The organism is Streptomyces sp. NPDC030296, from assembly GCF_055572815.1.
The window spans coordinates 1-47,875 of sequence record NZ_JBVICQ010000021.1; the positions used below are offsets into that span (position 1 = coordinate 1).

41 protein-coding genes, 8 tRNA genes and 1 other RNA gene are annotated in these 47,875 nt (G+C 70.9%); 28 read left to right on the top strand and 22 right to left on the bottom strand.

Annotation, left to right across the window (positions count from 1 at the left end; genetic code table 11):
- Positions 1-78: 78 nt before the first annotated feature.
- From ACZ4Z3_RS38165 to ACZ4Z3_RS38175, 3 genes are read right to left on the bottom strand one after another with little or no spacing between them, the layout of a single operon-like run.
- Positions 79-483, bottom strand: coding sequence for a hypothetical protein (locus tag ACZ4Z3_RS38165; protein WP_468505372.1), 405 nt, complete (start codon positions 481-483; stop codon positions 79-81).
- A complete protein-coding gene (locus ACZ4Z3_RS38170) occupies positions 477-905 on the bottom strand; it encodes an ATP-binding protein (RefSeq protein ID WP_468505373.1) in 429 nt (142 codons plus the stop codon). Before ACZ4Z3_RS38170 ends, ACZ4Z3_RS38165 begins: the two co-directional genes overlap by 7 nt.
- 46 nt (positions 906-951) lie before the next feature.
- Positions 952-1,359 carry an NUDIX hydrolase gene (locus ACZ4Z3_RS38175; RefSeq protein WP_099963725.1) on the bottom strand — a complete coding sequence of 136 codons (408 nt, stop codon included), beginning with the start codon at positions 1,357-1,359 and terminating at the stop codon, positions 952-954.
- A gap of 107 nt (positions 1,360-1,466) precedes the next feature.
- Here ACZ4Z3_RS38175 and ACZ4Z3_RS38180 point away from each other — a divergent pair, with 107 nt between their 5' ends.
- The 10 genes from ACZ4Z3_RS38180 (at position 1,467) to ACZ4Z3_RS38225 (ending at position 8,503) form a co-directional block, all read left to right on the top strand.
- Positions 1,467-2,255, top strand: coding sequence for a GntR family transcriptional regulator (locus ACZ4Z3_RS38180; RefSeq protein ID WP_468505374.1), 789 nt, complete (start codon positions 1,467-1,469; stop codon positions 2,253-2,255).
- Between the two features lie 169 nt (positions 2,256-2,424).
- Positions 2,425-2,781, top strand: a complete 357-nt coding sequence (locus ACZ4Z3_RS38185) for an SCO3933 family regulatory protein (protein ID WP_107466234.1) — start codon at positions 2,425-2,427, stop codon at positions 2,779-2,781.
- Entirely contained in the window at positions 2,781-4,157 is a 1,377-nt protein-coding gene (locus ACZ4Z3_RS38190) for an FtsK/SpoIIIE domain-containing protein (RefSeq protein WP_468505375.1), read from the top strand. Before ACZ4Z3_RS38185 ends, ACZ4Z3_RS38190 begins: the two co-directional genes overlap by 1 nt.
- A gap of 86 nt (positions 4,158-4,243) precedes the next feature.
- Entirely contained in the window at positions 4,244-4,894 is a 651-nt protein-coding gene (locus ACZ4Z3_RS38195; protein ID WP_468505376.1) for a DUF2637 domain-containing protein, read from the top strand.
- Between the two features lie 11 nt (positions 4,895-4,905).
- Positions 4,906-5,097, top strand: a complete 192-nt coding sequence (locus ACZ4Z3_RS38200) for a mobile element transfer protein (RefSeq protein WP_468505377.1) — start codon at positions 4,906-4,908, stop codon at positions 5,095-5,097.
- Between the two features lie 24 nt (positions 5,098-5,121).
- On the top strand, positions 5,122-5,316 hold the full coding sequence (locus tag ACZ4Z3_RS38205) for a hypothetical protein (RefSeq protein WP_468505378.1): 195 nt from the start codon (positions 5,122-5,124) through the stop codon (positions 5,314-5,316).
- Positions 5,317-5,341: 25 nt separating this feature from the next.
- On the top strand, positions 5,342-5,587 hold the full coding sequence (locus tag ACZ4Z3_RS38210; protein ID WP_468505416.1) for a SpdD protein: 246 nt from the start codon (positions 5,342-5,344) through the stop codon (positions 5,585-5,587).
- Positions 5,588-5,741: 154 nt separating this feature from the next.
- Positions 5,742-7,028, top strand: a complete 1,287-nt coding sequence (locus tag ACZ4Z3_RS38215; RefSeq protein WP_468505417.1) for a replication initiator — start codon at positions 5,742-5,744, stop codon at positions 7,026-7,028.
- On the top strand, positions 7,021-7,254 hold the full coding sequence (locus ACZ4Z3_RS38220) for an excisionase family DNA-binding protein (protein ID WP_468505379.1): 234 nt from the start codon (positions 7,021-7,023) through the stop codon (positions 7,252-7,254). The genes ACZ4Z3_RS38215 and ACZ4Z3_RS38220 overlap by 8 nt, the downstream gene beginning before the upstream one ends.
- 10 nt (positions 7,255-7,264) lie before the next feature.
- Positions 7,265-8,503 (top strand): tyrosine-type recombinase/integrase, encoded by a 1,239-nt coding sequence (locus ACZ4Z3_RS38225; RefSeq protein ID WP_468505380.1) that lies wholly within the window; start codon positions 7,265-7,267, stop codon positions 8,501-8,503.
- Positions 8,504-8,582: 79 nt separating this feature from the next.
- On the opposite strand, the gene ACZ4Z3_RS38230 is transcribed toward ACZ4Z3_RS38225, so the two are convergent.
- A tRNA-Ser gene (locus ACZ4Z3_RS38230) sits at positions 8,583-8,670 on the bottom strand.
- 118 nt (positions 8,671-8,788) lie between these two features.
- Between ACZ4Z3_RS38230 and ffs the strand changes: the two genes are divergently transcribed.
- From ffs to ACZ4Z3_RS38260, 6 genes are all read left to right on the top strand, one after another.
- An RNA gene (ffs, locus tag ACZ4Z3_RS38235) (signal recognition particle sRNA small type) lies at positions 8,789-8,885 on the top strand.
- 142 nt (positions 8,886-9,027) lie between these two features.
- Entirely contained in the window at positions 9,028-11,520 is a 2,493-nt protein-coding gene (locus tag ACZ4Z3_RS38240; RefSeq protein ID WP_468505381.1) for a DNA polymerase III subunit gamma and tau, read from the top strand.
- Positions 11,521-11,711: 191 nt separating this feature from the next.
- Entirely contained in the window at positions 11,712-12,965 is a 1,254-nt protein-coding gene (gene purD / locus ACZ4Z3_RS38245) for a phosphoribosylamine--glycine ligase (RefSeq protein WP_468505382.1), read from the top strand.
- A gap of 460 nt (positions 12,966-13,425) precedes the next feature.
- Positions 13,426-15,642: a hypothetical protein gene (locus ACZ4Z3_RS38250; protein WP_468505418.1), complete on the top strand. Its 2,217-nt coding sequence runs from the start codon at positions 13,426-13,428 to the stop codon at positions 15,640-15,642.
- A 168-nt stretch (positions 15,643-15,810) separates the two neighbouring features.
- Entirely contained in the window at positions 15,811-17,319 is a 1,509-nt protein-coding gene (locus tag ACZ4Z3_RS38255; protein WP_468505383.1) for a N,N-dimethylformamidase beta subunit family domain-containing protein, read from the top strand.
- Positions 17,320-17,428: 109 nt separating this feature from the next.
- On the top strand, positions 17,429-18,328 hold the full coding sequence (locus ACZ4Z3_RS38260) for a phosphoribosylaminoimidazolesuccinocarboxamide synthase (protein WP_468505384.1): 900 nt from the start codon (positions 17,429-17,431) through the stop codon (positions 18,326-18,328).
- 34 nt (positions 18,329-18,362) lie between these two features.
- Here the strand turns inward: ACZ4Z3_RS38260 and ACZ4Z3_RS38265 are convergent.
- The 8 genes from ACZ4Z3_RS38265 to ACZ4Z3_RS38300 form a co-directional block, all read right to left on the bottom strand.
- Positions 18,363-18,438, bottom strand: a tRNA-Gly gene (locus ACZ4Z3_RS38265).
- 23 nt (positions 18,439-18,461) lie between these two features.
- A complete protein-coding gene (locus ACZ4Z3_RS38270; protein ID WP_180303690.1) occupies positions 18,462-19,094 on the bottom strand; it encodes a response regulator transcription factor in 633 nt (210 codons plus the stop codon).
- Positions 19,091-20,410, bottom strand: a complete 1,320-nt coding sequence (locus tag ACZ4Z3_RS38275; protein WP_468505385.1) for a sensor histidine kinase — start codon at positions 20,408-20,410, stop codon at positions 19,091-19,093. Before ACZ4Z3_RS38275 ends, ACZ4Z3_RS38270 begins: the two co-directional genes overlap by 4 nt.
- Positions 20,411-20,422: 12 nt before the next feature.
- A complete protein-coding gene (locus tag ACZ4Z3_RS38280) occupies positions 20,423-21,229 on the bottom strand; it encodes an ABC transporter permease (RefSeq protein WP_468505386.1) in 807 nt (268 codons plus the stop codon).
- The gene (locus ACZ4Z3_RS38285) at positions 21,226-22,233 is read right to left on the bottom strand and encodes an ABC transporter ATP-binding protein (protein WP_468505387.1); all 1,008 of its coding nucleotides are present in this window, start codon (positions 22,231-22,233) and stop codon (positions 21,226-21,228) included. The genes ACZ4Z3_RS38280 and ACZ4Z3_RS38285 overlap by 4 nt, the downstream gene beginning before the upstream one ends.
- A gap of 178 nt (positions 22,234-22,411) precedes the next feature.
- Positions 22,412-22,484: transfer RNA gene (locus ACZ4Z3_RS38290), tRNA-Gly, on the bottom strand.
- Positions 22,485-22,562: 78 nt separating this feature from the next.
- Positions 22,563-22,634: transfer RNA gene (locus ACZ4Z3_RS38295), tRNA-Gly, on the bottom strand.
- A 225-nt stretch (positions 22,635-22,859) separates the two neighbouring features.
- Positions 22,860-23,177, bottom strand: a complete 318-nt coding sequence (locus tag ACZ4Z3_RS38300) for a histone-like nucleoid-structuring protein Lsr2 (RefSeq protein ID WP_159769651.1) — start codon at positions 23,175-23,177, stop codon at positions 22,860-22,862.
- A gap of 341 nt (positions 23,178-23,518) precedes the next feature.
- Here ACZ4Z3_RS38300 and purS point away from each other — a divergent pair, with 341 nt between their 5' ends.
- From purS to purM, 7 genes are all read left to right on the top strand, one after another.
- On the top strand, positions 23,519-23,782 hold the full coding sequence (gene purS, locus ACZ4Z3_RS38305; RefSeq protein ID WP_055514060.1) for a phosphoribosylformylglycinamidine synthase subunit PurS: 264 nt from the start codon (positions 23,519-23,521) through the stop codon (positions 23,780-23,782).
- Positions 23,779-24,459, top strand: a complete 681-nt coding sequence (gene purQ / locus ACZ4Z3_RS38310) for a phosphoribosylformylglycinamidine synthase subunit PurQ (protein WP_055539135.1) — start codon at positions 23,779-23,781, stop codon at positions 24,457-24,459. Before purS ends, purQ begins: the two co-directional genes overlap by 4 nt.
- A complete protein-coding gene (gene purL, locus ACZ4Z3_RS38315) occupies positions 24,456-26,714 on the top strand; it encodes a phosphoribosylformylglycinamidine synthase subunit PurL (protein WP_466802241.1) in 2,259 nt (752 codons plus the stop codon). Before purQ ends, purL begins: the two co-directional genes overlap by 4 nt.
- Positions 26,715-26,918: 204 nt before the next feature.
- A complete protein-coding gene (locus tag ACZ4Z3_RS38320; RefSeq protein WP_468505388.1) occupies positions 26,919-27,716 on the top strand; it encodes a maleylpyruvate isomerase family mycothiol-dependent enzyme in 798 nt (265 codons plus the stop codon).
- A gap of 55 nt (positions 27,717-27,771) precedes the next feature.
- A complete protein-coding gene (locus tag ACZ4Z3_RS38325; protein ID WP_468505389.1) occupies positions 27,772-28,596 on the top strand; it encodes an META domain-containing protein in 825 nt (274 codons plus the stop codon).
- A gap of 84 nt (positions 28,597-28,680) precedes the next feature.
- A complete protein-coding gene (gene purF, locus ACZ4Z3_RS38330) occupies positions 28,681-30,207 on the top strand; it encodes an amidophosphoribosyltransferase (RefSeq protein ID WP_055536680.1) in 1,527 nt (508 codons plus the stop codon).
- 50 nt (positions 30,208-30,257) lie between these two features.
- Complete coding sequence (purM, locus tag ACZ4Z3_RS38335) at positions 30,258-31,340, top strand: phosphoribosylformylglycinamidine cyclo-ligase (protein ID WP_359701492.1); 1,083 nt, start codon at positions 30,258-30,260, stop codon at positions 31,338-31,340.
- 198 nt (positions 31,341-31,538) lie between these two features.
- Here the strand turns inward: purM and ACZ4Z3_RS38340 are convergent, their stop codons facing one another.
- Together ACZ4Z3_RS38340 and ACZ4Z3_RS38345 are read right to left on the bottom strand one after the other, a co-directional pair.
- On the bottom strand, positions 31,539-31,796 hold the full coding sequence (locus ACZ4Z3_RS38340; protein WP_055536678.1) for a DUF3073 domain-containing protein: 258 nt from the start codon (positions 31,794-31,796) through the stop codon (positions 31,539-31,541).
- Between the two features lie 313 nt (positions 31,797-32,109).
- A complete protein-coding gene (locus tag ACZ4Z3_RS38345; RefSeq protein WP_468505390.1) occupies positions 32,110-33,204 on the bottom strand; it encodes a Leu/Phe/Val dehydrogenase in 1,095 nt (364 codons plus the stop codon).
- A 255-nt stretch (positions 33,205-33,459) separates the two neighbouring features.
- Here ACZ4Z3_RS38345 and ACZ4Z3_RS38350 point away from each other — a divergent pair, with 255 nt between their 5' ends.
- Both ACZ4Z3_RS38350 and bldC read left to right on the top strand, forming a co-directional pair.
- Positions 33,460-34,302: a DUF8083 family protein gene (locus ACZ4Z3_RS38350; RefSeq protein ID WP_468505391.1), complete on the top strand. Its 843-nt coding sequence runs from the start codon at positions 33,460-33,462 to the stop codon at positions 34,300-34,302.
- Between the two features lie 632 nt (positions 34,303-34,934).
- Positions 34,935-35,141: a developmental transcriptional regulator BldC gene (gene bldC / locus ACZ4Z3_RS38355; protein WP_003949541.1), complete on the top strand. Its 207-nt coding sequence runs from the start codon at positions 34,935-34,937 to the stop codon at positions 35,139-35,141.
- Positions 35,142-35,718: 577 nt separating this feature from the next.
- On the opposite strand, the gene ACZ4Z3_RS38360 is transcribed toward bldC, so the two are convergent.
- The 8 genes from ACZ4Z3_RS38360 to ACZ4Z3_RS38395 all read right to left on the bottom strand — a co-directional run bounded on the left by ACZ4Z3_RS38360 (position 35,719) and on the right by ACZ4Z3_RS38395 (position 44,220).
- Positions 35,719-35,940 (bottom strand): DUF6274 family protein, encoded by a 222-nt coding sequence (locus tag ACZ4Z3_RS38360; RefSeq protein ID WP_468505392.1) that lies wholly within the window; start codon positions 35,938-35,940, stop codon positions 35,719-35,721.
- 304 nt (positions 35,941-36,244) lie between these two features.
- Positions 36,245-36,319: transfer RNA gene (locus tag ACZ4Z3_RS38365), tRNA-Asp, on the bottom strand.
- 109 nt (positions 36,320-36,428) lie between these two features.
- Positions 36,429-40,373, bottom strand: a complete 3,945-nt coding sequence (gene hrpA, locus ACZ4Z3_RS38370; RefSeq protein WP_468505393.1) for an ATP-dependent RNA helicase HrpA — start codon at positions 40,371-40,373, stop codon at positions 36,429-36,431.
- Between the two features lie 81 nt (positions 40,374-40,454).
- Positions 40,455-42,089, bottom strand: a complete 1,635-nt coding sequence (locus ACZ4Z3_RS38375) for a hypothetical protein (RefSeq protein ID WP_468505394.1) — start codon at positions 42,087-42,089, stop codon at positions 40,455-40,457.
- Positions 42,090-42,178: 89 nt separating this feature from the next.
- Positions 42,179-42,252, bottom strand: a tRNA-Phe gene (locus ACZ4Z3_RS38380).
- Between the two features lie 25 nt (positions 42,253-42,277).
- A tRNA-Asp gene (locus ACZ4Z3_RS38385) sits at positions 42,278-42,352 on the bottom strand.
- Between the two features lie 36 nt (positions 42,353-42,388).
- Positions 42,389-42,461 (bottom strand) — tRNA-Glu (locus ACZ4Z3_RS38390).
- A gap of 82 nt (positions 42,462-42,543) precedes the next feature.
- Positions 42,544-44,220, bottom strand: coding sequence for a metallophosphoesterase family protein (locus ACZ4Z3_RS38395; protein WP_468505395.1), 1,677 nt, complete (start codon positions 44,218-44,220; stop codon positions 42,544-42,546).
- A 133-nt stretch (positions 44,221-44,353) separates the two neighbouring features.
- Here ACZ4Z3_RS38395 and ACZ4Z3_RS38400 point away from each other — a divergent pair, with 133 nt between their 5' ends.
- From ACZ4Z3_RS38400 to ACZ4Z3_RS38410, 3 genes are all read left to right on the top strand, one after another.
- Positions 44,354-44,704: a metallopeptidase family protein gene (locus ACZ4Z3_RS38400; RefSeq protein WP_009327618.1), complete on the top strand. Its 351-nt coding sequence runs from the start codon at positions 44,354-44,356 to the stop codon at positions 44,702-44,704.
- 191 nt (positions 44,705-44,895) lie between these two features.
- A complete protein-coding gene (locus ACZ4Z3_RS38405; protein WP_468505396.1) occupies positions 44,896-45,435 on the top strand; it encodes a hypothetical protein in 540 nt (179 codons plus the stop codon).
- A 526-nt stretch (positions 45,436-45,961) separates the two neighbouring features.
- A partial coding sequence (locus ACZ4Z3_RS38410; RefSeq protein WP_468505397.1) for a DEAD/DEAH box helicase occupies positions 45,962-47,875 on the top strand: 1,914 nt, incomplete at its 3' end.

Below are 47,875 nucleotides of genomic sequence, written 5' to 3' on the forward strand. Positions count from 1 at the left end.
GCAAATCCGGGGAGTACAACAGACGAAAGATCGTCTAGGACAGACGTCAAGCATCACCCGACGCCGAACCGTCAACCATCACCTGAGACCCGACACGGTCTGCTGTTCCGGTCGGGGCTTGAAGTCGTATGCGCAGGACGGCAGTTGCCTGCCTTCGCGGTGCGCGAGCGGTAGGAAGATCACCGGTCGGATGGTCCAGGTGATGCGGGTCGTGGTGTGGGTGACGGACACCGTGCAGGGCTCGCAGCGCAACAGGGCTCGGCGGGTCTCTATGCGGCCGTCGTACAGCCACTCCCACGCCTGGGCGGATGAGTCAGGGTCGAATGCCGGTGAGATCGTGCGGAGCGCGACGGCAACCCATCTGTCGGCCTGCGGCGCCGAGTAGGCGTCGAACGACCCCCGGAGCTCCAACCCGCCTTCTCGGTCAAGGTTTTCGGTCCAGCACTCACACCAGTAGCCGCGGCGGGCCTCGTCCTTCAGCACAGGCGGTCTCCCGGTCGGGTACCGGTGAAGAGTTCCGCGGTGACCGTGTAGCCGGCCTTGCTGCCGTGGATGGCGACTCGGTGGGCGAGTGCGGTGACCATGCCCAGGCCCCGGCCGTGTTCGGCTTCGTCGTCCTGGTGCTCGACCTTCGGGGCCGTACCGGTGCCTCCTCCGTCCGTCACTGACAGGGCGATCACGTTCCGGGTCACCGCTAGGGCCAGGTGGAAGCTGCCCGTCTCCAGGCCGCTGGCCGTGTGGAGGATCGCGTTCGCGCTCAGTTCGCTCACGATCAGTTCGGCGTCGTCGGCCATAGGTGCTCCTCGCAGGATGTCGCGGGTCCAGCGGCGGGCCCGGCTCACCTCCTCGGGAAATCCTGGGCAAGTGAGTCCCCAGACCCGGGCGGTGCTCGTATACTCGTGCATACAAGTTCCTTCGTGCTGGTAGGCCGCCATGTGCAGCGGGTACGGGCTAGACGAGTTTCACGCCGTCGTGGGCGCGGATGGCCGGCGGGGACGCTGCGTCCAATGCGTCGGTGACGCGGATCGCGTACGCCTCGTCGGCAAGCTCAGTGACTTCTTCACGGGTGGCCCAGCGCAGTGCGCGGGTCTCGTCGCCGGTGGTCGGTGTGCCGTCGGCCGCCTCGCACCGGAAGACCAGCGAGACGATCAGGCCCGTCATGTTCTTGTAGACGCCGGTCAGGGTCGCGGGAAGCGCGATCTTGATGCCGGTCTCTTCGAGAACTTCGCGCTGGAGGGCCTCCGGGATGGTTTCCTCGCGTTCGAGGACTCCGCCCGGCGGTTCCCAGTGACCGTTGTCGCGGCGCTTGATCAAGAGGGCACGGCCCTGGTCGTCGACGATGACTCCGGCGACGCTCACGGAGTGCGGACGGTCGGTGCTCACGTTCCTCGGCCCTCTCGGCTGGCTAGGCTCTCCACCGTAGCAACAACAAACGCCCACTCGTCTAGATATCTAAAGGAGTACACGTGCCCTCTCTTCCTTCCGGCCTCCTCGGCGATCTCGACCCCACGAGCGATCGTGCGGTCTTTCGGCAGATCGCCGACCAGCTGCGCGAGGCCATCGACCGTGGGCGGTTCAAGGAGGGCGAGAAGCTGCCCTCGGAAGCGGAACTTGTCGATCACTACGGGGTATCCCGGATGACGGTCCGAAACTCCTTCTCCGTCCTCCAGGGCGAAGGGCTCGTACACGCCGAGCACGGCAAGGGCGTCTTCGTGCGACCACGGCCGCCCGTGCGGCGTCTCGCCTCCGACCGGTTCGCCCGGCGCCACCGCGAGCAGGGCAAGTCCGCCTTCATCGTCGAAGCCAACGCCGCCGGCAGCCACCCCCAGGTCGACAGTCTTGAGGTGAAGGAAGAGAAGGCCAGTCAGGACATCTCCACCCGGCTTGGGTCCGTGCGGCGCGTTCTGGCTCGTCGGCGCCGGTATCTCCTCGACGGTCGTCCGGTCGAGTTCGCCACCTCCTATCTGCCCCTCGACATCGCGCGCGGTACTCCGATCGCCGAACCCAACCCCGGCCCCGGCGGCATCTACGCCCGGCTGGAGGAGCTGGGCCATCGCCTCGACCACTTCGAGGAGGAGATCCGTGCCCGGATGCCCTCGCCCGCCGAGGTGAAGACGCTGCGGCTGGCCTCCGGTGTGCCGGTCATTCACCTGATTCGCACTGCCTTCGACACCGAGGGGCGGGCCGTTGAGGTCTGCGACACGGTCATGGCGGCGGATGCGTACGTGCTGTCGTATCAGCTTCCGGCGACGTAATCAGGTGGTTTGCGGTGGTGCGCGGGGATGCTTCTCCGACTCGTACACCCCAACAGGCATACTCGTATAGACGAGTGGGCAAGTGGTGTGGCAGGGTGGTCCGCGTGAGCCCGGAAGATCGGGTTCGTCGGACGCTGCATGTATAGACGAGTAGATAGGGGAAGTTCCCTTGCGTACCATCCGTGTTGAGACCTCGGCCGCAACGATCCTGCTGACGGAGGCTCCCGAGCCCAAGGTCCGGGACCGGCAGACGGGCGAGATCGCCAAGGACGCCGTCAGCGGTGAGGCGCTGATGACGATCGGCGTCGTCTACATCGAGGACGGCGAGTCGTCGCTGATCAAGGTCACCGTGCCTGAGGGCGGTGTGGCCGAGGGGCTGGCGCTGGGGGCGCCGGTCTCGCTGCCGGGGCTGGTTGCCCGGCCGTGGGAGTCGGTGTTCAACGGGCAGCAGCGGCACGGCATCGCCTTCCGCGCCGCCGCCGTGACCCCGGCCGCCTTCCCGGCTGCCATGGGGGCCACCGCCTGATGTCCGACCTGGTGACACTTCTGGAGGTGGGTGGTCCTGTCGCCGTACTCGGCGGCGGGGCCGCCTACGCCCGAGCCAAGCACCCCCGCTTGTACTGGCCCACGGTCGGCCTGCCGATATCCACCGCCCGGCTCCTCGGGACGTACGGCTCGGTCATGGAGGCGTGTGGGCTGACGGTGGCGCCGTCCCGGCTGCGGGTCCTCGCCGTCAAGGCCACCACCCGGCGGGAGGTCCGGCCGGTACCGCCTCGGCGGGGCATCATCCGGCCCACCTCGACCGGGCTGCGGCTTCGCCTCCGGCTCGCTCCCGGCCAGGAACCGGCCGACGTCGCCGCCTCCGCCGAGCGGCTGCGGCATGCGTGGGGGGTGCACGCGGTGTACGTGACGACGGTCAAGCCGGGCGTGGTCGAACTGCGACTCGTAGGCTTCGACGTCCTGCGGAACGTGCGGATGCCACGCAAGGCCGCCGCCGAGCTCCTCAAGGTGCCCGTGGCGCTGCGGGAGGACGCGACACCGTTCGTCCGCGACTACCGCACCATTCCCCATGAGCTCACCCTGGGCGCCACACTGTCGGGCAAGTCCATGTACCTGCGCCACCTGATCACCGGCCTCGCCCGGCAACCTGTCGCGCTGGTCGGTATCGACTGCAAGCGGGGTGTGGAGCTGGCGCCGTTCGCCTCCCGGCTCTCCGCCCTCGCCACCGATCCAGAGCAGGCGGCCGACCTGCTGCCTGTGCTCGTCAAGAAAATGGAGGACCGCTACGACCTGATCAAGGCCCGGCAAGGCATCGCCCCCGGCACCCCCGACGAGGAGATCACCTCCGACATCTGGGGCCTGCCCGAGAGCGAACGCCCGGTACCGATCGTGCTGTTCGTCGACGAGGTGGCCGAACTCTTCCTCGTCGCCACGAAGAAGGACGAGGAACGCCGGGACGAGATGGTCACCCAGCTCATCCGCCTTGCCCAGCTCGGCCGCGCCGCCGGGATCTACCTGGAGGTCTGCGGGCAACGCTTCGGCGCCGAGCTGGGCAAGGGCGCCACCATGCTCCGGGCCCAGCTCACCGGCCGGGTCTGCCATCGCGTCAATGACGAAGCCTCCGCGAAGATGGCCCTCGGCGACATCGCCCCCGAAGCGGTCCTCGCCGCCTGCGCCATCGCTCCCGAGCTGCCCGGCCTGGCCGTGGCCGGTGACACCTCCGGCGGCTGGTCCCGCATCCGCACGCCGTACCTCTCCCTCGGCGAGGCCGCCGGGATCTGCCGGGATACGGCCCACCTGGTCCCTGACCTGCCCTCGCTCAAGCCGTTCCAGCCCGACGTGCCTGTACGGCCCGTCGAGTCCCCGGCCCCGGCGGTACAGCCACGCCCGGTGACCGACTGAGCCGCACTCTCCCACTCCGGTCGGCGTGACCGTCTCGCGCCACGTCCCTACCCCTGCCATGCCTGAACCCGAAAAGGAGCCGCTCCATGCGCGCCCAACTGGCCCGTGTCGACGCGGTGCTCGTCCAGGCGCTCATCGCCGCCGCGCTGTCCTTCGCCCACCTGCACGACATCGCCCTGGCGGCCGGACAGGACGGGTGGAAGGCGTGGGCCTATCCCGTCTCGGTCGACCTGCTGCTCGTCGCCGCCTGGCGCCGACTGCGCTCCGGTGAGGCAAAGGCGGCCGGGTGGTGCTGGTTCGTCATCGCCCTCGCCGCCTCCCTCGGCGCCAACGTCGCCACCGCCGGCCTGCTCGACATGAACGACGTCCCGGCCTGGCTGCGCATCCTCGTCGCAGGCTGGCCCGCCGTCGCCTTCCTCGGCGGAACCCTCCTCGCCCACACCCCACCGACAACGGCCGCCGAGGACACCGAGCACACAGACGACCCCGTGGACCAGGAGGACGCCCCCGAACTCGACGCGGAGGAATCGCCGGAACCGCCGACGACTCCGCCGGCCATCGAAGCACCGCCGCCTGAGCGACCCGCCGTCGCCGTCCCGGCCGCCCTCGTTGAACACGCCCGCAAGGTCGCCGCTGAACACCACACCCGTACCGGAACACCCATCGACACCCCCACCCTTCGCGCCCGCCTCGGCGTCCCCGCGCCCATGGCCGAAGCCATCGCCGCCCACCTCTGAGAGGAGATCCCGTGTCCGCCAACCGCCGCTTCCGCAAAGTCACCCGCATCGGCCCCGTCCAGGTCGCCACGTCCTACGACGGCCGGGGCCGCGAGAAGCACACCGCCGCCTGCACCGCCCCGCGCTGCGGCTTCTCCGCCGACTACGACAGCCGCGCCGCCGCCGAACTGGCCGCACGCACCCACCGCTGCCCCGTCAGCTGATCCGCTGAAAGGAACAAGCCCACCGTGACCGTCAGCCTGCCGCTCGTCGTAGTCCTCGGCCTCTTCGCCTGGGGCGCGGTCAAGTTCCTCGGCGTCCGCACCTGGGTCGTCGTCCTGATCGCCCTCTTCGGCTTCTGGCTCTCGCAGACCTTCCTCGCCCCCGCCATCGAGTCCGGCACGCGTACCGGCGTGGACGTCATAAACAACTCACATGCCTAGACGAGTAGATGAGGAGAACGTGACCGTGTTCCTGCCCAAGTACCCCGACAACCCGACCCCGCCGCCCGCGCACACCCACACCCCGGCCGACCCGGCGCCCGTCCGGCGCACGCTCCCGGCGGTCCACATCGGCCCCGCCGTGGTGGGAGCCGTGGTCGTGGGCGGTGTCGTCCTCACCGCGCTCCTGGCCGCCGTCGCCGTCTCGGCCATCTCCGTGGCCGTCGCGGCCGTGGTCCTGCGCTCCCTGATGCGCGAGCAGAACCGGCGCTGAGCCGCGCCAGCACCTGGGGCGGCACACACGACCAAGCATCTGCCGCCCCAGCGCCACAACTCCTGACCGAGCCAGTCAGAAGGAGACCGCCATCTTCACCCGCACCACCCCGCCCCCGCTCCCGGACCTCACGAAACTCGCCGAGCACGGCACCCTGCCCGGCATCCTCCGCCAGCTCTCCGGCCTCGGCGGCTGCACCCACCCGATCCGCCTCGACGGCCACCGCACCGAATACGACATCGACACCACGACCGGCGAGATCGGCCGCGTCCTCCAGCACCTCGACTCCACCGACCTCCCGGCCGGGAACCTCCTCGTCCGCTGCAACAACCGCCGCACCACCCGCTGCGCGGCCTGCGCCGAGGTCTACCGCCGGGACACCTTCCACCTGATCACCTCGGGCCTGCGCGGCGGCAAGGGCACCCCCGAACAGGTCGGCACCCACCCGCGCGTCTTCGCCACCTTCACCGCACCGAGCTTCGGCCCGGTCCACAACCGCCCTTCCAGTGGACGCCCCTGCCGCTGCGGCACCCACCACGACCAGGACGACGAGACACTCGGCACCCCACTCGACCCCGATACCTACGACTACGAAGCGGCCGTCCTCTGGAACGCCCACGCCGGACCACTGTGGCGCCGCTTCTCCACCTACCTCCGCCGGGAAGTCGCTAAGCGCGCCGGCCTGTCACAACGCCGGTTCCGCGAACACGCCCGCGTCTCCTTCGCCAAGGTCGCCGAGTATCAAAAGCGCGGTGCGGTCCACTTCCACGCCGTCATCCGCCTCGACGGGCCCACCGGCGGCGACACCCCGCCCCCGGCCTGGGCCACCGCCGAGCTGCTCACGGACGCCATTGAGGCGGCTGCGGCCACGGTCCGCGTGGACGGCCCGGTCATCGACGGACGCGCCCACACCTTCACCTTCGGCAGCCAACTCGACGTCCAGACCATCCGATCCGCCGACTTCAACGACGGCCAGGAACTGACCGAGCGCGCGGTCGCCGCGTACATCGCCAAGTACGCAACCAAAGGCGCCGAAACCGCCACGGGAGCTCTCGACCGCCCGCTGAAGTTCGCCGCCGAACTCGCCCAGCTCGACATCAGCGACCACGCCCGCCGCCTCATCCGAACCGCCTGGACCCTCGGCGCCCGCAAAGACCTCGAACACCTCCGCCTGCGCGCCTGGGCCCACATGCTCGGCTTCCGCGGCCACTTCTCCACCAAGTCCCGCCGCTACTCCACCACCCTCGGCGCCCTCCGCGACGCCCGCGCCCAATGGCGCCGCGCCCAACACCACACCCCGCCAACAGCACACGAGACAGCCACGACGTACGTCCTCGCGCACTGGGTCTTCGCCGGAACCGGCCTGTCCGACACCGAAGCCTGGCTTGCCGCATCCCTCGAACCTGCCCTCGGAACGGAAGGAGAGCCCACCCATGGCTGAGCCTCAAGTCACCACCTTCAGGCCTGATCCCTTCGACCCGTCCTTGGCTCTCCTCACCGTGGAAGAAGCGGCCAGGCGACTCCGCATCGGCCGTACGACGTGCTTCCGGCTCGTCCTTGCGGGAGAGATCGAGTCCGTCATGGTCGGACGGCTCCGCCGCGTCCCCGCCGACGCCGTACCCGCCTACGTGGCCAAGCTGCGCCACCGACCCGCCGAAGCGGCCTGAGGGGGATGGCATGGCAGAGAAGAAGCGCACCCGCCAGCCCAACGGGGCCTCGACCATCTACCTCGGCAAGGACGGCAAGTGGCATGGCCGTGTGACGGTCGGTGTCCGCGACGACGGCAAGCCGGACCGCCGTCACATCGAGCGCAAGACCAAGGCCGAAGTGACCAAGGCTGTCCGCGAGATGGAGCGCGCGCGGGACGACAAGAAGCTCAGGAAGCCGGGGCAGAGCTGGACGCTCCAAGCCTGGCTAGAGCACTGGGTCGAGAACATCGCCAAGCCGTACGTCTCCGAGAACACGTACGACGGGTACGAGGTCGACGTACGCGTCCACCTGGTGCCCGGCCTGGGCGCTCACAAGCTCGCCAAGTTGGAGCCCGAGCACCTGGAGCGCTTCTACCGGAAGATGCAGGAGTCCGGGAGCTCCGCCGGCACCGCCCACCATGCCCACCGGACGATCCGGGTCGCCCTCGGTGAGGCCGTCCGACGCGGGCACGTCGCCACGAACGCGGCGGAGATCGCCAAGGCTCCCCGCCTCGAAGAGGAGGACATCGAGCCGTACACGATCGAAGAGGTTCAGAGCCTCCTCGTCGAGGCGGCCAAGCTCCGCAACAGCGCGCGTTGGGTCGTCGCCCTGGCCCTCGGCCTTCGGCAGGGTGAGGCGCTGGGGCTGCACTGGGAAGACGTCGACCTCGCCGCCGGGTATGTCCGCATCCGTAAGAACCGGCTCCGCCCGAAGTACGCGCACGGCTGCGGTGCCCACCCGTGCGGCCGGAAGGCGGGCTACTGCCCCAAGCGAGAGCAGACCCGGCGCGAGCACAAGTCCACCAAGTCGCGTGCCGGGCGGCGCACCATCGGCCTGCCCGATCCGCTGATCAAGATTCTCCGCCAGCACCAGGAAGCCCAGGAGCGGGAGCGGATCGCGGCCGGTGCTGACTGGGAGGGCAAGGGGTACGTCTTCGCCTCACCGGTCGGTGGGCCGCTGAGCCCGAACACCGACTTCCACGTCTGGAAGCGGCTTCTCCGGGACGCTGGCGTACGGGACGGCCGACTCCATGACGCTCGCCACACCGCCGCGACTGTTCTCCTGATCCTCGGCGTGCCTGACGTCGTGATCGACTCGATCATGGGTTGGGAGCCTGGGGGAGCGGCCCGGATGCGCGCCCGGTACATGCACGTGACGGGGACCATGCTCCGCAAGGTCGCGCAGCAAGTTGGCGACGCTCTTTGGGAGCTCCCGAAGACGAACTGAGACGGGAACTGAGACGGACAACGTCGAAGGGCCCCACCGCGAACGGTGGGGCCCTTCGACATCGTGCCCGGTGAGGCACTGGCGGAGGATACGAGATTCGAACTCGTGAGGGGTTGCCCCCAACACGCTTTCCAAGCGTGCGCCCTAGGCCTCTAGGCGAATCCTCCGCCGGAAACATTACATGACGGCGGAGGGTGCTTGCGAACTCGTTGGAGGTCGGTGACGAGGGGGAGGCGTCGAGGTGGGGAGGCGGGCGGGTGGGGTCGGCGGATCGGGTAGGCTGGGCGTAGCCCCTCACGCGGCGCTATCTGACTGAACTCCCCCAGGGCCGGAAGGCAGCAAGGGTAGGTCGGCTCTGGCGGGTGCGTGGGGGGTCTTTCGTTGTCTTGCTGAGTCCGCCCAGCAGCGGGGGGCCTGAGAGCAAGCGAGCAAGCCGGGCCGTCGTCCCGGAAGACGTCCGCTCGGCGTCCGGCCCCGCTTCGGCCGCGTCCGGGTTGTCAGTGGGCGCCTATAACCTCGTAGGCGTGTCGTCTCTCGCGCTGTACCGCCGCTATCGCCCGGAGTCGTTCGCCGAGGTCATCGGGCAGGAGCATGTCACCGACCCGCTGCAGCAGGCGCTGCGGAACAACCGGGTCAATCACGCGTACCTGTTCAGCGGGCCGCGCGGCTGCGGCAAGACGACCAGCGCCCGTATCCTCGCGCGCTGCCTGAACTGCGAGAACGGGCCCACGCCCACCCCGTGCGGCGAGTGCCAGTCGTGTCAGGACCTCGCGCGGAACGGCCCGGGCTCGATCGACGTGATCGAGATCGACGCCGCCTCGCACGGTGGTGTGGACGACGCCCGTGAGCTGCGCGAGAAGGCGTTCTTCGGACCGGCCGCAAGCCGGTACAAGATCTACATCATCGACGAGGCCCACATGGTCACGTCGGCCGGTTTCAACGCGCTGCTGAAGGTGGTCGAGGAGCCCCCGGAGCACCTCAAGTTCATCTTCGCGACGACCGAGCCCGAGAAGGTCATCGGGACGATCCGTTCGCGTACGCACCACTACCCGTTCCGGCTCGTCCCGCCGGGCACGCTCCGCGACTACCTCGGCGAGGTCTGCGCCAAGGAGAAGATCCCCGTCGAGGAGGGCGTCCTCCCGCTGGTGGTGCGCGCGGGCGCCGGTTCCGTGCGTGACTCGATGTCCGTCATGGACCAGCTGCTGGCCGGCGCGACGGACGAGGGTGTGACATACGCCATGGCCACGTCCTTGCTGGGCTACACGGACGGGTCGCTGCTCGACTCGGTCGTCGAGGCCTTCGCCTCGGGCGACGGGGCCGCAGCCTTCGAGGTCGTCGACCGCGTCATCGAGGGCGGCAACGACCCGCGGAGGTTCGTCGCCGACCTGCTGGAGCGGCTGCGTGACCTGGTGATCCTGGCCGCCGTGCCCGACGCCGTCGAGAAGGGGCTCATCGACGCCCCCGCCGACGTCCTGGAGCGGATGCAGGCCCAGGCCGGCGTCTTCGGCGCCGCCGAGCTCAGCCGCGCCGCCGACCTCGTCAACGAGGGCCTCACGGAGATGCGGGGCGCCAACTCCCCCCGCCTCCAGCTGGAACTGATCTGCGCCCGCGTCCTCCTCCCCGCGACCTACGGCGACGAACGCTCCGTCATGGCCCGCCTGGACCGGCTGGAGCGTGGCGTGAACTTCTCGGCGTCCGGCCCCGGCCCGGCCATGGGATACGCCCCCGGGCCCGACGTCCACGGGGCGGCGGGCGCGCCGATGGGCATGGCCCCGCCGGTCGCTCCCGGCCCGCCGGTGCCGCCGGGGGGCGGGCCGGCCGCGGCTCGGGCCGCCGTGCGCGGTGCCGGGGGCGCGGGGGCGCCCGGAGGGCAGGGCGCGCCGGGAGCCGCCGGGGCGCCCGGGGGTTCGGGGATGCCCGGTGCTCAGGGAGCGCCCGCGGCCGCAGGTGCCGGTCCCGTCGGCGGGCCGGGTTCGGACGCGTACGGTGCCGGGGGCGCCGGTGGTTTCGGAGGGCCCGGTGCGGGGGGCCCCGCCGGGGTCGCCCCGGCCGCCCCGCAGGAGGCTCCGCCGGGCAACCCGCCCGCCGAGCCCACCGCTCAGTCAGGGCCCTCAGGGCAGTCAGGGACGGCCGCCGCCCCGCCCCACGCCCACCCGAACGCCCCCGCCGCCGGGCCCGGTGCGTGGCCCACGCCGGCCGCCGCCGGCAGCGGGCGGCGCCCCGGTGGGTGGCCCACGGCCGCGCCCGCCGGTGGTGGAACGGTGCCTGGAGGACCGTCCGGCCCCACGCCGGGCCACGCCGCCGCGCCCCCGTCCGCCGCACACGGCCGGCCGACTCCGCCCCCGGCGGACCGGTCCACCCCGGCCCCGGCCGCGTACAACCCGGCCCCCGGCGGGCTCGACCCCCGCATGCTGTGGCCGAACATCCTGGAGGCCGTGAAGAACCGCCGCCGGTTCACCTGGATCCTGCTCAGTCAGAACGCGCACGTCGCCGGCTTCGACGGCACGACACTCCAGATCGGCTTCGTCAACGCGGGCGCACGGGACAACTTCGCGAGCAGCGGCAGCGAGGATGTCCTGCGCGCGGCGCTGGGCGAGCAGTTCAACGTCCACTGGAAGATCGAGGCGCTCGTCGACACATCGGGCGGCGGCTCGGCCCCGGCCGGCGGTTACGCGCCCCCGGCCCCCGGTGGGTACGGCGGAGGCGGTGGCGCGGGCGGCGGCTACGGCGGCTCCCCCGCCCCGGCGTCCCGCCCGGCCCCACCCCAGGCATCGTCCTCGGCCCCCCACCCGCCCGCCGCGTCGACCCCGGCGCCGCCGGCACCCCAGCAGCCGGGCCCGGCCGCACCCACCGCCGCTCCCACACCCCCTCCGGCCCCGGAGCCCCCGCCGGTCTCCCCCGAGGACGACACCCCCGAGGACGACGACCCCGACCTCGACGAATCCGCCCTCTCCGGCCACGAACTGATCGTCCGCGAACTGGGCGCGACGGTCGTGGAGGAGATCGCGAACGAGTAGCGCGGCGGGGCGGGACCGGGCGGGGCGGGGCTGGGGGAGCGAGTGACAGCGCCGTCCGCGGGGACGGGGGTGCCAGCGCCTTCCCAGTCCCACCACCGGCGCCCTCTTTCGTCTGATCCCACGAACCTCCGCCGTCCCACTCTTCGGAAGCCCCCACAAACCCACCCCGCCCAGCCGGTTAGGCTGGCCCCGTGAAGGTCCTCGTCATCGGTAGCGGTGCCCGTGAGCACGCGCTGTGCCGTTCTCTGTCCCTCGACTCCGACGTCACCGCGCTCCACTGCGCCCCCGGCAACGCAGGCATCGCGGAGGTCGCCGAGCTGCACGCGGTGGACGCGCTGGACGGCGCCGCCGTGACCGCGCTGGCCACCCGCCTGGAGGCCGACCTGGTGGTCGTGGGCCCGGAGGCCCCCCTGGTCGCGGGTGTCGCCGACGCCGTGCGCGAGGCGGGCATCCCGGTGTTCGGCCCCTCCGGGGAGGCCGCGCAGCTGGAGGGCTCCAAGGCCTTCGCCAAGGAGGTCATGGCCGGCGCGGGCGTGCCCACCGCGCGGTCGTACGTCTGCACCACCGCCGAGGAGATCGACGAGGCGCTCGACGCGTTCGGCGCCCCGTACGTCGTGAAGGACGACGGGCTGGCCGCCGGCAAGGGCGTCGTCGTGACCCCGGACCTCGGCGCGGCCCGCGAGCACGCGCTGGCCTGCGGCCGCGTCGTCATCGAGGAGTTCCTGGACGGCCCCGAGGTCTCCCTCTTCGCGATCACCGACGGCACGACCGTCCTCCCGCTCCAGCCCGCCCAGGACTTCAAGCGCGCGCTGGACGGCGACGAGGGCCCCAACACCGGCGGCATGGGCGCGTACTCCCCCCTCCCGTGGGCCGACCCCAAGCTGGTCGACGAGGTCCTCCAGACCGTGTTGCAGCCGACCGTCGACGAGATGCGCCGCCGCGGCACCCCGTTCTCCGGCCTGCTCTACGCCGGCCTGGCGATCACCAGCCGGGGCGTACGGGTCATCGAGTTCAACGCCCGCTTCGGCGACCCGGAGACCCAGGTCGTCCTGGCCCGCCTCAAGACCCCGCTGGCCGGTGTCCTGCTCGCCGCCGCCAACGGCACCCTCGGCGACCTCGAACCCCTCCGCTGGAGCGACGACGCGGCCGTCACGGTGGTCGTGGCCTCGCACAACTACCCCGGCACCCCGCGCACCGGCGACCCCATCACCGGGCTCGACGAGGTGGCCGCCGTGGACGCCCCGCACGCGTACGTGCTGCACGCCGGGACCAAGCGCGACGGCGACGCCGTGGTCAGCGCGGGCGGACGCGTCCTGTCCGTCACGGCCACCGGCAAGGACCTCACCCAGGCCCGCGACCGCGCGTACACCGCTGTCGCCCGCATCGGCCTGGACGGCTCCCAGCACCGCTCGGACATCGCCGCCAAGGCGGCGGCCGAGGCCTGACCGACGGCCGAACCGACGCACCCGGGCGCTGCGCGGGGCACCTGACGCACCACGTGACGGATGTGCCCCGCGCGACCCCCGAGCGCCGCGCGCGCCCCGCGCACCCCAACGCGCGCAGCGCCACCGCACCCCCCACCGAGCCCCCTCCCGAGCCCCCTCCCGAGCGCGCTCGGAGCCCTTGGAACCGCGGGCCCCGATCCCTCCCCGCTTCGATCACCTCTCCCCAAAGCCATTCCATCGAGTGACCGATGGGCCATCCGGCTGACGGGCGCCGAGCCCCCAACTAGGGTGCGGCGCAAGTGCTCCGGCACTTGGCCCACCGGCATTGCGATGTCAGTCGTGGGTGCCACAGTGGGGGAGTGAGCAACGTCAGGGCATTCGGCGGCCACGACGCCGACGGGAAGCCGTCGCGGCGCACGCCGCGCGGGACAGCAGGGGGTGACGTCGGGTCGTGAGCGGTATGGCGGGTGGTGAGGAGGCGGGTGCGCGGGCAGCGCGCGCGCGGGCCCTCGCCGTGCTGCGCGTCCGCAGCCGCGCGACGGCCGTGGCTCTGCTGCCGGCCGCCGTCGCGGTCGTCCTGGTGGCCGGCGTCTCCACCGGCCACCTCACCGGTCCGTTCTGGTCCACGGCACGCTGGGTGGTCTCCGGCCTCGCCGCCCTCGACCTGCTCGCCGCCGCCGGTATCGCGCTCGTCGTGGCCCGAGCCCGGCCCGCCGTGAGCCCCACCGTCTCGATCACCGAGGAAGCCGCGCCCGACCTCTACCGCCTGGTCCGCGACCTGGCGGACCGCCTCGACGTCCCCGCTCCCTCCGCGATAGCGCTCACCCCCGACTGCGACAGCTGGCTGGAGGACCGCACCCACCCGTCCCACACCTCACCCGACAGCCACGCCGCCACCTCGTCGGCCGCCACCTCGGCCGGGACCTCGCCGGCCGCCGCGTCACCGTCCGGCGGCACGTCGAGCGGGGCGTCGGGCGCCCCCGGCCCCGGCGGACGCGGTCCCGGCAGCGGCGACGAGACGCCCGACGCCCGAGGAGGACCGTCAGGTGTCACGACGGGAACCGGGGTCCCGCCCGGCATGCCGTCCGGCTTCTCGTCCGGACTGTCGTCGCACCGCCGCCACCGCGCCCCCACCGCGCCCGTACTGGTCATCGGCTCACCGTTCCTGTGGTGGATGCGGGTGGGGGAGCTACGGGCGGTGCTCGCACCGGTCGTGGCGGGTACGGGCCCGTCGGCGCACCCGGACATAGCCGCGGCCCGCCGTTTCGTCCGCGGCCTGGACGCCGCCGTCGCCGTCAGCTCCGCCCCGACGCACGGTCCCCTCGTCCGTACGGTGCTGGCCGGCGTCGGCTGGGTGACCCGGCTCCTCCTGCGCGGCTGCCGGGCCCACGCGGCGGAGATGGAGCGCGGCGTGGCGGCCGCCGCGGCCGAGCGTGCACAGGCTGTGGACTACGGTCTGCGGATCGTCGCCCAGGAGCAGGTCGGGCTGGCCTACGCCGGTTGGGACCGGCTTCTCACGCGCGTCGCGCTGCCCGCCTGGCGGATGGGCCGCTGGCCGTCCCGTCTCGACGCGGGCGTCGTCGCCGCGCTCACCGAGCTGTCCCGCCGCGACCGCCTCGCCGAGGGCTTCGCCTCCCGGCTCGGGGAGCGCCCCGCCTGCGACCTCCTCGAAGAACCCGGCACGGTCGACGAGGCCGCGTCGCTGCTCGCCGCGCGCCTCTTCCACGGCGGCCCCGCCGAGGCCGGCCGCGACTGGGCCCCGGTCGACTGGAACGAGTACCCGGACGAGGTCGTCGACCGCAAATGGCGCACGGAGGCGGCCCGGCTCCACCGGGTGCTCGACGCGATGGGCGTCCACCGCACCACCGACCGCACCGGCCCCGACCAGACCGGCCCCACCCTGGCCCGCGTCCTGGACCACCTGACGGCACCGCCGGGGTCCCCCGAGACCCGGTCCGACGGACAGCCGACCGGCCCCACGGCCGCCGGCGCGCCCCAGGCCGCCACCCCTGCCCCCGCCACGGAACCAGCGGCCCCCGAGCCGCAGCACCGAGGCATACCCACCCCCGACGCCACAGCCGAACCCACGACCCACAGCCCCGGCCCGGAAACGGCCCCCGCCTCCGAAGCCGCCCCCGGCCCCGCAACCGACCTGCCCGTCGGCTCCGACACCACCGCGACCTCCGCCCCCGACGCCGACACCACCCACACTCCGACTCCGGAGCCCGCCCCCGCCGACGAGGACGACGAGCAGGGCCCGGCCACCGTGCAGGCCGCCGCGTTGGCCGCCGGGCTGACCGCGGAGCTGGCGAGGGAGGAGGCGGCTGCGCCCCGCCCCGCGGCGCAGCAGCCGGGCGGCGCCGAGGCGCCGGGCCCGGACCGGGCGCTGTGGGAGGACGGCCTGTTGCCGCTGTTCCCGATGCAGCCGCCCCGCACGGGCCGCGACCTGCTCGCGGAACACGTCGCCGCGATGGTCTGCTGCGCGGCGATGGACACCGCCGGCGCCACCCCGGGCCTGGACTGGCTGGACGGCCCCTCCCTCCTCGTCCACGGCGAACGGGCCGCCGACCTCGCCCCCCGCGTCCTCACCCTCGTCGAGGACGGCGACCCGGCCCCCCTGCGCGAGTGGCTCCGCCGACTCGGCGTCCGCCCCGAGAAGCCGGTCCGCCTGGTCTGACCCCCTCCGGCCGGGCCCTCCGGCCTCCCCATCCGGAGCCGCGGTTTCCACTCTCATCAATTCGCGACGAACGGTGACGGAGCGCGTGCGTAATGTGATGTGCTGGGACCGTGCGTGTAGTCGGCAGGGGCTTGTGACGGCACACGGGGGCGAGGGAGGGGAGAACTCATGGGCACGGAGCACCGGCACCGCGTCCGCCGCTGGGAATCGGGCGCACTCGCGCACGCTGTGACCGACCCCTTCGGCCAGGGTCCCGTCCCCTGGCTCCGGGGCAACGTGACCTACTTCGACGACACGGGCCAGGTCGTCCCCTGGTACGTGGACCAGGCGACGCTGGCGCCGAGCGGCAGGGCCACCGACCCCCGCATCCCCGCCCCGCGTTCGACGTCCGGCCCCCGCTCCGCCGACGACGTGCGGCGCCAGATCAAAGGGTTCACCGCGACCGGTGCAGCCGCCCCCGGCGAGTCCATCGACTTCCACATCACCGTGGACCCGCCCCAGGAATTCGCCGTCGACATCTACCGCGTGGGCCACTACGGCGGCGACGGCGCCGCGAAGATCACCACCAGTCCGCGGCTGTCCGGCATCGTCCAGCCCCCGCCGCTGACCGCCGACCGCACGGTCTCCTGCCACCACTGGTGGCTGTCCTGGCGGCTGCAGATCCCGAGCTACTGGAACATCGGCGCGTACGTGGCGGTCCTGACCACCGCCGACGGCTACCGCTCCCACGTGCCGTTCACCGTCCGCGACGACCAGCCCGCCGACCTGCTGCTCCTGATGCCCGACATCACGTGGCAGGCGTACAACCTGTACCCGGAGGACGGCCGCACCGGCGCCAGCTTCTACCACGCCTGGGACGAGGACGGCCGGCTGCTCGGCGAGTCCCACGCCGCGACGACCGTCTCCTTCGACCGCCCGTACGCCGGCGCGGGCCTGCCCCTCCATGTGGGCCACGCCTACGACTTCATCCGCTGGGCCGAGCGCTACGGCTACGACATCGCCTACGCCGACGCCCGCGACCTGCACTCCGGCCGCGTCGACCCCACCCGCTACCGGGGCCTGGTCTTCCCCGGCCACGACGAGTACTGGTCGCCGCAGATGCGCCGTACCGCCGAGACCGCCCGGGACAGCGGGATCTCCCTGGTGTTCCTCTCCTCCAACACCATGTACTGGCAGGTGGAGTTGAGCCCCTCCCCGTCCGGTGTCCCCGACCGGCTCCTCACCTGCCGAAAACGCCGGGGCCCCGGAAAACCCGCACTGTGGCGCGAAATCGACCGCCCGGAGCAGCAGTTGATGGGCATCCAGTACGAGGGCCGGGTCCCCGAACCCCACCCCCTCGTCGTGCGCAACGCCGACCACTGGCTCTGGGACGCGACCGGCGCCCACGAGGGCGATGAGCTGCACGGCATGGTCGCCGGCGAGGCCGACCGCTATTTCCCCCGCACCGCGCTCCCCGAGCACCAGGGCCGCATCCTCCTCGCCCACTCCCCGTACCGGGACCCCGAAGGCGTCCTCCGCCACCAGGAGACCTCCCTCTACCGGGCCCCCTCCGGCGCCTGGGTCTTCGCATCCGGAACGTTCGCATGGTCCCCGGCCCTGGACCGCCCCGGCCACGTGGATACTCGTATCCAGCGGGCCACGGCCAACCTCCTGGACCGCATCTGCAAACGGGACTGACATCGTCGGCCGCAACGCGCCCGAACGCCCTCACCCGCCCCCCTGGCCCAGACCGGTCGCCCCGATACGGGACAATCGAGCCACTTGGACATCACCACGGGGAGGAACCGTGTCCGGATTCGTAGAAAAGCCTGAGCCGATCCAGGTTCCGGGCCTGGTGCACCTGCACACCGGCAAGGTGCGCGAGCTGTACCAGAACGAGGCGGGCGACCTCGTGATGGTCGCCAGCGACCGAACGTCCGCGTTCGACTGGGTGCTGCCGACGGAGATCCCCGACAAGGGGCGCGTCCTCACGCAGCTGTCCCTGTGGTGGTTCGACCAGCTCGCCGACCTGGTCCCCAACCACGTCCTGAGCACCGAACTGCCCGAGGGCGCCCCCGCCGACTGGGCCGGCCGCACCCTCGTCTGCAAGTCCCTGCGGATGGTCCCGGTCGAGGCGGTCGCCCGCGGCTACCTCACCGGTTCGGGTCTCGCCGAGTACCGGGAGAGCCGTACGGTCTGCGGCCTCGCCCTGCCCGAGGGCCTGGTCGACGGCTCGGAGCTGCCCGCGCCGATCTTCACCCCGGCCACCAAGGCCGCCGTCGGCGAGCACGACGAGAACGTCAGCTACGAGGAGGTCGCCCGCCAGGTCGGCGCGGAGACCGCCGCCCAGCTGCGGCAGACGACACTCGCCGTGTACAGCCGTGCCCGCTCCATCGCCCGCGACCGGGGCATCATCCTCGCCGACACCAAGTTCGAGTTCGGCTACGAGGACGACACCCTCGTCCTCGCCGACGAGGTCCTGACCCCCGACTCGTCCCGCTTCTGGCCCGCAGACCAGTGGGAGCCGGGCCGTGCCCAGCCGTCCTTCGACAAGCAGTTCGTCCGTGACTGGCTGACGTCCGACGAGTCCGGCTGGGACCGGGCGAGCGAGCAGCCCCCGCCGCCGCTCCCGGAGGAGATCGTCGCGGCCACCCGCGCCAAGTACGTGGAGGCGTACGAGCGTCTGACGGGCACGCGCTGGGCGTAACGGATAAGGCCCCCGGGAAACCGGGGGCCTTATCTGGAGCGGACGACGAGGCTCGAACTCGCGACCTCAACCTTGGCAAGGTTGCGCTCTACCAACTGAGCTACGTCCGCAGTGCGCCGTGGCGCGAGAGCAACTATACCCAACCTCGCTCCCGCGCGAGCCGTACCGCCGCATGCCGGTTCTCCACCCCGAGCTTGGAGACGGCCGACGACAGATAGTTCCGTACGGTCCCCTGGGACAGCGCGGCCCGCTCGGCGATCTCCACGACGGGCGCCCCGTCGGCGGCCAGCTCCAGCACCTCCGCCTCGCGGGCGGTCAGCGGCGAGTCCCCGGAGGAGATCGCGTCGGCGGCCAACTCGGGGTCGACGTAACGGTTTCCCGCGTGCACGGTACGGATGATCTCCGCGAGCCGCTGGGCACTGACCGTCTTCGGTACGAACCCGCGCACACCCGCCTCAAGCGCCCGCTTCAGATGCCCCGGCCGGCCATGACCGGTGACGATCAGCACCCGGCAGCCGGGCAGCTCCGCCCGCAGGGATGTGGCCACCCTCACACCGTCGGCCCCCGGCATCTGCAGATCGAGGACGGCCACGTCCGGCTCGTGCGCCCGGGCCATCGCCAGCGCCTCCGGTCCGCTCGCCGCCTCGGCGACCACCAGCAGGTCGTCCTCCAGGGCCAGCAGCGCGGCCAGCGCTCCCCGGATCAGATGCTCGTCGTCGGCGAGCAGCAGCCGCACGGGCCGCCCCGCCTCCGGTACGGCCGTCACGACGCGACCTCCCGGACAGCGCCCGCCGCGGAGGTGACCGCGATGCTCCCGCCCGCCGGACCCGGAGCGGCCTCCGGCGTCAGCGGCACCCGGGCCACCACCCGGAACGCCTCCCCGCCCACCGGCCCCGCCTCCAGCGTCCCGTCCACGATCGCGAGCCGCTCCCGCAGCCCGGCGAGCCCGGACCCGGCACCGGCGGAACGCTCCGCGACGGCACCCGCCGCCGTACGTTCCCCCTCCCCGTCGGCCGCCCGTATCCCGTCGTTCTCCACGGTCAGCACCACCTGCCCCTCCGTCACCTTCAACACCACCGTGCACTGCCCGGCGTTCCCGTGCCGCAGCACGTTCGTCGTCCCCTCACGCACCACCCAGGCGAGCGCGGACTGCACCTCGCCGGGCAGCCCGGCGGTGTCCGCCCGGTCGACCGAGCACACGATGCCGGCCGCCTCCAGGACGCCCTGCGCACCGGCCAGTTCGACGCCGAGGTCCGCCTCGCGATAGCCGCGTACGACGTCCCGGACCTCCCGCTGCGATTCCTGCGCGATCCGCTGCACCTCGGTCATCTGGTCGACGGCCTCGGGCCGTTCGCGGCGGGCCAGCTGGACGGCCAGTTCGCTCTTGAGGGCGATGACCGCGAGATTGCGTCCGATCACGTCGTGCAGATCGCGCCCGAAGCGGAGCCGTTCCTCGGCGACGGCGAGCCGGGCGCGGGTCTCGCGGGCCGCGTCGAGTTCGTAGACGGCCCGGACGAGCCAGACGGAGAAGAAAGAGGTGAAGGCGAAGAACGAGGCGCCGACCAGCACGGCGATCGCCGTGGCCAGCGCCTCGCCGGGGCCGGGGCCCACGAGGAGCGTCAGGAGCCCGGAACCCGCGGAGAGTCCCGCGATCAGGTTCAGCCCGCTGCGCCGTTCGCGCATGCCCAGCGTGATCGTTCCGACGCCGAAGATCAGTACGCCGGCGAACATCGAGCCCAGCGCGGTGGCCGTGTCGCTGTCGGGGTCCCGGCCGGCGAGCACGCTCGCGGTGATCCCGATCAGCGCGCTCACCGCTGCGACCGCCCACATCAGCCCGAGCGGCTGTTCACGGCCGCCCCGCACCCAGTCGAGCGCGCGGGCACCGCACACCGTGCTCACCGCCGCGTGCACGACCATCACCGCCACCAGCCAGCCCGCCCAGGGCATCGGCACCGTCCCGACGACGGGCAGCCCGAAGGTGGCGACCTCGATCGCGGGGAACGAGTAGAACGACCACCGGATGTACGTCTCCACCTTCGCCGGCGTGGTCTTCCCCCGCCACCATGCCCGAGGCCCCCGCATGGCCAACTCCCCTCATCGGCGCGGTTCCCAGCGGAACCACCGCCGTACAGCAAACACCGCGAGCACGGTCCAGGCCAGCGCGGTGGCGACGGCCCCCAGCGCCTCGTACGCGGTGAGGTCGCCGGTCCAGCCGCCGCGCACCAGCGTGATGACCGGGGAGAGCGGCAGCAGTTCGCAGACGGACGCCACCCGGTCGGGCAGCACTTCGAGCGGGACGGTGACCCCGGAGCCGAGCAGCGAGACGAACATCACCGGCAGGCTGGTCACCTGCGCGCTCTCGGCGGTACGGCTGAAGCTCGCCGTCACCGCGGCCAGCGCCACGCACAGCACGATCCCCAACAGCACACCCAGCACGGCGAGGTGCGGCGCGGGCGGCGCCCCGAGGTCCAGCAGGACGGTGCAGCCGACGGCGAGGAGCACGCACTGCGCGGCCGCGATGCCGACGGCCGGCAGCGCGGCCCCGACCAGGATCTCCGGGTCCCGCAGCTCCCCGGTCCGCAGCCGCTTGAGCACCAGCTCCTCGCGGCGGACGACGTAGATGTTGGTGAGGGCGGCGTACACCGCGAACAGCAGGGAGAAGCCGACGGCGGCGGGCAGCATGACCGTGCCGACGCTGAGCCCCACCTCGTCCAGGTCCATCTGGTCGGTCGCCGACCGCACGCTGAGCGGCAGCAGCAGAGGCACCAGCACCGCGGTGACCAGCGTGGCCCGGCTGCGCCCGAGCAGGGTCAGCTCGGCGCGGGCGAGCGCGGTCATCCGGCCCTTGAGAGTCGTCCTGCCGGTGCCGGTTCCGGTGCCGCTGTCGGTCATGGTGCTCATGCGCTCACCCCGTCCTTGCGGGCCTTCGTGCCCGTCAGCGCCTTGTCGTGCGCAGCGGCCCCCGTGCCGGTACGGACCGCCGTCTCCCGCGCGATCCGCAGGAACGCCTCCTCCAGTGAGGCCGGCCGCACTTCGAGCCGCCGGAGTTCGACCCGGGCCCGCTCCGCCCAGAGCAGCACTCCGGTGGCGGCCCGCTGGAGTTCCTTGGTGCGCAGCACCACCGCGCGCCCTTCGACGTCGTGCCCGGTGACGCCCAGCTCGCCGAGGGGCGGCAGGTCGCCGAGGAAGTAGCCGTCGGGCAGTTCGAAGGAGATCCGGGACGGCTGGGAGGCGGTCACCTCGGCCGGGGTGCCGGTCGCGGCGACGCTTCCCTCGTGGAGGATGGCGAGCCGGTCGGCGAGCCCTTCCGCCTCCTCCAGGTAGTGCGTGGTGAGGAGCACGGTCGTGCCCTGGTCGCGCAGGTCGCGGACGAGCGCCCAGGTGTCCTGGCGGCCCTCGGCGTCGAGGCCGGTGGTCGGCTCGTCGAGGAAGAGCACCTCGGGGCGGCCGAGGAGCGCGAGGGCGAGGTCCAGGCGCCGCTTCTCGCCACCGGACAGCTGCTTGACCCGTACGCCGGCGCGGCGCCCGAGTCCGACGATCTCCAGGGCCTCCCCGACGGGCCGGGCGCCGGTGGTGCAGCCCGCCCACATCCTGACCGTCTCCGTGACGGTCAGCTCGGAGGGGAAGCCGCCCTCCTGGAGCATGACGCCGATGCGGGGCCGGACGGCCGCGCGCTCGGTGTAGGGGTCGTGGCCGAGGATCCGCACGCGTCCGCCGGACGCCGGGGCGAGGCCTTCCAGCAGTTCGACCGTGGAGGTCTTGCCGGCGCCGTTGGTGCCCAGGAGGGCGAAGAGTTCGCCCCGGCGTACGGAGAAGGTGATTCCCCGTACGGCTTCGAAACCGCCCCCGTACACGCGCCGCAGGTCGGTGACCTCGATCACGTCCTCGTGCCCGTTCGTTTTCATGCTTCCAGCGTCCCGGTGGTGGGGGCCGTGGAGCAGTGCGCGCTGTCATCGGTCGGCATGACAAATGTCAGGGGAAGATCGGGAAACCGGGATGAGCCGGAACCCCGGTGATCCGGGAACGCGGAAGATCCGGGAACGCAGAAGACCCCGGTCCAGTGGACCGGGGTCTTGATTCAAGAGCGGACGACGAGGCTCGAACTCGCGACCTCAACCTTGGCAAGGTTGCGCTCTACCAACTGAGCTACGTCCGCATTGCCTCCGACCGGCTCCCACCGATCGGCGCGCAGACCACATTACCTGATCCAGAAGGATGGTTGGTAAGTGATCAGAGCGGGTGACAGGAATTGCACACTGCGCCTTCCCCCTGGAAGGGGGATGTTCTGCTACTGAACTACACCCGCGTGACTCCGGTGAGCCGGGCCTTTCGGCCTTGCCCCTCGGCGTGCTCCAGACTCTAGCTGATCCGCAGGGGTGCAACGCAAGTCGGTTCCCGCCGGGGGCCAAGTCCGCCGCCCCCAGGGTCCGCTGACGGACACTGAGGGCCGGCCTCGGCAGGGTGCCCGAGACGGCACACCCGCCGGGCCTCACTCGACGCGGCTCACCCGGGCGGCCTCACCCGCCCCGGCTCACTGGGCGTCGGCGAACGCCTCGTAGACCTTCTTGGGGATCCGGCCGCGGGCCGGCACGTCCAGCTTGTTGGCCATGGCCCAGGCGCGGACGGCCGCGGGGTCCGGGGCCACCTGGGTCTGCTTGTAGGCCTTGCCCGACCTCGACCGCTTCCGCCCGGCCTCCACGTAGGGCGCGAGCGCCTCACGCAGTTTCTCGGCGTTGGCCTCGTTGAGGTCGATCTCGTACGACTTGCCGTCGAGTCCGAAGGCGATCGTCTCCGCCGCTTCCGAGCCGTCGATGTCGTCGGAGAGAGTGACCACGACACGCTGCGCCACGAATATCGGTCCCTTCGTGTGACATCTCTCCGTTGACGTGCCCTTACGTCCCGGTGATGTCGTCTGTCCGGCGGTTAATTGGGCAAAGTATCGGCTATTGCCAATTCATTTGTACAGGGCCCCGCATTGCATTGTGAAGACAGACTTAATCCGCTGGCGTGTCCGTCGCGCAATAGGATCGGGGGATCTTTCCCGGAAGTTTTCACGAAGCGGATCACCCGATACCGGATCGTGACCGCCATCACCGGTAATGTCTGTAGATTCCTACGAATCTACTCGCGTAGAAATTTTGTGCGGGTAGTCTGAAGGGACCTGCTCAGCACCACACACCGGGAGTGCCAGTGGCACGCGTCGTAGTCGACGTCATGCTCAAGCCGGAGATCCTCGACCCCCAGGGCCAGGCGGTGCAGCGCGCGCTGCCGCGCCTCGGTTTCGAGGGCGTCTCCGACGTACGTCAGGGAAAGCGATTCGAACTGGAAGTGGACGGACCGGTGGACGACGCCGCGCTCGCCCGCATCCATGAACTGGCGGAATCCTTCCTCGCCAACACCGTGATCGAAGACTTCACCGTGAAGGTGGAGGAAGTCGTGGAGGCAGGAAAGTGACCGCACGTATTGGCGTCGTCACTTTTCCCGGCAGCCTCGACGACCGCGACACCCAGCGCGCGATCCGGCTGGCGGGCGCCGAGCCCGTCGCCCTGTGGCACAAGGACAAGGACCTCCACCAGGTCGACGCCGTGGTGCTGTGCGGCGGTTTCTCCTACGGCGACTATCTGCGCGCCGGAGCCATCGCGCGCTTCTCGCCGGTGATGGAGACGCTCATCGAGCAGGCGAAGGCCGGTCTGCCGGTCCTCGGCATCTGCAACGGCTTCCAGATCCTGACCGAGGCCCACCTCCTGCCCGGCACGATGCTGCGCAACGACCACCTGCACTTCATCTGCCGCGACCAGAAGCTGCGGGTGGAGAACGCCGAGACCTCCTGGACCACCGACTACACGGCCGGCCAGGAGATCCACATCCCGTTGAAGAACAACGACGGGCAGTACGTCGCCGACGAGTACACCCTCGACAAGCTGGAGGCCGAGGGCCGGGTCGCGTTCCGCTACCTCGACTTCAACCCCAACGGCTCCCAGCGGGACATCGCCGGCGTCACCAACGAGGCCGGCAACGTCGTGGGCCTGATGCCGCACCCGGAGCACGCCGTGGAGCCGCTCATCGGCACCGGCCGCACCGACGGCCTCCCCTTCTTCACCTCGATCCTCAAGAAGCTGGTCAACGCATGAGCCGGACGCCTCTGGACACGGTCGAGCACGCGGCCGCGACCCCCGACGTCGAGCTGCCCTGGGCCGAACTGGGCCTGAAGAAGGACGAGTACGAGAGGGTCGTCGAGATCCTCGGCCGCCGCCCCACCGGCGCGGAGCTGGCCATGTACTCCGTCATGTGGTCCGAGCACTGCTCGTACAAGTCGTCGAAGGTGCACCTGCGCCAGTTCGGCGAGAAGGCGCCCCAGTCGGACGCCCTGCTCGTCGGCATCGGTGAGAACGCCGGCGTCGTCGACGTCGGCCAGGGCTACGCGGTCACCTTCAAGGTCGAGTCGCACAACCACCCCTCCTACGTCGAGCCCTACCAGGGCGCGGCCACGGGCGTCGGCGGCATCGTGCGCGACATCATCGCGATGGGCGCCCGCCCGGTCGCCGTCGTGGACCCCCTGCGCTTCGGCGCCGCGGACCATCCGGACACCAAGCGCGTCCTGCCCGGCGTCGTCGCCGGCATCGGCGGCTACGGCAACTGCCTGGGCCTGCCGAACATCGGCGGCGAGGTCGTCTTCGACGCCTGCTACCAGGGCAACCCGCTGGTCAACGCCGGTGCCATCGGCGTCATGCGGCACGAGGACATCCACCTCGCGAAGGCCTCCGGCGCCGGCAACAAGGTCATCCTCTACGGGGCCCGCACCGGCGGCGACGGCATCGGCGGCGCCTCCATCCTCGCCTCCGAGACCTTCGACGACGCCAAGCCGTCCAAGCGCCCGGCCGTCCAGGTCGGCGACCCCTTCCAGGAGAAGCTCCTCATCGAGTGCACCCTGGAGGCGTTCAAGGAGAAGCTGGTCGTCGGCATCCAGGACCTCGGCGCGGCGGGCCTGTCCTGCGCGACGAGCGAGCTGGCGTCGAACGGCTCCGGCGGCATGCGGGTCACCCTCGACGACGTCCCCCTGCGCGACTCGACGCTCTCCCCCGAGGAGATCCTGATGAGCGAGTCGCAGGAACGGATGTGCGCGGTCGTCGAGCCCGACAAGGTCGACCGCTTCCTGGAGATCTGCGACAAGTGGGACGTCATCGCCACCGTCATCGGTGAGGTGACCGACGGCGACCGCCTGGAGATCTTCTGGCACGGCGGCAAGATCGTCGACGTCGACCCGCGCACCGTCGCGCACGACGGCCCGGTCTACGAGCGCCCCTACGCCCGCCCGGACTGGCAGGACGCGCTCCAGGCGGACGACGCCAACAAGCTGCCCCGGCCGGAGACCAGCGAGGAGCTGCGCGAGCAGGTCCTGAAGCTGGTCGCCTCCCCGAACCAGGCCTCCAAGTCCTGGATCACCTCCCAGTACGACCACTTCGTGCAGGGCAACACGGTCCTCGCCCAGCCCGAGGACTCCGGGATGATCCGCGTGGACGAGGAGAGCGGCCTCGGCGTCGCCATCGCCACCGACGGCAACGGCCGCTACGCGAAGCTGGACCCGTACCACGGCGCCCAGCTGGCCCTGGCGGAGGCGTACCGCAATGTCGCCACCACCGGTGCCAAGCCGCTCGCCGTCTCCGACTGCCTGAACTTCGGCTCGCCCGAGGACCCGGCGGTCATGTGGCAGTTCGCGGAGGCCGTCCGCGGTCTGGCGGACGCCTGCCAGCAGCTGGGCACCCCGGTGACCGGCGGCAACGTCTCGCTCTACAACCAGACGGGCGAGGTCGCCATCCACCCGACCCCGGTCGTGGCCGTCCTCGGCGTCATCGACGACGTGGCCCGCCGCACGCCGGTCGCCTTCCAGGAGGAGGGGCAGCTGCTCTACCTCCTCGGCGACACCCGTGAGGAGTTCGGCGGCTCGGCCTGGTCCCAGGTCGTCCACGACCACCTCGGCGGTCTGCCCCCGCAGGTCGACCTGGAGCGTGAGCGCCTGCTGGCCGAGATCCTGATCTCCGCCTCCCGCGACGGCATGATCGACTCCGCGCACGACCTGTCCGACGGCGGCCTCATCCAGGCGGTCGTCGAGTCGGCCCTGCTCGGCGGCAAGGGCGCCCGCCTGATCGTCCCCGACGGTCTGGACGCCTTCACCTTCCTGCTCTCCGAGTCGGCCGGCCGCGCCGTCGTGGCCGTCCCCCGCTCGGAGGAGGTCCGCTTCAACGACATGTGTGGCGCCCGGGGCCTCCCGGTCACCCGCATCGGCGTCGTCGACGGCGACACCGTCGACATCCAGGGCGAGTTCACCCTCACCCTGGAGGAGCTGCGCACCGCGCACGAGGGCACGATCCCGGCACTGCTGGCGTAAGTCCCCCGCCGTACGGCACTTCGGCCCCGCCCGGCTGTCCGGGCGGGGCCTTCGTGCTGGGCTGTCAGAGGCCGGTTTCAGCCGCGGAGGATCTGGTTCTCCGACCGAGGCGGCCGTCGCCGCAACACCTTCACCCGCTCGTCGCGGTCTCGGCCGCAGGGGTTCCCACCCCCTCCGACCACCCCTCCGCATAGGCTCCCCACCATGCCCCCGGCCAGGAAACGCCCCCGCGCCTACGACCCCGCCAAGACCCGCAAGGCCGTGCTGGCCCAGTTCGCGACCGTACGACAGGCCGTGACCGGGCTCGGCCCGGAGCAGCTCGCGCTGCCCACCCGGCTCGGGGAGTGGACCGTCCGGGATCTGGCCGCGCACCTCACCATGGCCGTGGCGAGCGTGAGCCGGGCCCTGGACCGGCCCGAACCGGCCAAGGCGGAGCTCGGGCCCCTCGACTACGGCGCGGCCACCGCCCCGTTCGCCGACGCCATCGCCGAGGGCAGCCACGCCCTGGCCGAGGCCCACCCTGACCTCGGCGCCCTCTACGCCGACACAGAGCGCCGGATCACCGAGCGGCTCGCCGCCACCCCGCACGACCGGATCGTCGACACCCGCGCCGGCGCCATGTCGCTCGCCGACTACCTGGTCACCCGCACCGTCGAACTCGTCGTCCACACCGACGACCTGAACGCCGCCGTCCCCGGCCTCGACCTGCCCTTCGACCGCCAGGCCCTCGCCACCTGCGTCCGGCTGCTCGCCGACACCCTCGCCGCACGGGCCCCCGGCGGCTCCACGGAGGTGCGGATCCCGCCGTACGCCGTCGTGCAGTGCGTGGAGGGGCCGAGACACACCCGCGGCACCCCGCCGAACGTCGTCGAGACCGACCCGCTGACCTGGGTCCGCCTGGCCACCGGCCGCCTGGAGTGGGCAACCGCCCTCGACGAGGCGAAGGTCAGCGCCAGCGGCGAACGGGCCGACCTGAGCGCCCTGCTGCCCCTGCTGACCTGAACCGCCCGCGAACAACCAGGTGGAACCGCCCACGCATCCCACCCGTCCCACCGGCATGGACAAGCAGCGACTGACCCGCACCGCCCTGCCCCTCGCGGCCCTGACCCTGTTCCCGCTCCTCGCGGCCTGCGGCACCGAGTCCGGTGCCGGCGCCGGCAGCGACTCCGTGGGACCGGGCGCCAAGGAGTCGGTCACCGGGGTCCACTGGACGGTCGACAGCCTCACCGTGGACGGGAAGACCACCAAAGCCCCCGCCGGCGCCTATCTGAAGATCGACGACAACGGCGAGGTCAACGGCAACTACGGCTGCAACACCTTCGGCTCGACCGCCGACTTCAAGGACGACTCCGTCGACTTCGAGATCGCCCAGTCCACCGAGATGGCCTGCGGCGACGCCCCGATGAAGTTCGAGGAGCGCTTCTCCCGCACCCTCGACACCGGGACGTTCCGGGCCAAGGCCGCCGACGGCGGACTCACCCTCACCACGGCCGACGGCGACACCGTGCGGCTCAGCGAGGAGAAACCCGCCGAGCTGTACGGCACCAAGTGGCGCGTCGACTCGCTCATGGACCACGACGTCGCCCAGTCCCTCCCCGAGGAGGCCGACGGCAAGGCCTGGTTCACCCTCGACAAGAAGAAGGGCACCCTCAGCGGCAGCCTCGGCTGCAACGAGGTCTCCGCGGAGGCGACGGTGAGCAAGGGCGAGATCACCCTCGGCCACGCGCGCACCACCCGCAAGATGTGCTCCGACTCACTCATGGCCGCCGAGCGGACCCTCCTCGGCCTCTTCAAGGGCACGGTGGAATATCGGATCGATCACCACAGCATCACGCTGACCAGGGAAAACGGCCTGGGCGTCGGTGCCGTCGCCGACAAGTGACATGTGGCGGCACGCAGTCGGGACCGACGGTGGGCGAGATCAGCGGATTCGGACCGGTGCGCGATCTCGCCTACACTCGATGGCGTGCCACGTGGTGACGGACGACTCAACCACGACCTTCTCCCCGGCGAGAAAGGCCCCCAGGACGCGTGTGGCGTCTTCGGTGTCTGGGCCCCGGGCGAAGAGGTCGCCAAGCTCACGTACTTCGGGCTCTACGCCCTCCAGCATCGGGGCCAGGAATCCGCGGGTATCGCGGTCAGCAACGGCTCCCAGATCCTCGTCTTCAAGGACATGGGCCTCGTGTCCCAGGTCTTCGACGAGACCTCGCTCGGTTCCCTCCAAGGTCACATCGCGGTCGGTCACGCCCGCTACTCGACCACCGGCGCCTCCGTCTGGGAGAACGCCCAGCCCACGTTCCGTGCCACCGCGCACGGCTCCATCGCCCTCGGCCACAACGGCAACCTGGTCAACACGGCCCAGCTCGCCGAGATGGTCGCCGACCTGCCCAAGCAGGAGGGCCGTACGCCGCGTGTCGCGGCGACCAACGACACCGACCTGCTCACCGCGCTCCTCGCGGCCCAGGTCGACGAGGACGGCAAGCCGCTGACGATCGAGGAGGGGGCCCACGCGGTCCTCCCGCAGGTCCGTGGCGCCTTCTCCCTCGTCTTCATGGACGAGCACACCCTCTACGCCGCGCGCGACCCGCAGGGCATCCGCCCGCTGGTCCTCGGCCGGCTGGAGCGCGGCTGGGTCGTCGCCTCCGAGTCCGCCGCCCTCGACATCTGCGGCGCCTCCTACGTCCGCGAGATCGAGCCCGGCGAGTTCATCGCCATCGACGAGAACGGACTGCGCAGTTCCCGCTTCGCGGAAGCGAAGCCCAAGGGCTGTGTCTTCGAGTATGTGTACCTGGCCCGCCCGGACACCGACATCGCCGGCCGGAACGTGTACCTCTCCCGCGTGGAGATGGGCCGAAAGCTGGCCAAGGAAGCCCCCGTCGAGGCGGACCTGGTCATAGCGACCCCGGAATCCGGCACCCCGGCGGCCATCGGCTACGCGGAGGCCTCGGGCATCCCGTTCGGTGCGGGTCTGGTGAAGAACGCGTACGTCGGACGTACGTTCATCCAGCCCTCCCAGACGATCCGCCAGCTCGGCATCCGGCTGAAGCTGAACCCGCTGAAGGAAGTCATCAAGGGCAAGCGCCTGGTGGTCGTCGACGACTCGATCGTCCGCGGCAACACCCAGCGCGCACTGGTCCGGATGCTCCGCGAGGCCGGGGCGGCCGAGGTCCACATCCGGATCTCCTCCCCGCCCGTGAAGTGGCCCTGCTTCTTCGGCATCGACTTCGCCACCCGCGCCGAGCTCATCGCCAACGGCATGACGATCGACGAGATCGGCACCTCCCTGGGCGCCGACTCCCTGGCGTACATCTCCATCGACGGCATGATCGAGGCGACCACGATCGCCAAGCCGAACCTCTGCCGTGCCTGCTTCGACGGCGAGTACCCGATGGAGCTGCCGGACCCCGAGCTCCTCGGCAAGCAGCTCCTGGAGACCGAGCTGGCCGCCGGGCCCGCCGCCACGGCCGCGGCCGACGCGATCCGTCGCCCGTAGTCCGCCGCCCCCTGCTCACCCGCAGTACGACACGAAGGTTCTCATCAGCCATGTCTGAGACCCCCATCGCCGAGGGCGGCGCCAGCTACGCCGCCGCGGGCGTCGACATCGAGGCGGGCGACCGCGCCGTCGAGCTCATGAAGGAATGGGTCAAGAAGACGCAGCGCCCCGAGGTCCTCGGCGGCCTCGGCGGCTTCGCCGGCCTCTTCGACGCCTCCGCCCTCAAGCGCTACGAGCGCCCCCTGCTGGCCTCCGCCACGGACGGCGTCGGCACCAAGGTGGACATCGCCCGCCAGCTGGGCGTCTACGACACCATCGGCCACGACCTGGTCGCGATGGTCATGGACGACATCGTGGTCTGCGGCGCCGAACCGCTGTTCATGACCGACTACATCTGCGTCGGCAAGGTCCACCCCGAGCGGGTCGCCGCCATCGTCAAGGGCATCGCCGAGGGCTGTGTCCTCGCCGGCTGCGCCCTCGTCGGCGGCGAGACGGCCGAGCACCCCGGCCTCCTCGGCCCGGACGACTTCGACGTCGCCGGCGCCGGTACGGGCGTGGTCGAGGCGGAGCACCTGCTCGGCCCGGATCGCATCCGTAAGGGTGACGCGGTGATCGCCATGGCGTCCTCCGGCCTTCACTCGAACGGGTACTCGCTCGTCCGGCACGTCCTGCTGAACCAGGCAGGGCTCTCCCTGGACGCCCAGATCGCCGAGTTCGACCGGACCCTCGGCGAGGAACTCCTGGAGCCCACCAAGATCTACTCGCTGGACTGCCTGGCCCTGACCCGCACCACCGAGGTCCACGCCTTCAGCCATGTCACGGGAGGCGGTCTCGCGGCCAACCTGGCCCGCGTCATCCCCGACCACCTGCACGCCACGGTCGACCGCTCCACCTGGACCCCGGCTCCCGTCTTCGACCTCGTCGGCAGGACCGGCCAGGTCGAGCGCCTGGAGCTGGAGAAGACCCTGAACATGGGCGTGGGCATGATCGCCATCGTCCCCCAGGAGTCGGCGAACGTGGCCCTGACGACCTTGGCGGACCGAGGCGTGGAGGCATGGCTGGCCGGCGAGATCACCGACCGAGCCGCTCACACGACAGGCGCGGAACTGATCAACGACTACGCCCGAGGCTGACGCCGACCGCGCCCCCGAAGGCGGCGAAGCCGCCCGAAGGGGCGCGGGGAACTGCGCGACCAGGCACGACGAAACCCGCAGCCGCCGACGCACAGTGACCCCCGAGCTTTTAGGTGCCCGGCTCCTCAAGCGGAGCGCAACCGCACAAAACCCGGTCCGGCGTAATCCGCTCGGACCGGGTGAAGCGCAGCTGGACGGTCAAGCCCCGCGGCGATGGGACGCAGGACCGGACTCGTCGTCCTCATCCTCGTCATCGTCGGAGTTGTACAACTCCGCATACCGCGCGTACGGGTCGTCGTCGTCCTCGTCGTCCTCGAACGGTTCGCCGTTCGGAGGCTGGCTCGAAGTCGATGCGCCCAGCTCGCTGGCCAGACGCGACAGGTCAGTCCCACCGCTGTTGTACTTCAGCTGGCGGGCGACCTTCGTCTGCTTGGCCTTGGCCCGGCCGCGCCCCATGGCTCGACCCCCTCGGTGACGGGGCTCGACGGCCCCAGAGTCTTGACACGCGTTCATGATCTAGAACGGGCTCTCCATGGAGAGACCGGTCCGTAGGGCTTCCACGGTACCTGAGCCCGCGCCCATACGGTACGTCGCCCGCAGGACGTGCCTGTGCCCAGAACCTGCGAGGAGCCCTTTCCCCGCTGGTCAACCGCGATTTTAACCGTTTCTTCGCGGACGACCCGCCGACGGAAGTGAGAGTTCTCTCTAAAGCCGTCGGCGGGTACCGGGCCCTGTCGTGCGACCCTCGCGCGGGCGTGCCCGCGGAACGTCAGCGTCCGCGGGCGGCGGCCGCCTCCTGCATCCGCTGCTCGGCGATCCGGTCGGCCGCGGCAGCCGGCGGAATCCCATCCGTCTTCGCACGTGCGAATATGGCCAGCGTGGTGTCGAAGATCTTCGACGCCTTCGCCTTGCACCGCTCGAAGTCGAACCCGTGGAGTTCGTCGGCGACCTGGATGACGCCGCCGGCGTTCACCACGTAGTCCGGCGCGTAGAGGATCCCGCGGTCCGCGATGTCCTTCTCGACGCCGGGGTGGGCGAGCTGGTTGTTGGCCGCGCCGCACACCACCTTGGCGGTGAGCACGGGCACGGAGTCGTCGTTCAGCGCTCCGCCGAGCGCGCACGGGGCGTAGATGTCGAGCCCCTCCACGCGGATCAGCGCCTCGGTGTCGGCGACGGCGGTGACGCCCTCGGGGTGGCGGTCGAGGATCCGGCGCACGGCGTCCTCGCGCACATCCGTGACGACGACCTCGGCGCCCTCGGCCACCAGATGCTCGACGAGGTGGTGGCCGACCTTGCCGACGCCGGCGACGCCGACCTTGCGGTCGCGCAGCGTGGGGTCGCCCCACAGGTGCTGGGCGGAGGCCCGCATGCCCTGGTAGACCCCGAAGGCGGTGAGGACGGAGGAGTCGCCGGCGCCGCCGTTCTCGGGGGAGCGGCCCGTGGTCCAGCGGCATTCGCGGGCCACGACGTCCATGTCGGCGACATAGGTGCCGACGTCGCACGCGGTGACGTACCGGCCGCCGAGCGAGGCCACGAACCGCCCGTAGGCGAGCAGCAGCTCCTCGCTCTTGATCCGGTCGGGGTCGCCGATGATCACGGCCTTGCCGCCGCCGTGGTCGAGCCCGGCCATGGCGTTCTTGTAGGACATCCCGCGCGCGAGGTTCAGGGCGTCGGCGACGGCCTCGGCCTCGGTGGCGTACGGGTAGAAGCGGGTGCCGCCGAGGGCGGGGCCCAGCGCGGTGGAGTGGAGGGCGATAACGGCCTTGAGGCCAGTGGCCCGGTCCTGGCAGAGCACGACTTGCTCGTGACCGCCCTGGTCCGAGTGGAACAGGGTGTGCAGGACGCCGTCAGATACGTCGGTCACTGTGGTGACTCCTGGGTAAGAAGCGGCGGTTGGTGACAGGTCCCCTGGGGGTCCTCCCCCCGTGCTTTTGGCTGTGGGGGAGGGTGGCGAGGTCTGTGAGCATGAGATTAGAGCCTCACGGCCGCTCTGGAGCGGCGGAGCTTCAGGATCACCCACTCCTGGAGTAGGGCAGTGGTGTGATCCGCACAGTTTTCCGGCCCGCCGATGGGCGGGTTCCGCAGGTTTCCCCGGTGGTCGGCGGGGGAGGGAGCAGGCGTGCCCAAGGTGTCCTCGGTGATCGTCCCGTACGCGTCGTACCTGCGCGTGTACGAGCCGCTGGCCGCCTTCCCGGAGCCGGAGCGCACCCACTGGACCCGGTACGCCCGTCGCGCCGACCGCCCCTCCTACCAGGAGGAGCTGCGGCGCTCGCTGGCCGACCTGCTGCCCACGCCGCCGATCCCGGTGCCGGTGCACGAGAGCGGTGACGCCTTCGTGCTCGAGGTGGACGGGGTGGTCTGTGTCTGCCCCTGGCGCACCCGGCTGCGCGGCTGGCAGGCGCTGGGTGATCTCGCCGAGGAGCTGCCCGCGCCGCTGCTGGACGCGGTGCTGCCACCGCTGGTGCGCCGGCAGGCCGGCCAGGACTACGAGCGCTGGATGGCCCGCAACCCCGACGCCCGTCCGTGGATCCGCACCTCGACCTGGCACGTGCCGCTGAACTGGTTCGTCCTCGTCTCGGACGAGGAGCGCACCTATGAGAAGGGTTCGGCCGAGAACTCACCCGTGCTTCGCTATCGCACGCCCATGGTGCAGGCCCGGCGGCGGGTGGCGCGGGGGCTCAGGGCGCTGCGGGAGGCCCTCGACGAGGGGCCGCTGATCGACGGGCTGGTCGACGTGGGCCGCTGGCTGGAGGAGTTCCACCCGCGCTCGCTCGTGGAGCTGGACTACGGCGGTCTCGTGCACGTCCTGCCGGCGGAGGAGCTGGACGGCGACCACTCCGCGGCGGATGTCGCCGAGGGCATCGAGGCCCTGCGCAACGGCGACGGCCTGGCCGCCGGTGAGGCGTACGGGCGGCTGGTCGAGCGGTGGCGGGCGGTACGGGACCGGCGCTCCGCGAACTGAACGGCCGGTCGGTGAGCCGTACCGGGCGGAACCGGTTGAACCAGCTCAACACCCCACCCGTACTTGTGACTTGTGGGGCGGATGGGAAAAGGCTTTCCATGGACGCCGAAGCATGGTGAACTGTCCACCCTTGGCCCAGGCTTGACGCACCGAAGTTCCGCTCGGGCGTCATCATGGGACGTAGGTCCCCGATCCGGGCTTTTGTGTCAAGCAGTCGTCAAGCGTGACGGATTGCACTTACGCGGGCCTTGCCTCTTACGCACCTCCTCATGCCAAAATAGGACAAGGAGTCCGGGGGAGGCTCCATCTGCCCGCTTTTGGGTGGAATCTCAGCATTGCACGCTATTGGGGGGTCTCGTGACTCCTGCACGCCACTGTGACTGATCGTCACAGTGGCGTGACTGTCCGCTATGGCATGGTCCATCGGCATCCGTCGCTGATGAACACCTGGGAGGGCAATTCCATCGGTTTGGCCGACGCGGCTGGACAGATGGTGTAGTTGTAGTGCCGAGGACAAGCCGTTCGTCCTATAACCGACTCGACTCGCGTCCGCCATTTCGGGCAACGCGGGTCAAGGTGCAGAATTTAGAGGAAAGAACCGAGAAGGTTCGGTTCTCCCGAGGAGGCCGCTCATGACCGCTCGCACCCCTGATGCCGAGCCGCTGCTGACCCCGGCTGAGGTCGCCACCATGTTCCGCGTCGACCCCAAGACGGTCACGCGGTGGGCGAAGGCCGGCAAGCTCACGTCCATCCGTACGCTCGGCGGACACCGCCGTTACCGCGAGGCTGAGGTCCGCGCACTGCTCGCGGGTATTCCGCAGCAGCGCAGCGAGGCCTGAACCACCGCAGAACAGGGCATTTCGGCTGGTCCCCCCATCAGCCGAGCCGCCTGAAAGCGCAGCTCAACCGCTCACACAGCGCCAAGCGACGCGGGTTCTGCCCCAACAGATCCCACGCCCGAGCCACACAGAGCTTTCCAGAGCTTCCATCTGTTCTGGGTTTCGCGAGGCAAGCAACAAGGGTGCGTCGTCAGATCGCGCTGGACTCCGCCGGGTCCAGCGCGATCTTTTTTGTGCGCTTGGGCGGACGACCGGGCCTCCGGGCCCGGTCTTTCGGGTGTCCGGCGCGCCGACTTGTGCGTGGGCCTGGCCGTCTGTGCGCGGGACTGTCGGACTCTGGGGAGGGCTGTCGGATCTCCTGTGGGGGCCTCGGGAGGCTGGTGCAATTGCACATATTAAATTGACCAGTTGTAGGAGACCTGTAAGAACCCACGTTCCGGAAACTTATACAGTGACACCCGTCACATGCCGAGTAGCTTGTTACTCACGAGTCACGTGCGGTAAAGGGGGCGGGAGTTGAGGTGGGCCCGCCCTTCCGCCGAGTGCGTTCCCCGCCCGTCGGCGCTCACACCATCGTTCACGCCTTGGAGGGACTCTCGTCCTCCGTGGGGCTCTCGGCGTGGTCCTCGCCGGCCCTGGGGGCGTCCGTCGTCAGGATGCCCGTCGTCGCGGTGTCCGTCGCCAGGCGCAGCAGCCGGTGGCAGATCGGGCAGTGCCGGGTCAAGTGGCGGTAGGAGGAGGCGGCCGACAGATGGGCGCGGAGCAGAGCGCGGGTCTCGTGCCGAGCGGACGCCGCCATACGCCACCTCCGGGGTCTTGGGGCCCTGTTTCCGAGGTACCGGTGGAATGTGACTCCGTCAAGCCCCGACGCGTCCGCTGGGGGCTGGGTGCCCAGTGGGTTGGGGGGTGCGGGTTCGTTGGCGGCCGCGTGTGCGTTGTGGTTCCTCGCGCAGTTCCCCGCCCCCCTGATGGCTTCGGCTGCGGCCCGGCCTTCGTCCCACGGCGCCGCAGCCGCCCACGTCCCCTGGTCGCTCCCCCCAGTCGCGACCGGCGCAGCAAAAAGACCCGCATCCTTGGGGGATGCGGGTCTCCTTGAATCAATGCGGTCCTGACGGGATTTGAACCCGCGGCCTCCACCTTGACAGGGTGGCGAGCACTCCAAACTGCTCCACAGGACCAGGTTTCGCAGTCAGCGTGTGTGCGCTGGCCTGCGAGAAGAGACTGTACAGGAGGGGGAGCCTCCTGGTCGAACTCACCCGACGTGCAGTGCTCGTCACAGTATGACGGCTACGGCACCGCCGCGTCGATCGCTTTCACGATGCGCTTGTCGGAGACGGGATACGCCGTCCCCAGTGCGTGCGCGAAGTAGCTGACGCGGAGTTCCTCGATCATCCAGCGGATGTCCAGGACCGAGGACGGTACGGGCCGCCCCTGGGGGAGTTGTTCCAGCAGCCAGGCGTACTCGTCCCGCATCTCGTGGACCTTCTCCATGCGGGAGGTGTCCCGCTGGACGCTCGTCGGCATCTGCTGGAGCCGCCGGTCCGCGGCCACCAGATAGCGCATCAGATCCGGGAGGCGGCGCAGCCCCGTCTCCGTCACGAAGCCCGGCTTCACGAGGGCGTCCAGCTGCCCGCGTACGTCCGCGAGGTTGGGCAGGAGGGCGGGGCTCCGCGTGGCCTTCAGACGGCGCTCACAGGCCTGCCAGGCGGCGAGGACCTGCTGGACCTGGCCGACCGTGCGGACGGTGGTGTCGACGATCTCCGCGCGGACCTTGTCGTAGAGCTTGCGGTAGGACTCCTCGTCCCAGGCCGGCCCGCCGAAGTCGGCGATGAGCCGGTCGGCGGCGGCCGTCGCGCAGTCGTCGAACAGGGCCTGGATCGAACCGTGCGGGTTCGCCGAGAGAGCGAGCTTCTGCGCGTTGGTCAGCTTTTCGCTCGCGAACTTCGCAGGGTTGACCGGAATGTTTCGCAGGATGAGCCTTCGGGTGCCCTTCCACATCGCTTCCGACTGCTCCTCCTCGGTGTCGAAGAGGCGTACGGACACGGTGTCGCCGTCGTCCACGAGGGCCGGGTAGGCCTTCACGGGCTGGCCGGCGCGGCGGGTCTCGAAGACGCGGGTGAGGGAACCGATCGTCCAGTCCGTCAGGCCCGTGCGCTCCAGGGACTCGCCGCCCTGGCGTTCGGCGGTCGCCGCGGCGGCCTGGGAGAGCGCCTTGCGGGCCTTCGGCTTCAGCCGGAGACGCAGGGACTCCAGGTCCTTGTCCTCGGCCAGCTTCCGGCGCCGCTCGTCGACGATACGGAAGGTGATCTTCAGGTGGTCGGGGACGCGGGACCAGTCGAAGTCCTCGGCGGCCACGGGCACGCCCACCATGCGCTTGAGTTCGCGGGCGAGCGTGACGGTCAGCGGTTCCTGGAGGGGCACCGCCTGGTCCAGGAACCGCTTGGCGTAGTTGGGGGCCGGGACGTAGTTGCGGCGGATCGGCTTCGGCAGGGAGCGGATCAGTTCCGTCACCACGTCCTCGCGCAGGCCCGGGATCTGCCAGTCGAAGCCCTCGTCGGTGACCTGGTTCAGGACCTGGAGGGGGATGTGGACGGTGACGCCGTCCGCGTCCGCGCCCGGCTCGAACTGGTAGGTGACGCGGAACTTGAGCTGCCCCTGGCGCCAGGAGTCCGGGTAGTCCGCCTTGGTGACCGCCTCCGCCGACTCCCGGATGAGCATCTCGCGCTCGAAGTCCAGGAAGTCGGGCTGCTCGTGGCGCTTGCGCTTCCACCAGGAGTCGAAGTGGGCGCCTGACACCACGTGTTCGGGGACCCGCTGGTCGTAGAAGTCGAAGAGGGTGTCGTCGTCGACCACGATGTCCCGGCGCCGGGCGCGGTGTTCCAGCTCCTCGACCTCGCTGAGGAGCTTGCGGTTGTCGGCGAAGAACTTGTGGTGCGTACGCCAGTCACCCTCGACGAGCGCGTTGCGGATGAAGAGCTCGCGGCTCGCTTCGGGGTCGATGCGGCCGTAGTTCACCTTCCGCTGGGCGACGATCGGCACGCCGTACAGCGTGACCTTCTCGTACGCCATCACGGCCGCCTGGTCCTTCTCCCAGTGCGGTTCGCTGTACGTGCGCTTCAGCAGGTGCTCGGCGAGCGGCTCGACCCACTCGGGCTCGATCTTCGCGTTGACACGGGCCCAGAGGCGCGAGGTCTCCACGAGCTCGGCGGACATCACGAAGCGCGGGGGCTTCTTGAAGAGGGCCGAGCCGGGGAAGATCGCGAACTTGGCGTTGCGGGCGCCCAGGTACTCGTTCTTCGCGCCGTCCTTGATGTCCTTCATGCCGATGTGGGACAGCAGGCCGGCCAGGAGAGAGACGTGGACCTGCTGCTCGGGGGCGTCCTCCTCGTTGAGGTGGATGCCCATCTGCTTGGCGACCGTGCGGAGCTGGCTGTAGATGTCCTGCCACTCGCGGATGCGCAGGAAGTTGAGGTACTCCTGCTTGCACATCCGGCGGAAGGACGACGAGCCGCGTTCCTTCTGCTGCTCGCGGACGTACCGCCACAGGTTGAGGAAGGCGAGGAAGTCGGAGGACTCGTCCTTGAAGCGGGCGTGCTGCTGGTCGGCCTGGGTCTGCTTGTCGGCGGGGCGTTCGCGCGGGTCCTGGATGGACAGCGCGGCGGCGATGACCATGACCTCGCGGGCGCAGCCGTTCTTGTCGGCCTCGACGACCATCCGGGCCAGGCGCGGGTCGACGGGCAGCTGGGAGAGCTTGCGGCCCATCGTGGTCAGCCGTTTGCGGACGTCCTTCTGCGTGGGGTCGAGCGCGCCGAGCTCCTGGAGGAGCTGGACGCCGTCGCGGATGTTGCGGTGGTCCGGCGGGTCGATGAAGGGGAACTTCTCGATGTCGCCGAGGCCGGCCGCGGTCATCTGCAGGATGACGGAGGCGAGGTTCGTTCGCAGGATCTCGGCGTCCGTGAACTCCGGGCGCGCGTTGAAGTCGTCCTCGGTGTACAGGCGGATGCAGATGCCGTCGGACGTACGGCCGCAGCGGCCCTTGCGCTGGTTGGCGCTGGCCTGGGAGATCGGCTCGATCGGCAGCCGCTGGACCTTGGTGCGGTGGCTGTAGCGGCTGATGCGGGCGAAGCCCGGGTCGATGACGTACTTGATGCCGGGGACGGTCAGCGACGTCTCGGCGACGTTGGTGGCCAGCACGATCCGGCGGCCGGTGTGCGGCTGGAAGACGCGGTGCTGCTCGGCGTGCGAGAGCCGCGCGTAGAGGGGGAGGACCTCGGTGAAGCGGTAGTTCTTCTTGATCAGCGCGTCGGCAGTGTCGCGGATCTCGCGCTCACCGGAGAGGAAGACGAGGATGTCGCCCTTGCCCTCGCCCTGGAGCTCCTCGACCGCGTCGCAGATGGCGGTGATCTGGTCGCGGTCGGCGTCGTCGGAGTCTTCTTCGAGGAGGGGCCGGTAGCGCACCTCGACCGGGTACGTACGGCCGCTGACCTCGACGATCGGGGCGTCGCCGAAGTGACGGGAGAACCGCTCGGGGTCGATGGTCGCGGAGGTGATGACGACCTTGAGGTCCGGGCGCTTCGGGAGCAGCTGGGCGAGGTAGCCCAGCAGGAAGTCGATGTTGAGGGACCGCTCGTGGGCCTCGTCGATGATGATCGTGTCGTAGGCGCGCAGCTCGCGGTCCGTCTGGATCTCGGCGAGCAGGATGCCGTCCGTCATCAGCTTGACGAAGGTCGCGTCCTGGTCGACCTGATCGGTGAAGCGGACCTTCCAGCCGACGGCCTCGCCGAGGGGGGTGTTCAGCTCCTCCGCCACACGCTCGGCGACGGTGCGGGCGGCGATCCGGCGGGGCTGGGTGTGCCCGATCATGCCGCGCACGCCGCGCCCCAGTTCCATGCAGATCTTCGGGATCTGGGTCGTCTTGCCGGAGCCGGTCTCGCCGGCCACGATGACCACCTGGTGGTCGCGGATGGCGGCCGCGATCTCGTCCTTCTTCTGGCTGACGGGCAGCTGTTCGGGGTACGAGACGGCCGGCACGCGGGCGGCGCGCTCGGCCATGCGGGCCTCGCCCTTGGCGACTTCGGCCTCGATCTCGGCGAGGACGGCGGCCCGGGCCTCGGGCTTACGGATCTTGCGCGCGCCTTCGAGCCTGCGCCCGAGCCGGTGCGCGTCGCGCAGGGACAGCTCGGCCAGGCGGGGGGCGAGGGCGCCGAGGGCGGGGGCAGGTGGCGTAGACATACGCCGTCCAGGATCTCACCTCGACGAAACGAGGGGCGAACGCTTTTGCGTCCGCCCCTCGCTGTGCGTCTGTGATGCGCGTTACCGCACCTCGACGTAGTCCTCTTTCCCGCTGCCGACGAAATGCTTGCTGTCGGGGTACAGGAAGACCGGCACCCAGGTCCCGTCCTGCTGGGCCGTGAAGCCCTTGCTGAAGGAGCCGTTGGACTTCGAGGTGACGGTCGTCATCAGGTACCAGGTCTTCTTGCCCTTGGGCCGGAAGAGGATCTGGACCTTCTTGGAGCCGTACGCCTTCCAGGTCGAGGTGCCCGCCTTGCGCTCCTGGAGCACGCCCTTGACGGTGAGGGTCCGGCCCTTGCGGACCGGCTCGGGCGAGGCGTCGGCGTTCTTGATCCGGGTGAGGGCCCGGTTCTTGCGCAGGACGCTGCTGGTGGTGCCCTTGACGTCGTAGGTGGTGGAACCCGCGTACTTCAGTCGCCAGTAGCCGTCCGTGTAGCCCGGCAGGGTGGTGTGGAACTGGGAGTCGAAGCCCGTCCTGACGGTCTTCTCGGTGGTCCAGCCGGTCCTGCCGTCGGGCGAGTACTGGACGGCCACACCGACCCGCTCGCCGTGGTCGTCCCCGTTGACCCCGAGGATGCCGGAGACACTGAGCTCGGCGTACTCGTCCAGCGAGGCCGTGAACTCGCGGAACCTGGTCGTCGCCGTGACCGACACCTTGACGTCGGCGGTCGCGGTGCGCTGGATCCACTGGTTCTTCGGGTACGGCGGGAAGGCCACCTCATAGACGGTCTTCTGATAGGGGCTGGCGACGAAGCTGAAGCGGCCGTCGGTGCCGGTGGTCGCCTCGATGGGATTCGAGATGCTGCTGCCCTTGTGGTCCATCTCCAGCGGGATGCCGGACAGCGGCTTCCAGGCCTCGCCGCTCTGGTACTCCAGCGTGCCGGTGACGGTGATCTTGTCGCCGGAGATGGGGTGGAAGCTCGCCTTGTCGAGGACGAGGCGGGTGGGCGCGGCCTTCGGGTCGATGCTCACCCAGGGGACGGTGGCATAGCCGAGGTCGCCCTGGTAGGTGGCCCAGGACCAGCCGCCCTCCTCCACCTGCCGGGAGACGGAGAAGTGCCCCTTCTCGTCGGCGGTGGTGGTCGTCTCGATCTGCTGGCCGATCCTCAGGTTCACGGAGGCGTTGGGCAGCGGTTCGGTGGCGCGGGTGCTCGGGTCGCGGACGACCATGTCACCGCTGACCGTGACCGTCCTGTCCTCGATGGTCGGCTGGGTGGGCGTGACGGCGAAGTCCTGGATGACCGGCTGCTTGCGGTACCGCAGTGTCCCGGCGTCCTTGCGGACGGTGGTCTCGCCGCCGCTGGTCGTGGCCTCGACGTCGATCGTGTAGTCGCCGAGGGTGTCCAGGTGGACGGGCGGGGAGGACCAGACGCCTTCCCAGCTGCTCACCCAGTAGGTCTGCTTGAACTCGGTGACGGTGGCCACCGGGGTCTCCGACTCGGCGCTGCCGACCGGGCGGAGAGTCGCGGTGATCTTCTCGACGTCCTCACCGACAGCGCTGCCGTGGTTGAGCCGTACGTCGATGACCGACCAGTCGGCCGAGTCGCTCCGCGCTTCCTTGACCGTCGGTGCGGCGGCGTGCGCCGTGCCGGGTATCGCGAACGTGGAGAACAGAACGGCACCGGCCGTCACGATCCCCCTGGTGATGCGTCTCAAGAACCCCCCATGGTTCTCGGTGCGAGCGACGGCTCGCTATGAGCGACGAAAACCCCCTCCGGTCACCCGGAGGGGGTTTTCATACGGTGTGGCTGGGGCCGGGGTCGAACCGGCGACCTTCCGCTTTTCAGGCGGACGCTCGTACCAACTGAGCTACCCAGCCACGGTGTTTCACGTGAAACACCGAGCGGTCCTGACGGGATTTGAACCCGCGGCCTCCACCTTGACAGGGTGGCGAGCACTCCAAACTGCTCCACAGGACCAAGGTTGCGTACGACAGTGTCGCACACGTTCTTGCGTGCCCCCAACGGGATTCGAACCCGTGCTACCGCCTTGAAAGGGCGGCGTCCTAGGCCGCTAGACGATGAGGGCTATCGGCCCGCCGTGGGCGCTTCATCAGCGCGTCGGGGACGTGAGAAGCATATGGGATGGCGGGAGGTATCGCCAAAACGGTTTACGGGCGGCCCGGGGAACGGGTGGTCGCCCCGCCGGGTGACGTGCTCGGAGGCGTGCCGGACGGGGTGCCCGACGGGGTGCCCGATGGGGTTCCGGAGGGGGACGGGGACTGGCGTGCTCCCGGCTGGTTCTCCTTCGGCAGGTGGCGGCTGACCTCGGCCGTCGTCAGTCCCAGGCCCCCGAGTTTGATCTCGTCCCAGGCCTGGAGGCGATGGGTGTCGCGGTCGAAGTACAGGACCGACGTCTCGATCGGATCCGGGTAGTCGCCCTCCAGGGCGCGCAGCCCGCTGCCCCCGGTCGAGCCCTCGATGCGCAGGCGGGTGCCCTCGTCCAGGATCTCCATCTCCGGGTGGTGGAGGTGTCCGGCGAGGACGAGCGGGACCTCCCCGTCCGTCTCGCGGGCGGCGTCCGGGTTGTGGGCGATCGCGATGTCCACGGGCGTGCCGGCCGCCTTCTGGGCGCGCAGCGCCCCCGCCAGCCGCTGTCCGGCCGCCTCCTCCGAGGGCAGGCCCGCCTTGTCCGTGGAGCGGTCCGGGGTGAACTGCGGGTCGCCGATCCCCGCGAAGCGCAGCCCGCCCACGTTCACCGCCTTGCCCCCGTCGAGGACGTGCGTGTTCTCGATGCCCTTCAGATAGCGCTGGGTCTCCCGGGAGTCGTGGTTGCCGCGCACCCAGACGTACGGCGCCCCGAGGTCGGCGATCGGGTCCAGGAAGGCGTTCTCGGCGGCGGTGCCGTGATCCATGGTGTCGCCGGAGTCGACGATGACGTTGATCTCGTACTGCTCCACCAGCGAGGCGATGATCTTCCAGCTCGCGGGGTTGAGGTGGATGTCGGAGACGTGCAGGACGCGGATGGTGGTGGGGTCCGGCTGGTACGCGGGGAGGGTGGACGTGACGTCGTACAGCTTGGTCACGTTCGTCACCAGGCGTGCCAGTTCCTTCTGGTAGACGTCGAACTCCGTGACGATGCTGCGCGCGTTGCCGACGAGGGAGGGCGCGGAGGAGAGCAGGCCCGAGAACCTGGGTTCCAGGACCGAGTTCGGGTTCCAGGTGGCGGCGGCGGTGCCCCCGGAGGCCGCGAGCAGCCCGAGGGCCAGGCCGCCGGCGGCCAGGGCCCGGCGGGGGCGCCGGTAGACGGCGAGCCCCAGCGCGGTCGCCCCCGTGACGACGGCGACGCCCGACCGCAGGGCCAGGTCCAGGGTGCCGCGCCGGACGTCCGACGCGATCTCGTCCTGGAGGCCCGAGATCCGCTCGGGGTGGTCGACCAGGGCCTGGGCGCGGTCGGGGTCGAGCTGGTCCACGTTCACGTCGAGGCGTACGGGGGCGTGGTGACTGCTCAGCTCCAGGGCGCCCAGCGGTGAGACGTTGATCTTCGTGCCGCCGGTGAGCGACGGACGCAGCGTCATCGTGGTGTTCATGGGGCCGACGGGTGTCCGTACGTTGCCCACGACCAGCAGGCCGAGCCAGGCGCCGACCACGACGACGGTGACCAGCCCGAGCGCGCGGGCCCAGGGGCCTGGACCCCGGCGCGCCGGTTCGAGCGCCGGGTGCGGGTCGCTTGGGCGGCGTCGGCGGGTCGTGGCCCGGGGGGCCGGTGGCAGCGCGCGGCGGATGCGGCGCAGGGTCGTACGGATGGCGGTCACGGTGGTGGCTGTTGCGGCGGGGACGCGGGCCATTGGGGCCGTATGCCCACGGGGGTGGGGGGATATGCGGAGGAATGGGCCCGGGCCGGGTTCCGGGGCGTGACCTCAGCGGTCGTCCTGTGACCCGTATCTCACGTCCGCGCGGGTCGTGCCCGACAATGGGCCTGTGCTGGAGATGACGCGCGAGGAGTTCGAGGAACTGGTCGCCGAGGCGTTGGACCGGATCCCGCCGGAGCTGACGCGGCTGATGGACAACGTGGCGGTGTTCGTCGAGGACGAGCCGCCCGCCGACGACCCCGAGCTGCTCGGGCTGTACGAGGGGACTCCGCTCACGGATCGCGGGGAGTGGTACGCGGGGGTGCTGCCGGACCGGATCACGATCTACCGGGGGCCGACGCTGCGGATGTGCGAGAGCCGGGAGGACGTCGTCGCGGAGACCGAGGTGACCGTGGTGCACGAGATCGCCCACCACTTCGGCATCGACGACGCCCGGCTGCACGCCCTGGGCTACGGGTAGGGACGACCGCCTGGCCGGGGCCGCCAGGTGGTCAGGGCGGCCGCTCCGGCGTGGGGCGGCCGGTGGCCCGGCGGGTCGGTCCGGCGTGGGGTGGCGGTGGCCCGGCTGGTCGGTACCGCGCGTGTCTTCTTGTGTGCGGCGGGAGTTGAACAGGGGGACTCCTCTTTCCGCCCCCCACGGAGGTGGCCGCCGTGCGCGCCTTGTACGTACCCGTTCGCCTGGCCGCCACGGTCATGGCCGTCGCCGCGGCCGCCGGCTGCATGAGCGTGGGGGACGGCGGGCAGCACCCCGGCCCCTCGCCCTCCGCGGGGCAGCGGGGCGGTGAGCGGCCGGACGGGGGCACCGCCGTGACGGGCGGGGGCGGCACGGGGTACCAGGTCGGGCGCGGCAAGCCGCGTCCCTCGGGCTCGCCCGACCCCTCGGCGTCCCGGTCGGCCTCCGCCTCGGCGGCGGCCTCCGAGAGGGCCGCGCCGCCCAAGAAGGCGAGGCCGCCGAAGGGTGGGAAGGGCGGCAAGGGCACGGGGGACGGCAAGCGGCCCCCCGTGCCGGAGCCGACGAAGGGCGAGCCGACGCCCGCGCCCTCCTCGGCCCCGCCGGAGCCGCCCGAGCCGTCGCCCCCGGCGCAGTCCCCGGCGCCGGAGCCGTCGGCCGAGCCGTCGTCGTCCGCGCACGAGCAGGGGGCGCAGCTGATGGAACGGGAGCCCGCGCCGGAGGCGGGGGACGCGGCGTAGCGGCCGGGTGCGACGGCTGTGTGCCGCTGTGGGGCGTGCGGGGGCGTCGCCGGGGTGATCGTGGCCGCGTCCTGCGGGGTGATGGCCGTCTGCGCGGTTGTCGTCGCCGTCTGTGCGGTCGCCGTGGCCTTCCGGCGCCCGCGGGAGTGTGGCGGACGACACGGGTGCGAGGGCGGCACGGCGGCTGCCCCGGCACCGGCCGAGAAGGCGGTGGCGTCGACGCCGCCACAGGGCCCCTGGCCAGCGGTTTCCCCTCTCCTCGGTGAAGTCGGCCAGGAGTCTGGCTTTCCCAGCCGGGGTCCACTGATCGCCTTCTGACCTGCGGGTATTGGCTTGGTTTGCCTTTAGGGGTGGGGGGTGCGTATGGTTATAGATCGTTTGATTCATTTGCCCGGCGCCAACGCAGAAGCGCGCCGTGTGGCGCGTTCTCTCCCTTGCCGTGGCTGACCGCATAGAGGCGGTCGTATTGCGAATCACGGAGTTGACGGGCGCGTGCCGACGAGACTCCGGAAGGTTTCGCATACGCATGTCCATTTCCAGTTCTGATCACGCCGTCATGCCCGAGAACGGCGAGAACGAGATCGTCGAGGAGACCTCCCAGGTCACCTTCGCCGACCTCGGTCTCCCCGAGGGCGTCGTGCGCAAGCTCGCGCAGAACGGCGTGACCGTCCCCTTCCCGATCCAGGCCGCGACCATCCCGGACGCCCTGGCCGGCAAGGACATCCTCGGCCGTGGCCGCACCGGCTCCGGCAAGACCCTCTCCTTCGGTCTGCCGACCCTGGCGCGTCTCGCCGGTGGCCGCACCGAGAAGCACAAGCCCCGCGCGGTCATCCTCACCCCGACCCGTGAGCTCGCCATGCAGGTGGCGGACGCGCTCCAGCCCTACGGCGACGTCGTCGGCCTGAAGATGAAGGTCGTCTGCGGCGGTACGTCGATGGGCAACCAGATCTACGCCCTGGAGCGCGGCGTCGACATCCTCGTCGCCACGCCGGGCCGACTGCGCGACATCATCAACCGCGGCGCCTGCTCCCTGGAGAACGTCGAGGTCGCCGTCCTCGACGAGGCCGACCAGATGTCCGACCTGGGCTTCCTGCCCGAGGTCACCGAGCTGCTCGACCAGGTCCCGGCCGGCGGCCAGCGCATGCTGTTCTCCGCCACGATGGAGAACGAGATCTCCACGCTGGTCAAGCGCTACCTGGTCGACCCGGTCTCGCACGAGGTCGACAGCGCGCAGGGCAACGTCACGACGATGTCCCACCACATCCTGATCGTGAAGCCCAAGGACAAGGCGCCGGTCACCGCTGCCATCGCCTCCCGCAAGGGCCGCACCATCATCTTCGTCCGCACCCAGCTGGGCGCCGACCGCATCGCCGAGCAGCTGCGCGACGCCGGGGTGAAGGCCGACGCGCTGCACGGCGGCATGACCCAGGGCGCGCGCACCCGCACGCTGGCCGACTTCAAGGACGGCTACGTCAACGCGCTCGTCGCCACCGACGTCGCCGCCCGCGGCATCCACGTCGACGGCATCGACCTGGTGCTCAACGTGGACCCGGCCGGTGACCACAAGGACTACCTGCACCGCGCGGGCCGCACGGCGCGTGCCGGCCGCACGGGCACGGTCGTCTCCCTGTCCCTGCCGCACCAGCGCCGCCAGATCTTCCGCCTCATGGAGGACGCGGGCGTCGACGCCGGGCGCCACATCATCCAGGGCGGTGCCGCCTTCGACCCGGAGGTCGCCGAGATCACCGGCGCCCGGTCGATGACCGAGGTCCAGGCCGAGTCCGCCGGCAACGCCGCGCAGCAGGCCGAGCGTGAGGTCGCTCACCTCACCAAGCAGTTGGAGCGGGCCACGCGTCGCGCCGCCGAGCTGCGCGAGGAGGCCGACCGGCTGACCGCGCGTGCCGCGCGGGAGCGGGGCGAGGACCCCGAGGCGGCGATCGCCCAGGCGCGCGCCGAGGAGACGGGCGAGGGTGCCGCCGTCGTCGAGGCGGCCGCCGCCGCTGTCGACGCCGTGGTGCTGTCCGAGGTGTCCGTGCCGGAGCAGCCGGCCGCGCAGGACGTCGAGCGCGTCGAGAAGGCCGAGCGGTTCGAGCGGACCGACCGGGCCGAGCGCGGGTCGTACGGGCGTTCCTCGTCGTACGAGCGTCGTGACGACCGCGGCGGTTTCCGCCGGGACGACCGTGACAACCGGGGCGAGCGTCGTGACGAGCGGGGCGGTTTCCGTCGGGACAACGAGCGCGGCTTCGACCGCGGTGGTCGTTCCTTCGAGCGTCGTGACGACCGCGGTGGCTTCAACCGTGACAGCCGCGACAACCGTGACAACCGGGGCGAGCGTCGTGACGACCGGGGCGGTTTCCGTCGGGACAACGAGCGCGGCTTCGACCGCGGTGGTCGTTCCTTCGAGCGTCGTGACGACCGCGGTGGCTTCAACCGTGACAGC

What these genes read in the sequence shown, in the direction of transcription:
- ACZ4Z3_RS38170 (WP_468505373.1), bottom strand. Translation starts at nt 905, where the DNA reads ATGCACGAGTATACGAGCACCGCCCGGGTCTGGGGACTCACTTGCCCA.
- ACZ4Z3_RS38190 (WP_468505375.1), top strand. Translation starts at nt 2,781, where the DNA reads ATGTCCGACCTGGTGACACTTCTGGAGGTGGGTGGTCCTGTCGCCGTA.
- ACZ4Z3_RS38195 (WP_468505376.1), top strand. Translation starts at nt 4,244, where the DNA reads ATGCGCGCCCAACTGGCCCGTGTCGACGCGGTGCTCGTCCAGGCGCTC.
- ACZ4Z3_RS38220 (WP_468505379.1), top strand. Translation starts at nt 7,021, where the DNA reads ATGGCTGAGCCTCAAGTCACCACCTTCAGGCCTGATCCCTTCGACCCG.
- ACZ4Z3_RS38225 (WP_468505380.1), top strand. Translation starts at nt 7,265, where the DNA reads ATGGCAGAGAAGAAGCGCACCCGCCAGCCCAACGGGGCCTCGACCATC.
- ACZ4Z3_RS38250 (WP_468505418.1), top strand. Translation starts at nt 13,426, where the DNA reads ATGGCGGGTGGTGAGGAGGCGGGTGCGCGGGCAGCGCGCGCGCGGGCC.
- ACZ4Z3_RS38255 (WP_468505383.1), top strand. Translation starts at nt 15,811, where the DNA reads ATGGGCACGGAGCACCGGCACCGCGTCCGCCGCTGGGAATCGGGCGCA.
- ACZ4Z3_RS38275 (WP_468505385.1), bottom strand. Translation starts at nt 20,410, where the DNA reads ATGCGGGGGCCTCGGGCATGGTGGCGGGGGAAGACCACGCCGGCGAAG.
- ACZ4Z3_RS38280 (WP_468505386.1), bottom strand. Translation starts at nt 21,229, where the DNA reads ATGAGCACCATGACCGACAGCGGCACCGGAACCGGCACCGGCAGGACG.
- ACZ4Z3_RS38285 (WP_468505387.1), bottom strand. Translation starts at nt 22,233, where the DNA reads ATGAAAACGAACGGGCACGAGGACGTGATCGAGGTCACCGACCTGCGG.
- purL (WP_466802241.1), top strand. Translation starts at nt 24,456, where the DNA reads ATGAGCCGGACGCCTCTGGACACGGTCGAGCACGCGGCCGCGACCCCC.
- ACZ4Z3_RS38320 (WP_468505388.1), top strand. Translation starts at nt 26,919, where the DNA reads ATGCCCCCGGCCAGGAAACGCCCCCGCGCCTACGACCCCGCCAAGACC.
- ACZ4Z3_RS38325 (WP_468505389.1), top strand. Translation starts at nt 27,772, where the DNA reads ATGGACAAGCAGCGACTGACCCGCACCGCCCTGCCCCTCGCGGCCCTG.
- purM (WP_359701492.1), top strand. Translation starts at nt 30,258, where the DNA reads ATGTCTGAGACCCCCATCGCCGAGGGCGGCGCCAGCTACGCCGCCGCG.
- ACZ4Z3_RS38340 (WP_055536678.1), bottom strand. Translation starts at nt 31,796, where the DNA reads ATGGGGCGCGGCCGGGCCAAGGCCAAGCAGACGAAGGTCGCCCGCCAG.
- bldC (WP_003949541.1), top strand. Translation starts at nt 34,935, where the DNA reads ATGACCGCTCGCACCCCTGATGCCGAGCCGCTGCTGACCCCGGCTGAG.
- ACZ4Z3_RS38360 (WP_468505392.1), bottom strand. Translation starts at nt 35,940, where the DNA reads ATGGCGGCGTCCGCTCGGCACGAGACCCGCGCTCTGCTCCGCGCCCAT.
- hrpA (WP_468505393.1), bottom strand. Translation starts at nt 40,373, where the DNA reads ATGTCTACGCCACCTGCCCCCGCCCTCGGCGCCCTCGCCCCCCGCCTG.
- ACZ4Z3_RS38395 (WP_468505395.1), bottom strand. Translation starts at nt 44,220, where the DNA reads ATGGCCCGCGTCCCCGCCGCAACAGCCACCACCGTGACCGCCATCCGT.